Source organism: Xanthobacter sp. DMC12 (assembly GCF_056314105.1).
On the sequence record NZ_JBQUYZ010000001.1, the window covers coordinates 1,470,291 to 1,527,961 of the forward strand.

Here is a 57,671-nt window from a genome sequence, read left to right on the forward strand (position 1 = left end):
GAGGAAAGCGGACCGCCCCGAGCGTCCTTCCGTTCAACTGCCGCAACGTTCGCTCCGCCTCGACCTGCATCGCCTTTCCAAAGGCATAGTCGGCAGTCAGAAAAAACCAGCTTGTGCCGCCCTCCGCGAAGACGGCCTTGGTCAGGCCTTGCCCCAGGGAATAGCTGTCGAACAGCCATTGCGCGCCGGTCGGCGAGCAGTCCTTGCCGTAAAGGTCGGATACCGCCGATCCGACATGAACGACGATTTTCTGCTTTGCCCGAGCAATATCCTGAATGGCGAGAGATGCCGCCGAATGGGCAATATCGAAGATCGCATCGATCTCTCCGACCTCGAAGCCCTTTCGCGCCGCCGCAGCAGCAATATCAACCTTGTTTTGGTGATCGAGCGAGGTCACCACGACGGGCATGTCGGCCACCGTGCCGCCGAAATCCTCGACCGCCAGCTTCGCAGCGATAAAACTGCCCAGTCCCGCGGCCTGAGAGGTTTCCGACGTCTGGTCATTCATGACGAGCAGTCGGATGGGTTGGTTCTGCGGCTGCGCTAGCGCCGATCCGCACAATGGCAGCCCAAGGACGGCGCTCAGGGCAAGCGCGCCCTTGCGCAACGCAAATTCCGACACAATCTTCTTTAGTCTTAACTTCACTGAATATCCCTCCCATTTTTGACGTTATTTCGGTTTTATTTTCATAATTCTTGCCGCGATGGATCTCGCGCTTCGCCAGCACACGCCCTTGTACAAGCGCTTAGGGCGGCAGAAAGCCGAACCCCGGAAGGTCACTATCGTCCCCGCAAAACCGTTGAAATCTTCGTGCGACACGGATTTGGCCGCGACCTCCGGGCTCGGCTGTCTCTGCACATCGCGTGCCGCGTTGGGTGCAGGATCGTGAAATGATCGCGCGCGCTCCAATACGGATTTGGGGCCTATTCATCTAAAAATCGTCTCAATGCCGTATCCCGGACGCGCTACGACATTCGATTTTCCGTTGGTGCGACAGGCGCGGCGCGCGCTCACAATCGCGGTCGACAGCGCCCGGTCAGCCGGCAGCGGCTGCGTTCAACGCGAAGATTGGATTTGCGCCCAGCCGTCGCCTGCCACTGCGGGCACGGGATCGGCATGCATGCGCTCCACGCCAAAGGCAAGTTGCCAAAGGCTGTCTGAGGCGGGAAAACGCCTATCCTTCCTGCGGACAAGCTTGAACGGCACGATCGGAGAGCAACGAAGAGGGCGAGCCGCCACGCCAGGCGGATGATATGCCGCCAACGTGAAGCGGAAATGCGCCATCACGAGGGACGATCGGTTCTGGTCCTGCAGGATAAGATTGGCATCCACGTCGAACACTTCGACAAGCCGCGCCCCTACCTTCTGCAGGGGAGCGTAGAGAATATCAAATTGCCAGGGGTGCAGCGCCCGGGTGTAGACGGCGACGCGCCGCCCAGCGAGCGCCTCCGCCGGCACAGCATCAGCATAGGCGGCCAAGGGATCGTCGGCGCGGAACAGCAGCTCGACACCCATGTCGCAAAGCGTGATCTCCTCGATGTCCTCCACCGCCGGTCCGGTGAGGAAAGCCAGATCGAGTTCGCCTGCCCGCAACCGTTCGAACAGTACCGGGCTGTAGCCGACTTCCAGCTCGATACCGACGCCCGGCCTTTGCTGGGCAAACGATCGCAGAAGGTCATAACGCGCCCTGATATTCGAGCTATAGGGCGGTGCACCGATGCGCAGGCGGGCCGACGAGCGGCGGCGCAGCTGGCTGACAACCTCTTCCGCCGCGGCCGCCGATTGGGCGAGCGTGCGCGCGCACTGGAGAAAGATACGCCCTTCTTCCGTCAAGTCGACCCGCCGGGTGGTGCGCTCGAACAAGGCGAACCCGAGTTGCTCCTCAAGCTTGCGGATCTGGGTCGAAAGCCAGGGCTGCGCGATGCGCAGGCGCTCGGCTGCCCGGGTGAACGACCCTTCCTCCGCAACGATGGCGAAATAAAGCGTCAGACGCAGGTCGAGCTTCATGGCGCGGCTCCCTTGGCGGCGATTGATACGCCTTTCGAATGAGTATGCCGCACAATCGTATTTGAGCACGCGACCTTGTTTCGCGATCCTCCCAATCGTGCACCGGCGCATGTCCCATACAGGTCGCACAGCCAACGGCCACGAAAGGGCCGAGACGCTTCGAAATAAAACCACGGGATGAACCGCTCGCGGGAGGCGAACCCCAATTGACCAATCGTGGCTTCCTGTCCCCCTACCGCGTGCTCGATCTTACGGAGCATGGAGCACTGCTGGCCGGGCACATGCTTGCTCAGCTTGGTGCCGAGGTCATCCAGGTGGAACCTCCGGCCTCAGGTTCCGATGAGGCGGCATTCTTCGTTCGTTCGGCCTATACGGCCGGCAAGCGATCCGTGACCTGCGACATCGACCAGCCGGAGGGGCGGGCCCTCTTCCTGCGTCTCGTCGAAACCGCCGACATCCTCATCGAGTCCGCGGCACCCGGCGCGATGGCCCGGCGCGGCCTCGACCACGAGACCTTGCGCGCGGCCTTTCCCCGGCTCATCCACGTCTCCATCACGCCCTTCGGCGCGTGGGGCCCGAAGGCGGGCTATGCCGCGACAGACCTGACCATCTGGGCGGCGGGCGGCCCGCTCCTGCCCGCCCGCCGGGATGAGAGGGCACCACTGAGAATGAGCGTGCCGCAAAGCCTCCTGCATGCGGCCGGCGATGCTGCCAACGGCGCCATGGTCGCCCTTTTCGCCCGGCGGCTCACGGGGTGCGGTCAGCATGTGGCCGTCTCGGCCCAGGAAAGCGTGGCACAGGCGACACTCTCCTGCGTGCTGGCGGCGGCGGTCGGACACGACAACTTTTCCATCCGTCCGCAGGTCAGGAACTCGGGCCGAAAGCCCCTCGACCTCAGCGGCAGCGGAGCACGCACCGGCCGGACCAAATGGGAGGTGCGCGACGGAATCGTCGAGTTGCATCTCGCCATGGGCCCCGCCACCGGACGCTTCACCAACAATCTGTTCGCCTGGCTGCGCGAAGAGAATGCCTGCGACGAACGCATCGCGGCCTGGGACTGGACTACGCTGCCCGGCCGGATCGAAGCCGACGAAATCGACGAGAACGAAGTCGAGCGTGCCCGTTCCTTCGTCGCGGATTTTCTGATCAGCAAGACCAAGGCGGAACTCATCGACAACGCTATCCGCCGGAAGCTGCTGCTCGCCCCGGTCATGACCATCGCCGACCTCGTGGAGAGCCCCCAGCTCGCGGCGCGCTCCTATTTCCGGACTGTCGAGGATGCGACGGGGACACGCCACCTCCTGCCCGGCCCCTTTGCCACGCTGGATCGCCCCGGCTTCGCGCCCACACGGCCCGCGCCGGAACCCGGCGCCGACAACGCCGCAGTCTACGCACGCATCGGCCTTTCGGCGCCGGATATCGCCGTCCTTGAGACAGCAGGGGTCATCTGATCATGACAGCTCAGGATCGCCCATTGGGGCACCTCCAAGATCGCCCATTGGGCCACCTCAAGGTGCTCGACCTCGCCTGGGTCGTGGCGGGGCCCATCGTCGGCCGCGTGCTCGCCGATCACGGCGCCACCGTGGTGCGCGTCGAGTCTTCGCGGCGCGTCGAGACGGCCCGCGTGATGGGACCGTTTCCCGGCGGCGTCCTCGACCCGCAGAAGTCGGAGCTGTTCGAGAATTGCAACGCCGGCAAGCTCGGCCTCGTGCTCGATCTCTCGTCCAGCGAAGGGCAGGAGGTCATCCGCGATCTTGTCGCCTGGTGTGATGTGGTCATCGAATCTTTCTCGCCGGGGCAGATGGCCCGGTGGGGCCTCAGTTATGAAGCGCTGGCGCAGATCCGCCCCGGACTCGTCATGCTCAGCACGTCTCTGATGGGGCAGTCGGGTCCCTACAGCTCTTTCGCGGGATATGGGAACATCGGCGCCGCCATGTCCGGCTTCCAGAACCTGCTCGGCTGGCCGGGAGAGCTGCCCATCGGCCCCTACGGGCCCTATACGGACTATGTGGCCCCGCGCTTCAGCATCCTCGCCCTGCTGGCCGCGCTGGACCAGCGGGACCGCACCGGGGAAGGCTGCTGGATCGACGTCTCGCAGGCGGAGGCGGGCATCCAGTTCCTCGCCCCGCAGATCGTCGAGTACGGCGCGACCGGACGGATTGCCGGGGCCGACGGCAACCGCGATCCTCATATGTCGCCCCACGGGGTTTTTCCCGGCCTCGGGGGCGAGGATGCATGGGTCGCCATCGCCGTGCGCGACGACGCCGAATGGCGACGGCTCGCTGGCCTGATCGGCGGCGACACGCTGGCCGCAGACGAACATTTCCTCACCCTCGCCGGCCGCAAGGCGAACGAGGACGCCCTGGAGGCGATTGTCGCCGCCTGGACCGCCGCCCGCACGCCCCATGCGGTGGAAGCGCTGCTTCAGGCTGGAGGTATCCCCGCGCACGTTGCCGCCTCCAGCGCGGATTTCGTCAACGACCCGCACCTTGTGGCCCGCGGCCACCTCATCCGGCTCCCCCATCCGCTCATGGGCGAGAGCGTTGTCGAAGGGCCGCGCTTCATCCTGTCCGAGACGCCGGGACGCCCGGCCACCTGCGCTCCGACCTTCGGCCGGGACGAACAACATATCCTGGCCGACCTGCTGGGCTACGACGGCGCGCGCATCGCAGCGCTGCATCAGGCCGGCGTGCTGGTTTGAGGGACACCCGATGACCACTGATCCCGCGCCTCATCCTGCCGACTGGATGGCGGCCTGGCAGCCCATGATCGATGCGATCGGCCAGGACTTCGCGCCCGGTCTCGCCCCCACGGATGCGGACCCCATCGAGCGCAGCACCGTGCGGCGCTATCTGGAGCCGCTGGAGTTCGACTGCCCGCTCCACTATGACACCGACGTGGCGCGGGCATACGGCTATGCCGACATCGTCCTGCCATGCACAGCCCTGCAGAGCTTCTCCCTCGCCCCGGCCTGGCGGCCCGGCGAGACGATTTTCGACAGTGCCGAACGCAATGCGCAGCCCAACCGCAGCGCCGTCAGCGGCGTTCGATCTCCCCTGGAACCGCCGACCACGGGGTTCTTCGCGACAGAGTATGATGTGGAATTCCTGCGTCCCGCCGTCGTCGGCGACACGCTGGCCCGTCGCGGGGCGCGGCTCGTGGGATGCGTCCCCAAGGAGACCAAGGTCGGACGCGGGGCTTTCCTCACCTGGGCATCCGACATCGTGAACCAGCGGAACGAGGTGGTCGCCCACGTCCGATCCAGCTTCTTCCGGTACAATCCCCACCCCGGAGCAAGATCATGACACGCCCGCCCGAACCGCTCTGGGAGGATGTCACCGTCGGCGAGGAAATCGGGCCGCTTGCCTTCCCGCTCACGGTCTACCGCCTTGTCATGGCCGCCGGCGCGAACCGCGATTTCAACGCGATCCACCACAACAGTGCGTATGCGCAGGCGTCCGGCGCGCCGGACATCTACGCCAACAACTTCCTGCTGCAGGGCATGTGGGAGCGTCTGGTGCGCGAACGCATCGGTCTCGGCGGCGTCATCCGCCGGCTGAGCTGCTTTCGCATGCGGATATTCAACACCGTCGGCGATAGCGTGACGGTCAAGGGCCGCGTCGTCGCCAAGTGGGCGGAAGCGGACGCAGGCTATGTGGAGTTCGAAATCTGGTCCGAAAATGCCCACGGCATCAGCGTCGGCCCGGGCAAGGTCCTTGCTACCATGGCGCGCCGCGCGGATACCAACCAGGGCCCTTGAGAAGGCCTCGCCGGCCCTCGGCCAGGCCCACGCGGCTGCCTGTGTCTCACCGCCGCGCGAAGTGCCAGGCGCCATCCTCCTCCGCCTGTTCAAGCGCACCGGTACCGACCAGATGGCGGAGATGGGCGAGGGCTTCGCTCAAGCCGAACCCGGTCTGCTCCAGCGCGAGGGGACGAAACAGCACATCCAATGTATCCATGACCGTGCGCGGCGTGGCGCAGAAATCAATCAGGCGTTCCAGGCGTTCCACGTGGTGGGCCTTCAGCTCCGCAATCCGCGCCTTGAGGCCGGCGAACGGCTCGCCATGGGACGGCAGCACGCGGGTGTCCTCCGGCAGCGTCTCGAAGGAGTCAAGCGAGGCGAGGAACAGTCCGAGGTTGTCGGCCGCCGGATCGGACGGGTGGGCGCCGATGTGCGGCGAGATGCGCCCGAGGATCTGGTCCGCCGCGATCAACAGGCGCCGCCCGGCGCTGTAAAGGCAGATCATCTCCGGGGCATGCCCCTCGCCGATCATGACCCGCCAGGAGCTTCCGGCCAGCATCAGCTCATCCCCAGCCGCCACCCGCAGGTAGCGGCGCGGCAGGTCGCCGACCCATTTGGGAAACAGCATGCCGCGACGCCGGAGATGGTCCAGGAACGGCTCGGGCGCGCCGCACAGCCGGTTGTGCGCGACAAGCTGCGGGATCACCTCGGATGGCTGCTCGCGCAGCAGCAGACGCGCCTGCATCCATTCCACGCGGCTCATGTGGATGTCCGCCCCGGTGCGGGCATGCAACCAGCCGGCAAGGCCCACATGGTCGGGGTGGAAATGGGTGACGAGGAGCCGTGCGATCGGCCGCCCTCGCAACCGAGGATCGGCAAGAACGCGCGTGAACAGCGCGCGCGTCGGCGCATCGTCCACGCCGGAATCGATCAGCGTCCAGCCATCCGGTCCATCGAGAAGCCAGGCGTTGACTTCGCTCGGAGGAAAGGGGAGCGGCACGCGGATGCGCAGGATATCCGGCGCCACCTCGGAAAGGCTCTCCAGGGCGGCGTCCTCGATGCTTGCCATGTGCGCTGTCCAATGTTGGGCGCATCGTGCGTCCTGCCGGCCCGCTATGGGCCGGCAGGACGGTGACGCGCCTGTGGGCTCCCCGTGCTCCTGAGCGCGGGGCTCAGGCCCGCTCCAGCACCACGGCGATGCCCTGGCCGCCGCCGATGCACATCGTGATCAGGCCGTAGCGGCCCTGGGTGCGATGAAGCTCGTGGATGGTCTTCACCGCGAGGATGGCGCCGGTCGCGCCCACGGGATGGCCAAGGGCGATGGCTCCACCATTGGGATTGACCTTCGCCGGATCGAACCCGAGCGCCCGGCTCACCGCACAGGCCTGGGCAGCGAAGGCCTCGTTCGACTCAATGACGTCGATGTCGTCCACCGCGAGGCCCGCCTTGCGCAGGGCGGTCCGCACTGCGGGCACGGGCCCCATGCCCATCTCCGACGGGTCGACGCCCGCGAGCCCCCATGAGACCAGCCGCGCCAGCGGCTTGAGACCGCGTTCCGTGGCTGCCGCCTCGCTGGCGAGCACCACGGCTGCCGCGCCGTCATTGATGCCGGAGGCATTGCCAGCTGTCACCGTGCCATCCTTTCTGAAGACCGGCCTGAGCTTTTCGAGGTCTGCCGGGGAGACATCCCGGCGCACGTGCTCGTCGGTATCGAACACCACCGGTCCCTTGCGGGAGGCGATCTCGAACGGCGCAATCTGGTCCTTGAAATAGCCTTCGGCGATGGCGCGCGCCGCGCGGCGGTGGCTCTCCACCGCGGCCGCATCCTGGTCGTCGCGGGAGACCTGATAACGCTCGGCCACGTTCTCGGCCGTCACCCCCATATGGCCGTGGCCGAACGGGTCGGTGAGCACGCCCACCATCATGTCGACGGCGCTGGCCGCGCCCATCCTCTGGCCCCACCGGGCGGCCGGCAGCAGATAGCCGCCGCGGCTCATGCTCTCCGCGCCGCCGGCAAGGGCAATGGCGGCGTCGCCGAGCTTGATCGCCTGCCCGGCGGTGACAATGGCCTGGAGGCCGGAGCCGCACAGCCGGTTCACCGTGAGGGCCGGCGCCTCCTTCGGCACCCCCGCCTCGATGGCCACCACCCGCGAGATGTACATGTCGCGCGGCTCGGTGTGGATCACGTTGCCGACCACCGCCTGCTCCACATCCGCCGCTGCGATGCCGGCCCGCGCGATAGCTTCCCGCGCCGCATGAGCGCCGAGGTCGGTCGGTGGCACGTCCTTCAAGGCGCCACCGAAGGCGCCGATGGCCGTGCGGGCGGCGGAGAGGAAAAAGACGTCCGGGGTGCTCATCGGATACCTGCTTGAATCGACCTGTCGGGACACATGCCGCCGTCAGACGGCCACTACCGGAAGCGGCGGCACCGGATGCCCACTGCGGCGGCACACGGAAAGAACGGCACGCTCCACCCTCTCGGCCGGATAGCGCCGCATGAGGGTGAACGGCCCTTCGGCAAACTTCAAGGCGAGAACCGCACCGTGGTCGACCGCGGCCGGGTCCGCCACATCCTCCCGGGCAAGTTCCATCGCCGGCACCACCAGCGCGCCGAGAAGCCGGTCTTCGGCCACATCGAGGTCCGCGCCGCCGAGCGCCTGCTCAATCGGCCAGTCGACCCCGAGCTCCGCCTGGGTCCGCAGGGCCGTGCTCGGCTGGTAGAAGGGGCCGAGCATGGCAAGGTTCGCCATGGCGTGGGCGGCGACGGCGGGACGGATGAGATTCATCACCGTGAACGGGCCCGCAGTGGCGCCGATCCGTTCGCGGGCCACGCGGTCCACGTCGGCGGGGCCGGCGATGCCTTCCTCCACCAGCCGGGTCGCCTCGTTGTAATAGGGGCAGAAGAAGCGGTTGATGGCGAAGCCGGGCCGGTCTCGGCAGGCTAGCGGCACCCGCTTCGTCTGCGCCAGAAACGCCAGGGCGCGCTCCACCACGGCAGCGGACGTATCGCGCGAGCGCACTACCTCCACCAGCGGCGACACCTCCGAGGGGCTGAAATAGTGCAGGCCGAGGAACCGCCCGGCGAAGGCGACGCCTGACGCCAGCGTGCCCACTTCCAGCGCGCTGGTGTTGGTGGCGATCACCATCTCGTCCCCCACGTGGGGCGCCAGCGCATCGAACAGCGCGCGCTTCACCGTGAAATCCTCGAACACCGCCTCGATGAGGAGATCCGCATGGGCGAGATCGGCGAGCGTCGGCGCGGTCGCGATGCGCGCGAGCGCCTGCTCTGCCTCTTCCGGCTGCATCTTGCCGCTCTTCGTCCAGCGGGCGTAGGTCGCTGCGGCGCGATCGCGGAGCTTGTCCACGCCGTCAGATCGGGCATCGAACACCGTGACCGAAAGACCGTGGCGGGCTGCATCCAGCGCGATCCCTCCCCCCATCAGGCCGGCACCGACCACTGCGAGCTTCGTGCTCATCGGCTTTCTCTTTTCTCGGGCTTGGCGGCTGACGGTTGCTGACGGCGCCGTTTCACAGGGATGACACGAGGTGACCGCCGTCGATGGCCAGCGTCGCACCGGTCATGTAGGCGGCGGCGTCCGAGCAGAGGAACACCAGCGGGCCGGCAAGATCCTCCGGCCGGCCCAGACGCCGGAACGGGATGCGGCGGACCAAAGCAGCCCCGGCCTCGCTCTCGAAGAAGTCACGGTTGAGGTCGGTCTCGATATAGCCCGGGCACAGGGCGTTCGCCCGGATCTTGTACCGCGCCCATTCGAGAGCCATGGAGCGTGTCAGTTGGACGAGAGCCGCCTTGGAGGCCGCATAGGGGGCCACCTGACCGGCCACCCTGAGACCGAGGATGGAGGCCACGTTGACGATGGCACCGCCCGGCCCCTTCGCCATGGCCCGCGCCGCCGCCTGCCCCACCAGGAAGGCTCCCTTTAGGTTGGTGTCCATGATGCGGTCCCAGCCGGCTTCGTCCATGTCGAACAGAGGCGTGGTGGCGGTGACACCGGCATTGTTCACCAGCACGTCGAGGCCGCCCCACCGTTCTGCCACAGCGGCGATGGCGGCTTCCGCGGACGCGGGGTCCGTGACGTCGACGGACAGCGCGATCACCTCCGCGCCCTGCGTGCGGAGGCGCTCCGCGACCGCCTCGCAGGAGGCCGTGTTGCGGGCCGCGAGAGCAACCCGCGCGCCGTGGACCGCCAGCGTCTCGCCGAAGAAGGCGCCAAGGCCCTGCGAGCCCCCCGTCACCAGCACGGACTTTCCCTTGAGGTCACCCATGGCAAGCATGCGCGAACAATCTCCCTGATCCATTTCATCCGGCGGCTAGCAGCGGAACACCGCGCCGCCTCAGCGCAGCTTGCGCTCGTCGAGCCCAATGGCGCGCCCGATGATTTCCTTCATGATTTCCGAGGTGCCCGCGAAGATTCGGGAGACTCGGGCGTCGGCATACATGCGCGAAATCCGGTATTCGTCCATGTATCCGGCGCCTCCGTGAAGCTGGAGGCAGTCATCAATGGTGTCGTTTTCAAGCTCGCTCGCGAGCAGCTTCACCTCGGCGGCCACATCGGCAGTGAGGCGTCCGGCGTTGGCGAGCATCACGCACTGGTCGACGAAGGCCTGGGTCGCGTCCAGGCGGGTCCGCAGGCCCGCCATGACGAAACGCGAATTCTGCATGGCCCCCACCGGCTTGCCGAAGGCGCGCCGCTCGCGGATGAAGTCCAGCGTCAGGTCGAACGCCGCCTTCGCGTGGGCGAGCGAACCGATGGCCACCTGTAGCCGTTCGTTGGCCAGAAGCTCGGCCATGTAGGCAAAGCCGCGGTCGGGCGCGCCGACGAGATTTTCCTTCGGCAGCTTCACGTCGTTGAAGAACAATTCCGCCGTGTCCTGCATGGGCAGCCCGAGCTTGCCAAGCTTGCGCCCGCGCTCGAAGCCCTCCATGCCGCGCTCGACGATGAACAGCCCGATGCCGTGTCGCGCCTCCCGGTCCGTACGCGCGGCGACGATCACCACGTCCGCCAGAATTCCGTTGGAAATGTAAGTCTTGGAGCCATTCAGCAGCCAATGATCGCCCTTGTCTTCCGCCGTCGTACGTATGGCGGCGACATCGCTGCCGGCCGATGGCTCGGTCATGGCGAGGGCGAGAATGGTCTCGCCACGCGCGGCGCCGGGCAGGAAGCGGCGCTTCTGCTCGGGCGAGCCGAAATGTCCGATATAGGGAGCGACGATCTGCGAGTGCAGGTTCTGGTAAAAGCCGGGATCGCCCCCGCGCACCACCTCTTCCTGCAAGATCTGGTCGAAGCGCAGGTCGGCGATGCCGGAGCCGCCAAGTTCCTCATCGGCCCACATCAGCAGCAGGCCGGCCTCGCCCGCCTTGAGGAACACCGCGCGGTCGACGTGCCCCTGCGCTCGCCAGGCATCCACATGGGGCGCGACCTCGGCCTCGACGAAGCGACGCGCCGTCTCGCGGAACATCTGGTGCTCCGCCTCGAAGATGGTCCGTGGGAACACCTGGGTCTCCATTACAACAGAGAGCGTCCCGGGCAGGGGCAGGCCGGCCCTCGGGGCCAGCCGGGCGGCCGGGAGAACCCGACCACCGCGCCCCGTGACGGCTAGCTTTTGACGAACGGGCAGTTGCCCTTGTCCAGCGGGCGGATGATCTCCGCAGCCGGCACGCGACGCAGGACCGTCATCAGATCCCAGGGCTGCTTCACCTCCGAGGGCTTCTTCATTTCGAAGAGGAACATGTCCTTCATCAGCCGCCCGTCCGCGCGCACCATGGCGCCTTCGGCGAAGAAGTCGTTGACGGGCATCTCCTTCATCTTGGCGAGCACCACCTTGCCGGAATCGCTCTTTGCCTCCGCCGCCGCGCGCAGATAGTGCAGGGTTGCACTATAGACGCCGGCCTGGGTCTGCGACGGCATGGCGCCGTTCATCTTGGCGGCGAAGCGCTTGGCAAAGGCGCGGCTCGCATCGTCCCGATCCCAGTAATAGCCCATGAGGAAGCGCAGGCCCTGGCCGAGTTCCGGGCCGACGGACTTGGCCGACGGGGTATCGAAGAGCGGCGTCGCGAGCTTCTGCCCCATGTCGGTGATGCCGAATTCCTTGGCCTGCTTGATGGCCGTGATGGTGTCGCCGGGACCGTTCGCGAGCGCGATAATCTTCGCCCCGGACTTCTGGGCCTGCAGCAGAAAGGAGGAGAAGTCGGGGTTGTTGATGGGGTGCCGGACGGCCCCCTTGACGGTGCCTCCCGCCTCCCTGACGACATTCGCCAGGCTTTCTTCCATCGCCTTGCCGAAAGCGTAGTCGGCCGAGATGAAGAACCAGCTGTCACCGCCCTCTGCCAGGATCGCCTTGCCGAGGCCCTGCGCCAACGAATAGGTGTCGTAAAGCCAGAGCGCGCCGGTGGGCGAGCAGGCTTCACCGTAAAGCGACGCCGTGGCCGAGCCCACGTGGAGCACCGCTTTGTCGTTGGCCCGGCCGATCTCCTGAACGGCGAGGCTGACTGCCGAATTGGAAAGATCGATGAACACGTCGGCACCTTCGGTGTCGATCAGTTCGCGCGCCTTCAGGGCGCCAAGATCGGCCTTGTTCTGGTGGTCGGCGCTGAGAAGCTTGATCGGCACGCCGTCGATGCTGCTCCCGAAATCCTCGATCGCGAGTTCGGCGGCCACCACCGATCCCTTGCCGGCGGCGTCCGCATAATGGGAGCTGATGTCGGTGAGCACCACCACATTGACGGCTTTGTTGCTGAATTCGGCGTGCGCCACGCTTGTGGTGAGCGACAGCAAGGCCGCAGCGGCCAGACGTCCTATCATTGTTTCCTCCCCATTTTGCGGGCGATGAAACCCGCATGTTGCTTGTTCATCGGGATGCGGGTCGGCGGGGCTCAGGCCGCGCTCTGCCGGACGATGCCGGTTGCGGCAAAGACCTGTTCCATCAGACCGTCCGTGACGGCGAACCGAGGGCCATGCGCCGCGGCGAACCGGGCGCAATCCTCAAGGAAGGCGTCCTTGCCCACGGTGGCGATCAAAGACAGAGCGCCGCCGGTCCAGGCCGGAAAGCCGATGCCGAGAACCGAGCCGAGATCGGCGGTCTGCGCGTCGTCGATCACCCCCTCGGCGAGGCACCGCGCACTCTCCAGGGCCTGGATGTAGAGCAGGCGCTTGCCGACATCCTCCGCCGCGGGCTGCGCGGCCGCAGGCGGATAGAGATCGGTGAGGCCCGGCCACAGGAGCTTGCCGCCGTCCGCCGCATAATCGTAGAAGCCGCCGCCGCTCTTGCGCCCCAGCCGGCCGAGCACGTTGAACCGCTCCACCACCGGATTCGCATGGGCGCGCAGGAAACGGGCGTCCAGCCCGTCCGCCTTGGCTTGGTCGATCACCAGCTTCTGGAGGTCCAGCGAGACTTCATCGGTCACCGCCAGCGGTGGCACAGGGAAGCCGGCCATGCGCGCGGCATTCTCGATGAGGGCGGGAGCAACCCCTTCGGCCAGCATGGCCATGGCTTCGTCGATATAAGTGCAGAAGACGCGGCTGGTGTAGAAGCCCGGACTGTCGTGCACGACGATGGGCACCTTCTTCAGCCGCGATACGAAGGCAAGGGCATCCGCCACGGTCTGGTCCGAGGTCGCCTTGCCGACAATCACCTCGACCAGCGGCATGCGCTCCACCGGCGAGAAGAAATGCAGTCCGACGAAGCGGGAGGGATCCGCCACGTTCACCGCCAGCGAGGAGATGGACAGGGTGGACGTGTTGGAGGCGAACACGCCGCCCTTGGCCAGCAGGCGTTCGGCGGCGCGAGTCACCTCGGCCTTGACCGCGCGGTTTTCAAATACCGCCTCGATGATCAGGTCGGCGCCCTCAAGGGCTTCGTAGCGCGCAGTCGGGCGGATCCGGGCCAGGATCGCCTCGGCCTTCTCCGCAGCGAGGGCGCCACGCGCGACCTCCTTTTCGCGCTGCGTGCGAGCATGGCTGAGGCCGCGCTCAGCCGCTTGAAGGGTGCGGTCGAGCAGCACGACCTCCACCCCCGCCCCGGCCGCGACGTTGGCGACGCCCGCGCCCATCATCCCCGCGCCGAGCACGCCGAGCTTGACCACGGCGCGGGACGCGGCCCGGGCCGTACCGAATGCGCCGCGTTTGCGCGCCTCGCCTTGCCGCAGGAAGGAGCGCACCAAATTGCCCGAAACAGGATCGGCGACCAGGAGGCCAAAATATTTGGTCTCGATCCGCAAGCCGGTGTCGAAGGGCACCTGCGTGCCTTCGTAGACGGCGGAGAGGATCGCATGGGGAGCCGGGTAGCGGCTCCGCGTGGCCTTGAGGCGCGTGGTACCGGCCTGGAAGCTGCGCGCGGCGTGCGACGCGAGCGGGCCCGCGCCACCGGGCACCTGGAAGCCCTTCACGTCCCACGGCGACACCGCGGAGGGACGTGTCAGCAGCCATGCCCGGGCGGCCGGGATCAATTCAGCCTCGGCAGCAGCGAGCTGATCGACGACGCCGAGCTTCTGCGCCTCCGCAGGTGCGAGGCTGCGGCCTTCCAGCAGGATCGGCAGGGCCTTCTCGATGCCGATGAGGCGGGGCAGGCGCTGAGTGCCGCCGCCACCCGGCAGCAGGCCGAGCGTCACCTCCGGCAGCCCCACCACGACGCCGGACTTGTCCACCAGAATGCGCCGGTGGCAGGCCAGCGCCAGCTCAAACCCGCCGCCGAGGGCAAGACCGTTGATGGCCGCCACCACCGGCTTGCCGCAGGTCTCGATGCGCCGGAATACATCGGCGCCCACACGCACCCACGCGGCAGCCGCGACGGCGTCGGCGCCGTCGTCGATCAGCGCCAGGATCTCCTTGAGATCGGCACCCGCGACGAAGCCCGAGGGCTTGGCGGAGGTGATGATGACGCCGATCACGGCATCATTGGCGGTGATCTTGTCCAGCGCCGCGCCAAGGTCCGCGAAGAGGGCCGGCGTCAGCACGTTCTGCGACCGGTCCGGGATGTCGATGGCGAGGGTGGCGATGCCGTCGGCATCGATAGTGAAAGCGAGCGTGGACATGGTTTCTCTCCGGCGCTCAGATGCGTTCGACAATGAGGGCGATGGCCATGCCGGCGGCCGCGCACAAAGTGATGAGGCCAGTGTTCAGGTCGCGCCGTTCCAGCTCGTCCAGCACGGTCCCGACGAGGATCGCACCGGTGGCGCCGAGCGGATGGCCCATGGCAATGGCGCCGCCGGCGACATTGACCTTGTCGTGCGGCAGATCGAGCTCGCGCATGTAGCGCAGCACCACGCTGGCAAAGGCCTCGTTGACCTCGAACAGGTCGATGTCGGAGACCGCCATGCCGGCGCGCTCCAGCACCTTTCGGGTCACCGGGGCGGGGCCGGTCAGCATGATGGCGGGCTCGCTGCCGATGCTGCCGGCGGCACGGATGCGGGCGCGCGGCTTCAGCCCCGACGCAGCGCCGAAGGCTTCGTTGCCGATGAGGACGGCGGCGGCGCCATCCACGATGCCGCTGGAATTGCCGCCGGTGTGCACGTGGGAGATGCGCTCCACCTGCGGGTAGCGCTGCAGCATGACGGCGTCGAGGCCGTCGCGCTGCCCGGTTTCCGCGAACGCGGCCTTCAGGCGGGCAAGGTCGGCAAGGCTTGTGCCGGGCCGCATGTGCTCGTCGCGGACGAGCACCGGCAGGCCGAGAACATCGCGCACCGGCACAACGGAGCGGTCGAACCAGCCTTCGTTCCAGGCGTGGGCCGCGCGCGCCTGGCTCTCCACCGCATAGGCATCCACCGTCTCCCGGTCGAAGCCCTCCATGGTGGCGATGAGGTCGGCGCCGATGCCCTGCGGGATATACCAAGTGTCCCAGTTGCTGCGCGGGTCGCTGTAGCAGGCACCGCCATCCGAGAAGATCGGCACGCGGCTCATGGATTCCACGCCCGAGGCGAGCATGGCATCGGCCTCGCCCGCCTTCACCCGGGCGCCGGCGATGTTCACCGCCTCCAGGCCCGAAGCACAGAAGCGGTTGATCTGCATCCCCGCCACGTTTTCAGCATAGCCGGCCTGGAGCGCGGCGACGCGGGCCATGTTGCAGCCCTGCTCGCCGACGGGGGACACAACGCCCATGATCACGTCGTCCACCAGCGCCGTGTCGAGCCCATTGCGGTCGCGCACGGCCTCCAGCACCTGGGTCGCGAGTTGGATCGGCGTGATTTCGTGCAGCGCGCCGTCCGGGCGGCCCTTGCCGCGCGGGGTGCGCACGTGATCGTAGATGAGAGCCTCGGCCATGCCGTCCTCGTGGGTTCGCGATGCGGGGCGGACGGCGCATGCACATCCGCAAAGGGGACTTCGACGGCGCGCCGCCGATCAGCATGTCGCGCGATCAGGCTGCCGCGCCGCCGGATCGCGCACTCGCATAAGCGGCGCGCAATTCACGCTTGAGCACCTTGCCGAGGGCGTTGCGGGGCAGGCTTTCGCAGATGGTGACCTCGGAGAGGCGCTGGTGTTTGGCGAGGCTCGCGTTGGCGAAGTCGAGCAGCGCCTCGGCGGTGATGCTGGCGCCCTGGCGCAGCACCACGAGGGCCATCGGCGTCTCGCCCCATTTTTCGTGCTCGACGCCGATGACGCTGACCTCGAGCACTTCCGGATGGGCCCCCACCACCGCTTCCAGATCCGCGGGATAGATGTTGAGGCCGCCGGTGATGATCATGTCCTTCTTGCGATCGAGGATGTAGAGGAAGCCATCCGCATCGAACTGCCCGATATCCCCCGAGCGGATGAAGCGGCGGCCGCGCGCATCGGTCCAGATGGCGGCGCGGGTCTCCTCGGGCCTGTTGTAGTATTCCCGCAGCAGCCCTGCCCCGCGCCCGACGATCTCGCCCGCCTCGCCGGGGGCGCAGACGCGGCCTTCCGCGTCGATGGCAAGCAGTTCCTGCCCCATCAGCGGCGTGCCTACAGAGAGCGGCTTCGCGGCCTGGTCCTCGGGGCGCAGCAGTGTGGAAGAGCCCTCGGTGAAGCCGTAAAGCTCGAAGAATTTCTGGCCGATGATGCCAATGAGGCGCGCCTTGATGTCCGGCCGCAGCGGTGACCCCGCCGACAGCATCATCTTCAGGCTGGAGAGGTCGTTGGCCTCGAAGCCGAAGCCGGTGAAGATCATCTGGATCTGGCTCGGCACGACGAAGGTGTGGGTGATGCGCTCGGCCTCGACGAGCTGAAGGAACGCTTCGGGCCGGAACTGGCGCTGGATGAAAAGTGTGCCCCCGTTGAACAGGGTGGGCATCACCACCAGCCAGGTGCCGGCGGTGTAGAGGGCGGTCGTCACCAGCCCGCGCGACAAGCCGTCGAAGCGCATCTCGAAGCCGTTCGAGACACAGAAATAGGTGCGCGCACCGTGGGTGTGGACCACGCCCTTGGGCAGGCCGGTCGTGCCCGAACTGTACATGATGCTGAACACGTCCTTCGACGTGAACGTCATATCCGGCTCCTCGCCCGATGCATCCGCGCAGAAGGCTTCGAGGCCGGTCCAGTCGGCGTCCGAGAAATCGACGCCGATGCGGCCGTCGGACCGCAGGCTGTCCAGACGGCCGGCAATCAGATCGACGAGATGGCGCAGATCCGCGGACGCGAGGACGAATGATGCCGCGGAATCCCCAAGCAGCGTCGCCACCTGATCGGCGGTCAGCATGCCCGACACCGGCACCATGATCGCGCCGGACTTCACCACGCCAAACATGGCCACGCAGGCGGCGACGGAGGACGAGCACAGCACAGCCACGCGGTCGCCCTTGCGCACGCCGGCGCGCAGGAGCGCGTTGGCAAGACGGTTCATGTGAGAGTTGAAGTCGCCCCAGGTCAGATGCCGGTCCTCGCACACGAGGGCAAGCTTGTCGGGATGGCGCCGGGCGTGGCCGGCCCAGATCTCCGGCAGGACAATGTCAGTCTGATCAAAGCCGTCCATCCAACGGTCCTCCCTGTCGCCCGCAGCCGCGCCCAGGGGCGTGGCGCCCGCCCTTGGGGCGGATCAGCGCTCTCGTTGCACGAGTTCTTGTTGGCATAATTTTTATCAAGCATTTGCTTGAAATGCTAGAGCACTCATGCGATTAATTTTATATCACTGATTATAAACATATTTTCCGCACACGAACGGGAGAGGGACATGGTCGCGGCGGCGCCGTCCAAAGAGCGGCGGGGACCCTTGGCGGGCCTGCGCGTTGTGGAGTTTCACTCGCTCGGCCCCGGTCCGTTCGCCGGGATGCTGATGGCCGACATAGGGGCCGATGTGCTGCGTATCACCCGCACGACGCAGGGCGAGCCGGAGGCCTTCGATCGCATCACCTCTCGCGGGCGCCGGGTGGTGTCCCTCGACCTGAAGCGCGAGCGCGAGACGGCGCTGGCGTTGTGCGGCGGCGCAGATGTGCTGATCGAGGGCTATCGGCCGGGCGTCATGGAGCGCCTCGGCCTCGGCCCCGAGCAGGTGCATGCGCGCAATCCGGGGCTGATCTACGGACGCATGACCGGCTGGGGCCAGGAGGGTCCGCTGGCGCGCACCGCCGGGCACGACATCAACTACATCGCGCTGACCGGCGCGCTTGCCGCCATCGGCCGGCGGGATATGGGTCCCGTGCCGCCCCTGAACCTCGTGGGCGACTATGGTGGCGGCGCCCTTTATCTCGTGATGGGCGTGCTCGCCGCCTTGTGGGAGCGGGCGCGATCCGGCGCCGGCCAGGTGATCGACAGCGCCATGTGCGACGGCGCCGCCTCGCTCATGAGCATGTTCTACGACATGCGCGCCGGCGGCACCTGGAGCCTCACCCGGGAAAGCAACCTGCTGGACGGCGGAGCGCCGTTCTACGGGACCTATGAATGCGCGGATGGTGGCCACATCGCCGTCGGGGCGCTGGAGCCACAATTCTGGCAAGAGCTGTGCACCCTCGCGGGGCTGGACACCCTCGACCCCGCCTTGCGCGACGACCCGGCGCGTTGGCCGGACCTGAGGACAAAGCTTGCCGATATCTTCCGCCAGCGGACCCGGGCGGAATGGTGCGCGCGGCTCGAACTGCACGACACGTGCGTTTCGCCGGTCCTCCATATGGACGAGGCCCCCCAACACCCCCACATGGTGGCCCGCGGCACCTTCATCGAGGTGGCCGGCCTCACCCAGCCCAGCCCCGCACCCCGCTTCTCCCGCACCCCACCGGCCGAACCGTCTCCGCCGCAGATCGAAACCGCGCAGGATGCGCTGCGGCGCTGGGGACTGTAGATCCGCAGGAACCAGCGGGGACGCCATTTGCCGACGATTTGGGCGGTCCTTGGCCGTGATGCGTTTGATGGCGTCCGCGGCGGAGGCGATCTGCTCAAGGGGCTGCGAACGTGAAATAGTTTATGCCGGCTGGTGACGTGACTTCGATGTTCGCTCCGATGACATCGTCTTCATGTGCCCGCAGACAGGTCTCCGGGTCGTCCCAAGAAGAGCGGGCGATGAAGCGCTTGTCGTCGTCGGTTCGACCGACAACGACCGCATAGCCGAGCCCCCCCTTGTTGTGCTGGACGGTATAGCTTTCCACCCGCCCCCGGCCCTCGTAGGCGTGCAGAACCTCCGGCGACGGCACTGCGTCGAGTTCCGCCTGGAGCGCCCGGCTGTCGCATTGTTTCCATGGCCTAGGCGAGCTGGAATACAGCCCGACAGTATATTTGGAGAGATAGCCACCGTTGGCACCGACAAATCCGGGGCGTCCGTCAGTTTTTCGGACCCGCTCCACCATCTCGACGATGGCGTGCATGGAATAATTGTTACCGGGTCCACCGAAAAAGGGCAGACCGCCCGTCACGCTCAATCCCCGCGGCTCATGCGGAGACAACCCAAAGGCATCGATTGCGACATTGGACACGGCGATCGGGAAGCAGCTGTAGAAATCGAATGTGCTGACACCTTCAACGCCCACGCCTGCGTAAAGAAGGGCAAGGCGGGAGGCCGCCGCCGCTGCCGGAGACGCCCCAAGGTCCGGGCGGTGCAGGACCGATTTTTCCACCGCGCGGGCATAACCGTGCAGGTAAACCAGCCGGTCCTCCGGAATTCCCAGATCAAGTGCCGCCTGGCGGGAGGCGAGGAGGACGGCGGCCCCGAGATTGACCTGGTCACGCGCGACCAGACGCAGCGGATAGGGGTCCGCGATCCAGCGATTGTGCTGCCCGACCGTCGTCAACTCATCGGGGCTGTAGGCCGGCACGTCCCATGCGGACCATGGATTGCGATGGGCGACCGCCGAAAGCGGCGCAAACAATTCCCCCATCTCCCGCGCATATGCCTCGCGCGTCAGCCCCAGGCGCTTCCTGCGGGCGTTTTCCGCGAGCGCGTAGACAAGCGTCGGGTTGCTCAATCCGTGCTTGTCCATCAGCGGATCACGGAACTCGTCGAGGCCTGCGCCGCGATCCTCCACCTGACCGCCGGGATCTTCCGAAAAATCGAGCGTGATGCCGCGCGCCTGCGCCGAACGCACCGTCGAAATGGCTTCGGCACCGGTCAGAAGCAACAGATTGAATTCGCCGGCAGCGATGCGCTCGCTGAACTCATTCACCAAATCCTGGGGCGTGTTCCCGCCAGCCTTGGTCCATGCGGCATAGCGCGGCTCCATGCCGAGGCGCCTGGCAATCGAGCGGGGAAAGTTGAGCGATTTTCCGAAGATCGCCGGCTGCGGCCGGGAATCCTCGAACGTGCGGGTGGTCGCGATGGCATCGCAGCGCCGCAGTGCATCCTCGCCGAGACCCGCATCGCGCGCGGCGGCCCGCGCCGCGTCAGCCGCCAGGTCGGATGCCGATGACGCCTTGTACGTCGGCGCGTCGATACGGTCGACGGACTGGCCGACGCCGATGATCACTGGATCTGAGGAAGAACGCGACATTTCAAAACCCTCTCAAGATCAACGCGCGGTCCAGACCGGGGCACGCTTCTCCGCGAACGCGCGCGGGCCTTCCTTTGCGTCGTCGGATGCGAAGACGCGCTCCACCTCCTCGTACGTCAGCTGCCAGGGGAGGTCGTCCCGCGGGCGCTCGGACCCCCGGATGCCGTTCGCAATGCGCTTGCTCGCCTGAACGGCGAGCGGCGCATTGAGGGCAATGCGCGCGGCCATGGCCATGGCCCGGTCAAGAAGCTGATCGCGCGGGACGACCGCATTCACGAGGCCCAGCGCCAGGGCCCGCGCAGCGTCGATCGGCTCTCCGGTGAGAAGCAGTTCCATGGCGATCTTCGGCGGAAGCTGCTCCAGCAACCTGAAGGCCCCCCCTGCCGCCGCAATGATGCCGCGGCGAACTTCAGGCAGGCCGAACATGGCAGTTTCACAGGCAACGGCGAGATCGCAGGCGAGGGTGATTTCGGTCCCGCCACCAAGGGCGAAACCATTGACGGCGGCGATCATCGGCTTGGCGATGGGGTGGCGGACAATGCCCGCAAAGCCCCACGCCGCGCGCTGCCCCTCTGCCGGCGTGATCCGTTCGCCGCGCGCCAATGCCTTCAGGTCGGCACCGGCGCAGAAGGCCTGGTCACCGGCTCCCGTCACCACCACCGCCCGCACCTCGGGATCGGCATCGGCGTCCTGCAAGGCGTCGCCAAGGCGCGTGGCGACAGCGAGATTGATAGCGTTGCGCGCCTCGGGCCGATTGATCGTCACCAGCAGCACGTGATCGTGCCGCTCAACGACAATGACGTTGTCCGACGTGGTCAATTTGTTTTCCTTCCTGCAGCCGGATCGCCGTTTTCAAGCGGCCCGCTGGGTTTGGCGTACGGCAACGACGTCCGCGGCAATGAGATCGTCGATCTGTCGGCTCGACAGGCCGAGCCACTCCTGCAACACCTCGACGGTGTGTTCGCCCATGAGCGGCGCCGGCCTCAGCTCGGGATCGGCCAGACGCGCCGATCGTACGGGACGGGTCTCCATCACCACAGGGTCGGCAAGGCCCGGATGACGGACCTTGCGATAGAAATCGCGCTCCCGAAAATAGGCGAACTCGGGCATCTCCATCACGCGCAGCATGGCGCCCGCGGGAACGCCGGCGTTCTGGAGCCGCTCCATCGCCTCATGGGGCGACAGATCGGCAAGCCATGCCTTCAAGGCACCCTCGATCTCGGCCCGATGCGTCACCCGGCCGTCGCGATGGTTCAGATCGCGATCCCCGGCCAGACCAATCAGCGCCGAGAGAGCTGCCCAATCAGCGTCGCCGCGCACCGTCACGGCACACCACTCGTCATCGCCCGCGCAGGGATAAACGCCCCATGGCGCATCGGGCTGGAGGCCTTCCACGGCGTGGCCCGCCGCGACAAGCTCCGCGGCCGCGATGTCGGCGCCCATGTGGTCGAGGATGACTTCGGCCTGCGCGATGCTGCCCGAGCCCCCCTGTCCGGTCCACCGCCGACGCACCAGCAAGGCGAGGGCTGTCAGGGCGCCGAGCCGCGCGGCGACATGGTCGGGATAGATGGTGAAGGCATCGGAGAACGACCCGGGCTCCCCGGCGTAGGCCCATTGCGCCGTGATGCCGGCAGCGGATCTCACCAGCGGGCCATAGCCGAGGCTTCCGCTGGCCGGACCGAACGGACCAAATGCGGAGCTGTCGACCATGACAAGGCGTGGATTGGCCGCAAGCAACGTCTCGCGGTCAAAGCCCAGCCCGTCGAGCGTGCCCGGCTTGAAGTTGGACAGCAGCACGTCGCTCTTCCGCACAAGGTCCAGAAACAGCGCCTTGCCTGCCGGGCTGCGCAGATCGAGGCTCAGGCCGCGCTTGTTGCGATGCCCGGACGCGAAGGACTGCGACATGGGGCCTCCATCCAGCGTCTGGCGCAACCCGTCGGGAAACGCAGCATTCTCGATCTTGACCACGTCGGCCCCGGCATCGGCCAACAACCGCGCTGTTTCGGCGCCAACCACGATCACGCCGAGGTCAAGGACACGAATGCCCGCCAGGGGCCTGCAAGCGTCCGATTCACCAGAGCGCGCTTCGTCCGTCGCTGCGAGGGTCTCGCTGATGCCGTCCAAAAGGTCTGCGCCGCTTTTGCCGTCGGGCGGCTGTCGAACGTCGGTGCCAGCGCGGGTGCCATCGATGGTCAGGCAGCTCCGGGACAGCCTCACCTCGATATCTTGGGCCAGCGAGACCGTCTCGAACAGGTGGCGCGCGGCGTTCTGTTCGGTTTCAACGGCCTCCTGCGGCGTCCGCACCATGGCGATCGGGACGCCGAATGTCTGCCCCTCCCGCTCCAGCTCGGCGCGGCTCTTGTCCGCGAAGAAGCGCGCGATGGCCGGAATCAGGTCCGGCGAGCCGAAGCGGACCCGGATCTGGTCGAAGGAGGGGTCTGCGAAGGCCACGGGAGATCCCATCCAGGTGAACATGCCGCGCCACTGACGCGCCGACAAAAGGCAAACCCTCACATAGCCGTCCGTGCAGGCGATGATGGGATAGCGGAAACGGACATCCGGCCGCCCCCGAGAGGTGTCGGCAGCCATGGAGCCGGCGGCCGCGCTTCCGGCCACCCCGAAGCCCGGATCAAGCGTCTGCACCACGCCATCGAGATTTGAGAAGTCGAGCCAGTCGCCGTGTCCGGACCCAAGGCGTTCGTGGAAGGCGAGCATCGTTGCCACGGCCGCCTGGGCGGCAGCGCAGCGCAGTGCGAGCGCGCCGGGCGGAAGAAGCGGCGCCCGGCCCGGAATGCCCGACCGCGCCAGTTGGCCCGAAAGCGCATGGAAGACGGGATCGGTTCCGGCCCAGCCGGTGAAGCCCCCGGTCCGGCCGAAGTCGGAAATGGACAGGATGACAAGACTTTTGTTGCTCGCCTGAAATGCAGGAATATCTAGCCAGCTCGAAGCCGTCGCCGATACGGAAACATCCTCGATGAGAATGTCGACGGTCCCGATCAGGCGCAGAAGACGGTCCCGTTCCGCGGGAACGACCGGGTCGAGCCGCTGCACGGTCTTGCCGCGGTTGAGCGCGAGGGCATCAAGGCTGACGCCGCCGAACATCCGATCCCCGGTGCCCGGAGCTTGCCGAGGCGACTGCGGGACATGCACGACATCCGCGCCGAGGTCGGCCAGGAGACGGCCCACCAGTCGCATGGGACCAGACACAAGCTCGGCGACGCGCACGCCGCGCAGAGGCAGATCAAGTGGCGCCCCGACATTGTCTTCATTGGGCACGGCGGTCGGCGACGGCACGTCGGCTGGGTGGACGAAAATATTCATGGACTTCCCCTCCCGGAAGCGGATGCGCATGGGGCCGTCGCCCCCCTGTCGCGATCATCGAGGAGGACACGACGCCCGTTCCGAAGCCGCCACCGCCTGGCGATAGCCCACGGGTATCCGCGTTAACGCCATCATGAATGGCCGCCGCTGGCGTCGTTTCCTCATCTTGATTTGCCTTGGAGTGTGCGATCGGACGCAGGGCACTGTCCAAGACGAATGCGTGTGCGATATATTCGGCTTCACTATAAATCGGCCGCTACCGGCAAGCAGTCATGGACATCGATTTCAAGGCCGCGATCCAATTCGCCCACCTCGCCCGAACCCGGTCCTTCAGCCGGAGCGCCTCAGACCTTGGGGTTTCGCAGCCGTGGCTCTCGGCACGGATCGCCCGGCTGGAGGAGCGTTTGGGATGCAAGCTCTTCCATCGCACCACGCGGCAGGTGGAGCTGACCGCCGAAGGCGAGCGGCTTCTGGCGGTTGCGGAGGTTCTGGCCAACAGTGCGGCCGCGTTCGAAATGGTTGCGCGGGATCTCCGTGGAGGCCGGGGCGGGCGCCTCAGGGTCGGCTCTCCGCCCTATGCTTCACATATCAATCAACGTGTCCAATTGATCGAGCAGTTCGCTGCGGCCACGCATGCGGGGGTCGAGCTCGACATCGGCTGGAGCCGCAATCTGATCGAGCGCCTGCGCCGCGACGAGCTCGATGCCGCCTTCCTGGTCGAGCCGCTTGACGGTCGGGGCCTTGAGCTCTTGCCCTTCTGCACCATGCAGCTGGTCGTCATCGTGAAAGCGAGCGACCCTCTCGCCACGCTCGCGGTTGTGCAGCCTTCGGATCTTGTGGGGCGTGGCGTCGGTGTCTTCACGCGGGCGCTCCATGCGAAGCTTTTCGATGAATTGTTTCCGCCACTTGCCGCCGCCGGAGCGAGGATCATGGAACTGCCCGAGATGAATTTTCGCGCATTACTGTCGGATCAGACGGCGGAACCAAGCGTCCTGATCACCATGGACGCCTCGCCCGCCGCTTTGGGGCGTACAGGCAACGGCTTGAGGGTTCTGCCGTTACTTGATGTCCCGAAGGTGAAATTGACCCTCGTCCGCCGCAGGGGACCCAACAGCGCGGCCTGCCAGCGCTTCTGGAGCATGGCCGAAGGCTATCGCCTCAAAGATGAGGCGCCTGATCCTGCCGCCCAAGAAATCCGGTCCTGACTGCCTCAATATTTTCTGTAACGACACGGACCTCAGGATCTGGGTCCAGGAAAAGGAGCAGCCTCCTTGCGATTCAGTACAGGCTCTGCTGCGTATGGGTCGTCCTTGACATCGTGAAGGGCGCGTGGCCGCGCTTTAGTTGCTCGACGGTCGCGTGGAGCAAAGCATACGCACCAAGTGCAAGCCTATCTCCTCGGGAGTGTAGCTCCCGCCGGGGCGGTACCAGGTCTGCGACCAGTTCAGCGCCCCCAGGAATTGCAGCTTGAAGAGATGGGGGTCAATGTCCGGCGGCAGGCCAAGGGCCTGGATCGCGTCTGACACGATCTGCTCGTAGGCGTCCCGCTGCTTCACCAGCTCCGCGCGATAGTCGTTGAGGCCTTTGGGAAACTGAGGAAAAACCATGATCATGAGACCCTGGTTTTCAAGGACGGCGCGACAGTGCGCGGCGGCGAGCCGCGCAAGCCGCGCCCAAGGGTCCTTCTCGCCTGCAAGCGCTGTTGTCGCCGCCTCCACGAGAAGCTTCATGCCGGCGCCATGCACTTCGACGAACAATTCTTCCTTGGAGCGGAAATAGTAATAGAGCGATCCGGACAACAGCCCGGTGGCGTCCGCGATGTCGCGCGTGGACGTGCGGTCATACCCCTTCTCGACGAACAGGATGCCTGCCGCTGCGATGATCTGATCGCGACGATCAAGGCCGGCGGGTATCGCGACCTTCGGAAGCCGCTGGCTCGGGCGACCGACACGCTTCTTGGGTTCCTTCGGCATCCAGACCGTCCAGCAGAAAAAGGCTTCCCGCGTGACGCGCGGGCCATCAAAGCTTGCCGCATAGCGCAGATCGTCACGAAAGCACAATGTCGGCGGCTCGGTCGTGGCCTTATCCGGCGCGCCGGTTCAGCTTGCGAAACGCCCCCGAAAGCGCCCTGACAGAATTTTGATCAATCACTTGCTTGATATTCGACTCGCTGTTAGCGTGGTCGAAAGGTCCAACAAACTGAGGCGCCCCCGGAGGGTAGCCGGACCATTCGGGGGAAGGATCAAGGATGAGGCTCATCGATTTTTTTGATCGGGCCGTAGCGCTCAATCCCCGCACCGCTTTTCTCCGCCAGGGCACGGTTTCCCGCACCTATGCCGATGCCGGCGACGCCTCCCACCGGATCGCGGTGGCCCTGAGGCGGGACGGGATCAGCCCAGGCGATCCAGTGGCCTTCTACATGCCCAATGACTGGCGCGGCGTGGAAGCGCTGTATGGCGCGTTCCGCGGGGCTCATCCGGTTGCGCCCGTCAACAGCAGGAACCCGATTTCACAGAACATCGCCTTTCTGCGGGCGGTGGGCGCAAAGGTGATGTTCTTTCACAGCCAGTATGCTGCGGACGCGGAGGCGGCGCGGCTCGCCTGTCCGCAATTGCGGCACCTGGTCTGCCTTGATGCCGCCGCCGGCGGAGCCCCCGCTCTCGATTCGTGGATGGCGGCGCCCGGGGCACGGATGCCCGATGTCGCCGCGGAGCCGACAGGGGCCTGGGCCATCTTCAGCACCAGCGGCACCACTGGTGAGCCGAAATGCGTCGTGCAGACCCATCTCACCGCGCTGGCCGTGACCTTCGACATGCTGTTCGCGATGCGCGTCCACGATCCCGTTCGCCATCTGGTGGTGGCGCCGGTCAGCCATTTCGCGGGCTCGTTCCTCTATGCCCTGACTGCGGTCGGATCCACCCATGTCCTTCACGACAGGGTGGATGTGGTCGAGATCATGCAGACCATCGCGCAGGACCGCATCGAGATCGTCTTCCTGCCGCCTACTGTGATCTACATGATGCTGGCGCATCCGCAGGTCCGCGATTTCGATTTCAGCTCTCTGAAGGCGATGGTCTATGCCGGCGCGCCGATGGCGCGCGCCAAGGTCCGCGAGGCGATCGATGTCTTCGGTCCCGTAATGATGAACATGTTCGGCCAGACCGAGGCCAATGGGCCCATTGCGTTCCTGCGCCCGGAAGAACACCGTCTCGATGCCGGCCCCGAATGGGACTGGCGGCTTCAATCCATCGGCCGCGCCTCCATTTGCCGTCAGGTCGAAATCATGGACGATGACGGCCGCATCCTGGAGCCGCACAAGGCTGGCGAAGTGGTCCTGCGGGGCTGGGGCAACAGCGCCGGCTACCTCGGCGACCGCGCGGCGACGGAAGAGCTCAATCGCCACGGTTGGCTGCATACGGGCGACGTGGGCATCAAGGACGAGGCTGGCTACATCACCCTGGTGGACCGCAAGAAGGACATGATCGTCACCGGGGGACTCAATGTCTATTCGGTGGAAGTAGAGCAGGTGCTTCATTCCCATCCTGCGGTGATGGCCGCCATTGTCATCGGCGTGCCGGACGCAAAATGGGGCGAGGCGGTCAAGGCCGTGGTCGAGCTGAAATCCGGTCAGGCCGCGTCGGAGCAGGAGCTGATCGCCCTCTGCAAGGCGGAGCTGGGTGGGGTCAAAGCCCCCAAGAGTGTGGAGTTCCGTCCCGAACTGCCACGCACGCCCACCGGCAAGATCCTGAAGCGCGAGATCCGCAAGGCCTACTGGGCAGGCCAGGAACGCAGCATCTGAGACCTGCCCCTCCGCACACAGGAAACGAACATGATCGGTCGCTCCGGACGCTCCTGGCCGCAGCTTCGGCGCGAACTGCGCATTCCGGTCATCGTGGCTCCCATGTTCCTCGTGTCGGGGCCTGCAATGGTTGCAGCTGCCTGCCGCGCCGGCGTCATCGGGAGCTTCCCTACACTCAATGCGCGCACTCCGGAAATCCTCGACGCATGGCTGGGCCTTCTCGGCGAGGAGACCAAGGGCGCCGCTCCCTATGCCGCGAACCTGATCTTGCACCGCAGCAATACCCGGCGCGAGACCGACCTCGATCTCGTCGTACGCCACCGTACGCCGCTGGTGATCGCCAGCGTGGGTTCGCCGGCCCCTGTCGTGGAGCGTGTCCACGCCTATGGCGGCACGGTGCTGGCGGATGTGGCGAGCCTGCGTCATGCCCGCAAGGCGGCGGATGCCGGAGCAGACGGCCTCATCCTGCTCACCGCCGGTGCCGGCGGAAACACGGGGTGGCTCAACCCGTTCGCCTTCGTCTCCGGCGTGCGCGAATTCTATTCGGGGCCGCTTGCGGTTGCGGGGTGCATCAGCCACGGGCGCGAGTTGCGTGCCATCGAGATGCTGGGTGCCGACATCGGCTACATGGGCAGCACTTTCCTCGCGGCAGAAGAGAGTCTGGCCCCACGGGAGCACAAGGCTGCGGTGATCGCCGCCGATGCGGACGACATTGTTCTCACCGACGCCGTGTCGGGGCTGCCCGCTAACTTCATCCGCAGCCGCCTTGAGGAAGCCGGCCTCTTGCACCCCGATGGACGCATCGAGCGTGCCCCCGGCGCAGATGACATCTTCTCGTGGAAGACGGTCTGGAGCGCGGGCCAAGGCGTAGGGGCGGTCAAGGCCCAGGAGCCCATATCCGCGATCGTGGGGCGGATCGAAGCCGAATACCTCAATGCCGCGCCGAATAAACCGGCCGGTCAATAAGACGAAATCTTCGGGAGGAAACTTGATGAGAGTGTCATCGGCAATCACCCTTGCCGCGAGCCTGGTGCTTGCGGTGCCAGCAACCGCCCAGGTCTCTGATTCCGTGGTCCGGATCGGGGTGATGAACGACCAGTCGGGCGCGCTGTCGGCCTTTTCCGGAAAGGGATCGATCGAGGCCGCCCGCATGGCGGTGGAGGATTTCGGCGGCAAGGTCCTCGGCGTTCCCGTGGAGGTGATCTCGGCGGATCACCAGAACAAGCCGGATATCGGCGCCGCCACCGCACGCAAGTGGTTCGACGTCGACCGCGTTGACATGCTGACCGACATCAGCAATTCGGCGGTTTCTCTCGCCGTTCAGGATATCGCCCGCACCAAGGGCAAGGTAGTCATGCACGTGGGCTCGGGGTCCGATCGTCTCTACGGGGTCGATTGCTCGGAGACCGGCTTCGTCTGGGTTTACGACACCTATACCTTCCCCCACTCCGTCGGAAAGGCGTTTTCGGGCAGTTCAGCCGGGACCTGGTTCTTCATTGTGCCCGACTATGCCATGGGCAAGTCCGCCGAGGTGGAGGCGACCTCCGTTGTCCAGGCTGCCGGAGGAAAGGTGCTGGGCTCCGTCCGCCACCCCGTGGGAACGCTGGATTTCGGCTCATATATCCTTCAGGCGCAGCGCTCGGGTGCGAAAAACATTCTGCTGCTTAGCGCGGGCCATGACACGGCTGAAACCGTGAAGCAGGCGGCGGATTTCGGCCTCAAGGACAGCGGACAATCGCTCGTCGCCTATGTGCTCTACCTGCAGACCGTGCACAGCCTTGGTCTGCAGGCCGCCCAGGGCATGAAGTTCGTCACGACCTTCTACTGGGACCGCAACGATGCGACGCGCGCATTCGCCCGGCGGTTCAAGGAGCGCACGGGACAGATGCCCTCGCAGGTCCATGCCGGCATGTACAGCTCGACCCTCGCCTACCTGCGCGCCGTGAACGCTGCCGGCACTGATGAGGGCAAGGCAGTCGCTGCAAAGCTGAAGGAACTGCCTGTCGATGACTTCTTTGCGGAAGGCGCCAAGGTGCGCGCCGATGGCCGGCTGATGAACGATGTCTTCCTGGCCGAGGTCAAGACGCCGGCGGAATCCAAGGGCGAATGGGACTATTTCAAGATCCTGGATCGCATCAAGGCCGCCGATGTGATGCGTCCGGTGAACGCTGGCGGATGCAAGTTGTTTGAACAATAAATGCATGACGGAAGACACGGATTTCGGCTCGGCAATGCCATCCTTCAGCGCCCGCGGTCTCTTGGCCGTGGGCGACCTTTTTACGCTGAGCGAGCGTGCCGCTGCCCCCCAGCAAGGCGCGGCGTGGAGAGAGGCGGTAAACAGGCATTTGCCGGGTCATGATCGGCCTCTTGGGCGCTTCGCCGATAGGTCGCGGCGAGCTTGAGTGCTGCGAGGAAGTTCTCCGGGGGCCGGTCGTATCGCGTTGCCAGGCCTCGCATCTGCTTGATGCGGTTAAAGAAGCGCTCGATTTGGTTCCTCTGGCGGTAGAGCCATGGACTGAAGGCGAAGTTCCGCTTGAACGACCCAGGGGACCACTGAACCGCTCATGGCCTGCCACGCCAGGGCACCGGAGAGGCCTGCGGAAAGGGCGAGGCAGCCGAAGGCCATAAGGCACCAGTTCTTCGCCTGGACCCGAGCCGATGCGGTCATCCCACACCTGGGCCGCACGCTGATGGAACGGCTTCACAGCGCGATGTGCAGATAGCACCGGCGGCTGAACCAGAATACGCCTTCCCGCATCGAGTATGGCCCGTCGCTTGGTCAATGGCATGTCGCGGCAGAGGGAACATCCGTGACGCTGCCCCGAGCTTTTGGTCCATGGCGATCTTTCGATTTCGTCGAGCTCGCGACGCCCCCTTGGACCGGCTGGATCATGCATCGTCGGCTGTGCCGGAGCCCATCGGCGCCCCCGCGCCCGCCGCAGTCGCGGAACCGGGAACCGCCTGCCAGCGGATCAGCGCTTCGCGCCCCGCGGGCGTGAGGCCGTAGATGCCGCGATCCACACGGGCGAACCAGCCATAGACGTTGTCCAGCAGGATTTTTCCGGCGTTGGGCGCGAATGCACGCAGATCGCGCGGGCGTTTGGGGGCTTCCGCCATGGCCAGGGCACAAGCGAGCGCCTGCTGTCGATAGGCGGTCATGATGGGTGTGCGAGAGCCTCCCCCCACCGCCGGATCACCCAGGCGGCGGCGGTGCTCCTCCACGAGCCGCGACCTGCGGCGCGGATCCTTGCGCGGCATGGGAGACAAGGGGCTGACGAGGACCGTCACCTCACCCCCGGACGAAACTCCGAGCATTCCGAAGCCGAGACGCCGGCACAGGTTGCGGAAGCGCGCGTCGCTTTCCCGTCCGTTTCCGCGCACCGATGTGCGCGCTGCGAGCCAGACCTCGTCGCAGGCGGAGGCGCGGTCGACGGCCTGGAGGACGAGTTCCAGATTGAAGCTGAGCTTCAATTCCCCGATGACCACGATCGGTATTCCGTCTCCCGCAAGCGCGACCAGGTCGCAGCCGCCGACCTCGCCTTTGACGGCAAAGCCGAGGCCCTCCAGAAACGCCTTCACGGGCAGATAAAGGGATGTCTCCAGGATACGCTCTCCGTCAGGCCGGCCTGTGACGGGCGGGGACGGGAGGGCGGACCTCCGGGTTGGTGGCGATCCAGATGATGTGGCGCGCCCCACCGCGCCCTCCATTGGCCCGCACGCGCGCCTCTTCGACGCCAAACCCCGCCTTGCGAACCCGCTGGGTGAAATTCCGGTCCGGCCTCGACGACCAGACGGCCAGCACACCGCCGGGCCTCAGCGCCGCCCGAGCCGCGCTGAGACCGGCAATATCGTAAAGTCGGTCGTTGGCCTCGCGTGTCAGCCCTTCGGGTCCGTTGTCGACATCAAGCAGGATCGCGTCGTAAGTCGCCCGGCCAGCACGGACCAGGCCGACCACGTCCTCTTCGCGGATGCCGACGCGCGGATCGGTCAGGCAACCTGCGAAGATCTCCGCCATGGGGCCGCGCGCCCACGCGACCACCGCCGGCACCAGTTCCGCCACGATGACACGGGCATCGGGCCCGAGTTCTGCGAGCGCCGCGCGCAGGGTAAAGCCCATGCCCAGCCCCCCGATCAGCACATGAGGCTTGGAGCGATCCCGAAGCCTGGCGCAGACCATCGTGGCGAGCGCCTCTTCCGACCCGCTGAGGCGACTGTTCATCAGCTCGATGGAGCCTGCCATGATCGAGAATTCCGTGCCGCGCTGCATCAGGCGGAGTCGGCCGCCGCCATCGGGCACGTCCGCGGTGTCGAGCTGCGTCCAGGGGATCACGGGTCACTCTTCGGTTGAGGAGCGCGTTGTGCGAGCCGCCGTATATAGGCCAAACCTCCGTCCCCGCGCCACCGGCCCCGCAACCGACCACGTGCCGCCGCGGGATGAGAGGGCTGGTGTCTCAAGTTGAGGGGCAAGGGGAATCGGAGGCCCGCCACTCACCGCTATTGCCGTGCCCGACAGCGCCAGAAGCAGAAGGTCGCTGCGACACGGAAGCTGTCCCGCACTTGTAAAGGAAGACCTGATCACCGCGGCGAGGCATAGGGATCTACCGACCTCGTGGCACGCAAGAGACCGTGGGAGCCAAGGGCGCCAAGCCGCGCGTCTCATACCGTGTCGAATTTTGGAAAAGACGGGATTCGGTCGCTGGTACGCGAGGATAAAAAGGGGGGCCTGCCACCCAAATGCCAATACAACTTTTAATTGAAATGGCGCACCCGGCACGATTCGAACGTGCGGCCTTTGCCTTCGGAGGGTAGTCGTCTAGCGTTTCCCTAGCTTCCTGCCCTTTCACTACCTTTCCGAAATCCTTGAAAACACTACGATCTGCAAATACGGTCGTTCCGGTAGTTGTACGGAATTTCCGTTTTGGTGGGTCCGCGTGGGTCCGAGGTGGGTCCGCCGGCAGGGCATGGAGGGGCTTCAGATGGCGCGGGTTCGGATAACGAAGCGGGTGGTCGACGCCATCGTGCCCGGCGAGGGGGAAACCTACATTTGGGACTCGGACCTCGTGGGTTTCGGCATTCGCGTCCAGCCCACCGGCTCTGGGGTCTACGTCGTTTCCTACCGCGTCGGCGAAGGGCGACGGGGGACCAAGCGGCGGGTGAAGATCGCGCCCATCGGGCAGATCACGCCGGATCAGGCGCGCGTCCTGGCAAAGGGAATCATCGGCGACGTTGCGAAGGGCGCTGACCCCGCGGAGCAGAAGCGGGCGGCACGAACTGCGATGACGGTCTCCGAGCTTTGTGATGCTTATATGGAAGCGGCCGAAAAAGGTCTGATACTCGGAAGACGGGGCGCGGCGAAGAAATCCAGCACTTTGTACGTGGACGGCGGCCGAGTGGAGCGGCACATCAAGCCGCTCCTCGGCAAAAAGTTGGTGCGAGACCTGACGACCGCCGATGTCACACGCTTCATGCGCGATGTCTCGTCCGGCAAGACCGCTGCGGTTGAGGTCACCGGGAAGCTCCGCGGCAAGTCGATCGTCCAGGGCGGCGCCGGCACGGCGGCGCGCACGGTCGGCCTCCTCGGCGGCATCCTCTCCTTCGCGGTTTCCGAAGGCGTCATCGAGCAAAACCCGGCCCGAGGGGTGCGCCGGCCGGCGGACAAGAAGCGGACGCGCCGCCTGTCGCCGGACGAGTATCGTCGCCTTGGGGATGCGCTGGCCGCCGCAGAAGAGGAAGGGGCGGCGTGGCAGGCGGTCGCCGCCGGCCGGCTTCTCGCCCTTACAGGTTGCCGCCTTGGCGAAATCGTCGGTCTCATGTGGGTCGAGGTGGACGCCGCCGGCTCAGCGCTCCGGCTGAAGGACAGTAAGACGGGAGCATCGGCGCGCCCGCTCGGGCGGGCCGCGCTCGCGGTCCTCAACGGCATCAATCGCGAAGCAGGTAATCCATTCGTCCTGCCGGGAGTTCGGGGCGAGGTCGGCCACTTTGGCGGCTTCCCGAGGGCCTGGGCGAAGATCGCGAAGGCGGCGGAATTGGAAGACGTCACGGCACATGTTTTGCGCCATTCCTTCGCGAGCACGGCCGCCGATCTCGGCTTCAGCGAAATCACCATCGGGGCACTGCTCGGCCACTCCGCTTCAAGTGTCACGAGCCGGTACACGCATGTCCTAGACGGGGTGTTGATCGCCGCTGCGGACAGGGTGGCGCGGGCCGTCGATGGGGCGATGAGGGGCGCCACGGAGCCGGCCGCAGAAGTGGTCGAGCTCGCGACCCGGCGGGCTGCCCAATGAGCCGCGCCGGCCCGGCTCGGAAGCGGGCGCTCGGCACCGACCTGCCGATGTGGCGGGAGCCGACCAAGGACGAGCACGCGGCAGGCGATCACGACAGCGAGGGTGCGCAATTTGCGCTTCTGATCGACGGGGTGCCGCCGGCCTTCGCCGCCGTCGTCGCCAAGGTCGCGCCGGGGGCTGACCCTCAGGCGCTTGTCCGGCCCGTGTTCGCCGCCTGGAAGGAAGCCAGCCGCAAGTGGGGAGTCCGAGATGAATCGCGCGGCCTGGCATTGCAGAGGCTCCGCGAAGAAGTGCAGTCGCTGAAGCGCGAGCGCAAGTTCATCGAGGAGCGGCGCGCGCTCTCGGAGGTCAAGCGGCCGGGCGAAGATGGACGGGAATGGTCCCTTGCACGGGCGCTTGGCATCGCCGCGCTCCGGGAGGGTGAAGTGCCGCCGGCCGATCCCGGCGCCCTCGGCACGGCCTGGGCGGAAGCGGACATCGCTCGCTTCGATCATCTCGCCGTGCGCATCGCTTATCTGACCGCTCAGTCGGCCGCGCTCGACGGGCGCGGCGATAGCGGCGGCCGACTTCGTGACTTCGCGGTCGAGCTAGTCACCGTCTTCGAGAACGCGACCGGAAAGCGCCTGACTGCGCGCAGGGATTTCGCCCGCTTCGTCGGGGCCTGCGCCGCCATGATAGGCGCGAACCTGCGCCAGTCGCAGGTCGAAGCCGTATGCGAGAGCGTAGCCAAGTCGAACAAGTAACCGGCTGATCCTGCGCTGGAAACGCGCGGAAGAAATAACGCCAAATTCACCGCTGTTTTGATTTGTGGCCACGGGCCGCAAATGGCGGCAACGTCTCCCCGGTAGCGCAACAGAGCGCAACAACGGGGAAGCACATGGACAGTAACTTCATCACCGTCACCGGAAAGAACGGCGCCCCTCGCACGTTTTCGTTCGATGATCATGTCCCGGTCGACGACGCCGCTCTGATTACCGGCTTCAGTTCTTCCAGCCTCAACAAGGCGCGGTGTAGCGGAATCAACACCCCGCCCTTCCGAAAGGTCGGGAAGAACGTCCGTTACCGGGTCCGTGATCTCGTCGATTGGCTGAACGCGCGCGAGCGGCACAGCACCTCCGAAGTCTCCGCCGAGGCCGCACGCGCCTCGTCTGCGGCCTGAGGAGGCCGCCATGGGCACCGACGCAAACCCCGGCGCGCTGGCGGCGCACCGGGGGCGGCAATAAAGCTGAGGACTTGCGAGAGCCTCAGTATAGCCGCCCCGATATCGACGAGGAAGGTCTCTCCTCGACCGACGTCACAGACGGGCGTGAGCTGATCGCCAAGATCATTGAACGACCGGACGGCCGTTTCGAATTGGCGGTGATCTGCCGCGGTGCCCTGGTCGAAGTCGGGCGCTACCGCACCCGCCGCGCGGCCATCACTGCCGCCTCAACATCTACCCGCGCGCCTCTGAGCGGGCACCATCCAGAACCGAAACCGCGAGGGCTTCGTGCCCGCGCGCGGCGACAGGCTGCACGATGAAACTCAACCTAAGAGGTCTCGACGATCCTCCACGGCCACCGCCGAGCTGGTTGGTGGACGGGGTGCTGCCGGCGACGGGACTCGTCACGATTGCCGGGCCGCCCGGCTGCGGGAAATCCCTCGCCAGCGCGGGCCTCGCCCTGGCGGTGGCCGGCGGCGGGCAATGGCTCGGTCGGGCGACGCGGCAAGGCGGCGTGCTTTACGTCAGCGCCGAGGCCGCAGACAGCACCGAGGCCCGCATTCGTGCCTTGGTTTCAACGGCCACGGACCCAAGTCCACCGGTCGTATTCGCAAGGGGAGATATCGACCTTCTCGACAAGGGAGCTGCATCAGACATCTGCACCGCAGTAGATGCGGCCGAACATCGGCTGCGGCAGAGGTTGAAGCTGATCGTTATCGACGCGCTTGGCAGCGCGACACGAGGGGCTGACGAAAACAGTTCTAGGGACATGGGCCGCGCGCTCGGCGCACTGCTGAAGGTCGCCGCAGAAAAGCACCTGCTCGTCGTCCTCATCGCCCATGTCGCAAAGGCAGGCGATGACCTGCGGGTGCGCGGTAACGGCTGCATCCTCGCCGATGTCGACGCTCACCTCGCGGTCACAGGGGGAGACGCGACAAAGACCCTGATGGTTTTGAAGCAACGCGACGGCGATCCCGGCCTGAAGATCAGGTTTCGCATCACCGCCGACGCCGGCCCCCTTCGGGCCGAGCTCGCCTTTGGCAAGGAAGGCGCTGCATCGGCGCCGCGCCCACCGCGCGGCGATGTGCTGACCGCCCTTGAGGTGCTTCGGGTGGAACTCGGCGGCAGCGCAGCGGTCGAGGCGTGGCGAGCAGCGACCGTCGAGAAATTCGGGGACCGGAAGGAAGGGGCAATCCGAGGCGCTTGGCACCGGGCCGTGACCGAACTTGCAGAGCGGCGCCTCATTCAAGTCGAAGGGTCCCGCGTTAGCGTTACGAGTGCGTTAGACGACGTTAGAATTTCGCTTACCTCTAACGCGGGCAGCAGCGGCGCAGCGTTATGCGAAAGCGTTACACATTCCCCCCCTTATAAGGGGGGATGTAACGCGCGTAACGCGCCGACGCCCGAAGAGGCGCCACCCCCTCAACAGCCCCTGAGCGTTACGAAATCCGACATTGCCGTGGATGCGCGTCCTGGCGCGCCGCCGCCCGCGCCTGCGGGCGACGGACGGCGCGCCCGGCGACGGTCATCGAGGAACGGTTGATCGGGCCGCTTCTGCCCATCCCCTCCATTTGTCCTCGGCACAAGACCCAAAGTGCAACACCCCCCAAGATGAAGGAGAGCACGCATGGATGATTACGATCCCAGCGAGGCCAAGGTGAGCAGTCTCGTTAATCGACATGGGGCAGTTCGACTCGGGCTAATTCTTGCCCTCGTCGACTTAGAAAAGCCGGCAGTCTTCGAATTGCTCGACCACATGGTCGACAAGGGGGCCATTCGCGATATCGGCGAGCACTGGTTTGCCGCCCCGGTCCCTCCGATTCCTCCTGCAAGCCGGCGGCCGATCGATCGGTCGCTACCGGCAACTCCCTTCGAGCGTCACGTCGAGCACGATGTAGGCCTCCTGCTCTGGGATGCCCACGAGGATGGGATCGACATCGGTCGGGTCGCCCATTGTCTCGACATCTCGGCCCACGCCGTCCGCTGCTCCTTGCGGTGCCTGGAGGGAGACGGCTTCGTGGTCCAAGCCGACCCCGATCGCTACCGCTTCAGCCCGGTAGGCCTCCGGCATTTCGCGCGCGGCGAACTTTTCTGACCCCAGCAGCCCGTCCGGCCGCGCCTGTGGCGCGCGGACCGGCGGGCGGACAGCTTCAAAGGGCGTGTCTGATGACCAGAGCATCGAGGTTGAGCGCGTCGGAGCGGCGGTGGGCCTATGCCATCCTTCGTCGCGGAGGTCGTGGGGGTGTGGCGGTGGCCTCTATAGCCGAACAGATCGGACGGCGGCAGGCAGCGACACGCAACGCGCTGCTCGTCATCGTTGCCGATGGGCTCCTGACCATCTCCGGTCCCGACAGAGTCGCCTTGACCGTTGAGGGGGCGGCGCTGCCTGACCTCTGCCGCCAGGATTGGTGACGCGGGCGCGCCCGGCGCGCGGCCCGCGCGGCGAGCGATCGTCGGCGCGCAGGACTGGGGGCGGGCGGCCCTTGCCCCTCCCCCTGCCGGCGGGGCGCGGCGGGCGTAGGCGGCCCCCTCAGGCGGGCGGGGGCAGCGGCGGGGGGGGGGGCCGAGGGTACGGGGGCCAAGGTACTTCCCAAGCCCCCCGCCCCATGCGGGCGCGCCGCCCGCGGCTTTTGGGCGTTTTTCCGAATTTCGAATCCGCGGTTCGGTTTTCCCCGACGCATTTGAAAATCCAACCTCACGGAGGCATGATTGCATCCCTGCAAGACCTATCTGACGCGCGCATGCTGCGCCGATGGCCCCGGCTCATCGCGGCTGATGCTCGAACCGGCCGAGATGCCGGCGGGCACCGTCGCGCCCGAATGGGGCGGCCCGGTTGAGGGAACGGAGGAGCTTCCCGAACTTCCATGGCGCGAGAAAACGATGTTGCACGAAGCGTCGCACGCGGTTCTCGGCGCGTTGGCGGGCGCCCGCGTCGAAGCCGTTCAAGTCGCCGGCTCTGGTCTTTGCTCGTTCGCGCCGGGCAGCCTGAACGAGCTGTCGACCATCCGGCGCGCGATGGTCGTCGCCGCAGGCTGGGTTGCTGTGGGCCGTCGTCCGTATTGGGCCGATATCGCCGACGACGAGGAGCTGAAGGAGCACGCATCTGCGGTCCGCCGCGGCAGCTTTGGACGCTGCGACCGCTGTCAAGTTTTTTTGCTTTTGTTCATCGAATGCGGGCTCGAAGCCAGTGACCAAAGGCTATTGACGCTGTATCGTTCTGTGGAATCGAAAACAAAGACAGTGTTTGAGCGGCCAGATGTTTGGTCCGCCGTTTCCGAAATCGTGGATCATTTGTGGATACACGGCGTAATTAGCGGAAACACTGTCCATCAAATCGTTGAGCGGCATGTGCCGCGGGGCTTGATCCAACTTGGAGACTTCGATGTCAGTGCTTGATGTCCTCTCGAAACTGCGGGGCGCCAAAAAGGCGCCGAGCGCGTCCGAACTCGAAGCCGCGCTGAAGCGGATCGACATCGGCGCGCTTGGCGAGCAGGTGCTCGCCGCTGAGCGATCCCGCCGCGACGCGCTGCTGAGCGGGGCACCGGACGCCGAAGTCGCCAAGCTCGAACTCGCCCTGGCGAAGGCGCGCACCGAGTTGGAGCGCGGGCAGATCGCCGCCGATCACCTCGCGGTGCAGGTTGCCGAAGCCCGCGAGCAGGAGACCGAGGCGGCACTCGACCGTGACCTTGCCGCCATCCGGGTCGAGGCCCAGGCGACCGGAAGGCGACTGGCAGAGGAATACGAGGCCGCCGCAAGTGCGATCGCCGCCGCGCTCGCTGCTGCTGATGCTGCGGAGGCGCGCGTGGCCGATCTGAACGCCCGGCTCCGAGCCGCCGGTCGGCACGACGACCTCGTTGCCGGCCCAGTCGAACGTGCGTTCCCGCCGCTCGGCTCCCACGTTTCGCGACCCGACGTTCACGCGAGCATCTCGCTGCCGCCCCTTGGAACATTCACCGGTCTCGGCGAAGCGCTCGACGCCTACCGCTTGCTCGGTATCGCGCCCATGGAGGCTGCGGAATGACCGCCCCCGCGGCCTTCACCTTCTGGCTCGGGCACCCGATCGAAGTAGACAGCACTACCGTCACTTCGCTCACCCTTCGCCCGCCCTGCGCCGGCGATGTGCTCGCCTGTCAGAAGCAGTTCGAAGACCTCGGCAGGCTGGGGCAGACCATCAGCGCATCCACCACCCTGGCGCTTGCTCTGCTCGCTCGTCTTGAACCGCGAGGAGCGGCGCTGATCGATCAGCTCGAGGTCACCGATCTCCTTCAGGCGGCCAACGCTGCCGTGGGCGAAGGTGGCGTTTTCCACGCCGATTTGGCCCGCGCGATCAACCTCGCCGGAGCGCTGCACCGAACCCAGCCCTCGCGCCGCAGTCGGCGGCACTGACGACTGACGAAGGAAGCCGCCCATGCCGAACCTGACATCTCAACTCATCGTCCGCCTCATCGACGGCGTTTCCGGCCCGGCCAAGGGCGCGGCGGCGGCGCTGCGCGGTATCGGCGCGGCGGCGAAGGGCATCAATCTAGCGGGGATGCAGGCGGGCCTCGCAAGTCGCATCGAGGCGAACAATCGCGCCCTCGATGCGACGCGCGGCAAGCTGCTCGATGCGGTGGCCGGCTTCTACACCCTGCGGGCCGCGCTCGGCGCGCCGATCAGCGCCGCGATGAATTTCGAGACGCTGATGGAAGACCTCGGCCAGAAGGCCGATCTTTCCGGCGCCCCGCTCACCGCGCTTGGCCGGCAAATCCGAGACATGGGCCGGGCGACAAACCTCGGCGCGATGGATATGGGGCGGGCCATCGACGCCATGGTCGGCCTCGGCCTGGGCGCCAATGACGCGCTCGCGATCGGTCCCGCAGTCGCCAAGGTGGCGGTGGCCTATCGGGCCGCAGCCGAGGATGTCGGCAAGGCCGGCGTGGCCGCCCTTCAGAACTTGAAAGTGCCCGCCGGCCAGATGATGGCCGCCTTCGACGCGATGGCGAAGTCGGGCAAGGAGGGCGCGTTCGAGCTGCGCGATATGGCGCAGTACTTCCCGTCCCTGGCGGCGCAGGCACAAAACCTCGGCATCGTCGGGGTGAAGGGCGTCGCGGACCTCGCCGCCGCTCTTCAGATCACGCGGCGCGGCGCGGGCGATGCCGCTGAGGCGGCAACGAACCTGCGCAACGTTATGCAGAAGATCGAGAGCCCCGCGACCCGGAAGAAGTTCAAGGGGTTCGGGATCGACATTTCCAAGGAACTTGCGGCGGGCGCGAAGAAGGGCATCTCGCCCATTGAGACCATCGCGCTTGCGACCCAGCGCGCGATGAAGAAGGGCGCCAAGCTGAGCGACCTGTTCGAGGATGCGCAGGTGCAGCTGGGCATGCTCGCCCTGATGCAGAACATCGAGGAATATCGCCGCATCCGCGCCGAGGCCCTTAAGGCGACCGGCATGGTCGAGGAGGATTTCGCCCGCCGCACGAAGACAGCGGCGTCGGCGACAGCGCGGTTCAAAGCCAGCGTCGAGAACCTGAACATCGCGCTGGGGTCCGCGCTGCTCCCCGCCCTGACACAGATCACCGACGCCCTCGGCCCGTATGCGAACAAGATCGCGGATGTCGCCGAAGCGCACCCGGCCGCCGCCCGCGGCATCGTCGGCATCGCCGCCGGGCTGATGGGCCTGCGTGTGGTCAGCATCGCAACGCGATACGCCTTCCTGCTCATGAAGGGCGGCCTGCTTCAGGTCGCGAAGGGGGCGCTCCTTGTAGTGGCGCCCTTCAGCAAGATGGCGAAGGCGGCCGGCGGCGCCATCACCTTGCAGCGCGCCCTCGCGGCGATGAACGGCGTCAAGCTCGGGCTCTTCGGCACGCTCGCCACCGGCCTGCGCGGGATGGTCTCGGCGCTGCCGCTGATCGGCGGCGCGCTCGTCGGCATCACGGCGCCGGTGGCGGCCGGCATCGCTGCGGTGGTCGCGGTGATCGCGGGCGGGGTGGTGCTGATCTACAAATATTGGGATCGCATCGCCTCAGTTTTCCGCGGGGTCGGCCGGCGCCTGGGCGAGGCTCTCGGGCCGGTCGTCGAGCCGATCCGCGCGCGCATTCAGCCCTTGCTCGACTGGGTGGGCAGTCTCGGCTCATGGATCGGCGAGAAGCTCGGCGGCCTGTGGGATGTGATCGCCTCGTGGCTCAAGCCGGAGCGGCTCGGCGCCGACCAGAAGGCCGCATGGGAGGCGGTCGGCTACCAGTGGATGGACGGGCTGATCGGCGCCGTGAAATCGAAGCTCGACGAGCTTGTCGCATGGTTCGCCGCGCTGCCGGGCCGGATCATGTCGGCGATCGGCAGCATCGACATCTCCAGCAAGATCAGGATGCCGAGCCTGGGCGGGCTGCTCGGCGGCGGGGGCGGCGGCAGCTCGGCCACCGACCCGATGGGCAACGCGACCGGGGGCACGCCGCCCGTTGCCGGCGCCCGCGCGGCGGGCGGCCCGGTCTCGCGCGGCCGATCTTACATCGTCGGCGAGCGCGGCCCCGAGCTGTTCACGCCCGGCGCCTCCGGCGGGATCACCCCGAACCATGCGCTCGGCGGCGGCCCGGTGAACGTCACCGTCACCATGACGGTGCATGCCGGCGGGATCACGAACGCCGACGAGCTCCTTCGCCGCGGCGCCGCCCGCCTGGGCGACGAGGTGCGGACTGCCCTTCGCGGCCTTCAGGCGGATTACGGAGTCGCCTGACGCTGCCCCTCCAACCGACCACGACAATTCGAAAGGCCCCCACGATGCCCGCTGAAGTTCTGACCACCCCCCGCCCCGCCGTCCACGCCGGCCCTGCCAACGCAACCCGGCGTGCGGCCGCCATCGAGAACGCCATCCAGCACCGTGCCGATCCGGCAGCCGTACCGCTCACCGACGATGGCCGCGACTTCCGCGCGCTGTCGCTGATCGAACTGGCGCGCGACTGCCTCGAAGCCGATGGCATCCGAACGGCCGGCCTCGCCCGTACCCAACTTGCCGACCGCGTGTTCGCCGTTTCGGCGGAACGCGCGGCCAGCGGCCTTCAGAGCAGCTCCGATTTCCCCACGCTGCTCGCCAACGTTGCCGGCAAAGCGCTTCGCGCCGGCTACGAGGCCCTGCCGCAGACCTTCCGTCCCATTGTCCGCGAGACGACGGTGCCGGACTTCAAACCCATCAGCCGCGCCCAGCTTGGCGAGGCGCCCGCCCTTGAGCCGGTCGGCGAAGGTGGGGAGTTCCGGCGCGGCGCCATGGTTGAGGGTGGCGAAACGTACAGGGTGGCGACCTTCGGCAAGATTATCGGGATCACGCGCCAGACGCTCGTGAATGATGATCTCGAAGCCCTCACCCGCCTGCCCCGCGCCATGGGTGTGCAGGCGGCGAATCTCGAATCGGACGTGGTTTGGGCGCAGATCATGGCGAACCCCGCGATGGCGGATGGGAAGGCGCTCTTCCACGCTGACCACGGCAATCTCGGGTCCGGCGTCATCAGCATCGACGCGCTCTCGACTGCCCGCGCTGCGATGGCCTTGCAGTCTGGCCTCGACGGCCGAACGATCCTGAACCTGAAGCCTGCCTTCCTGATCGTGTCATCCGCGCGGGCAACCGCCGCCGAACAAATCCTCGGTCCCCTGCGGCCGGCGAAGTTCGACGATCTCGTCCCCGAAAGCCTGCGGAGCATCGTTCCTATTGTCGAACCGCGGCTCGACATCGGGATCAGCCGCTATGGATTCGCGGGAGCACCGGCCCCCTGGTATCTCGCCGCCTCGCCGGCGCAGATCGACCTCGTGGAGTTGGCCTATTTGGAAGGGCACCGCGGCGTCTTCACTGAGACGCGCGTCGGGTTCGAGGTCGACGGGATCGAGGTGAAATGCCGGCTCGATGTGGGCGCGAAGGCCCTCGACTGGCGCGGCCTCTGGAAGAGCAGCGGAAGCTGACCGCCGCCCGACCAACGCTGCACGACAGGAGCACCCGATGGCCCCGACGACCAAGACAAGCCCCGGCCCAGCCGAGCAGGCCGAGAAGACCGCCAAGGCGGCCCGGCCCCTCCCTGCGGTTCAAGCCGGCATGATCTCGAAAGCGAACGCGCTGAAGCTGCTCGGGTGCGAGCCCGTCGCGCTGAAGCGCGCGCGGCGGCTCGGCTACGTTCCCGACCCCGACCATTACGGGCGCTTTGCCGCCGGCCCGCTGATTGCCGGTTGGAGCCGTTACCTCCAAAGCGGAAAGCTGATGATCGAGGAGGCCGGCGACCTCATCGGCCGCAGCGCGCCTTGGGTCGGCCGCCTCATCCGCGAAGGCTTCATCGCGAAGCAGCCGGATGGCAGCGTGCTCCGCGAAGATGTTCTCCAAGGCTATGCGAAGTGGCTTCAGGACGACGCGCGCCGGATCAGCCGTTCGGCCGAGGAGGCGCAGTGGCGCGGCGCGAAAGCGCGGAAGGTGGAGATGGAAACCGCCGTCATGGACGAGCGCACCATCGAGACCGCCGAGGCTGAGAAAGTGCTGACCGGCATGGTCGACATCTTCCGGGCCGAGATGGCGAGCTTGCCGGCGAGCGTCGCGGCGGACCCGGCGATGCGGGAGGCGGTGGCTGCCGCCGCCGCCGAAATCATCCAGCGCGCCAAGCAGCGCCTCGGCGACCGCCTCGCAGCCGTGAAGCGCCGGGCGGTTGTAGCACCGGCGGCCCGCGCCTGAGGCCCATGTCGATTTTCCCGACCGCGCGGTAGGCCCCGCGGTCGGCAGGTTCACCCCCATCGCCTCCGAGCAGTCTCAACAGCCCCCGTTGCCGGGCTGGTAACATCAAGCTGCATCCCGAGCCCGGAGGCGACGGCATAGACGGGAAATGCAGCCGGCAGCACCTGCGCAGGATGGGCGCGCGAGGAGGGGGCGGTCTTTCGTGGCCGTCCCCTTTTCGTGCCTGGCGAGCCCGCGCCGCCCATCTCCGACCGTTCGGCCCGGGCAAGCCGGCCGTGACGATTGTCGGTGGCGCCGGTAGGCTGCCAGGATGAATTCCAAATACGCCGCGCTGGCGCAGCATCTCCAAGCTCAAACCGATGATCTCGTCACGCTCGGATTTTCCGAGATCGAGGCTATCCTTGGCTTCTCACTGCCCCCGAGCGCGCGACAGCACGGCCCATGGTGGTCAAACGCGAGCAGCAACGCAGTATGGGTCTCTGCGGGGTGGCAGAGCGAGGGAAGGGATATGCGCGCCGAGAAGGTCAGCTTCCGGCGACGTCCGCCGGGGGAGCGAGCTGTCCCGGCGAAGGGCGAATCACTTGCTCGCCGGCCTGCCTTCGACGGAGCGTCCCTGGTCGTGTCGGACTTCTCCCCCTTCGGCGACATTGCCGTTCGATTCAGGTGGCGACACCTTGGCTCCGTGATACGGGGCGAGGACGACAAGCTCGTATTTCCGGCCGCTCCGAAGACGCCGGGCATCTATCGGATGCGGGTCGGGGGCCGAATCTACATCGGCGAAGCCGTCAACCTGCGGCGGCGGTTCGGCAATTACCGGCGGCCAGGCCCGACACAGCAGACCAGCCTCCGCATCAATGCCCTTCTGCGGGAGGCGCTTGCCGCAGGGGCAGCCATCCTACTCGACCTCGCATCCGACGACATAATCCTCAGCGTCGCGGGTGTGGAGTCGAGTGCTGATCTGTCGAACAAGGCGGTCAGGCGGCTCGCAGAACAAGCCGCTATCGTCGCTCACGGCGGTATCGACGTGGAACTGCTCAACCGCTGACATTCCGCTGGCTCCGTTTGCGGCCTCATGGCTGGTGGCGAGCACGCCGATCGGAGCCGTCATGATGCCCCAGCGCCCTCATCCCGCCGACGCTTTCAACGCCGCGATCGCCGCCGCCGCGGTGGAGTGGACGGCGCATATGCCGACCGGGGATCGGCCCACCGAGCGGTTCACCGACCGCTCGGCTGCTGAAGCCGCCGCCCTGCGCCTTGCTACCCGCTTCCGCCGGCCCGCGCTGCTCTATGCCGTGGACGCCGCCGGCCGCAGCGCCCTGACGGCCACGATCAACCCGGAGAAGGAGAACGTCGTGCCGAAGGCCCCGAAGCCCGCCACCGCCCGCGCCACGAAGGCACAGGCCCCCAAGAAGGCGCCGACGCCTGCCAAGGCCGCGAAGCCCGTCGCCGCGCGCCGAGCCGCGCCGGCCGCCGCAGCCGCCCAAGCGGAGCCCGAGAAACCCGCCCCGAAGGCCCTGGCACCCAAGCCCACCGGCAAGCGCGCGGCGGCCCTCGAAGCTGCCCAGCGCGGCGAGATGCCGGCGGCGCCGGACTTCAGCGCGCCCACCCACGCCCGCTTCCGCAAGAAGCTTGCCGAGGTGGTCGCCCTCGCAAAGGCCGGCGACATCGAAGGGCTGCGAGCCTTCACGATCAATCCGATCTCAACGAGCCCGAAGGCGATCGACCGCTATCGGTCTCTCTGTATCGTGGCGCTTAAGGACGCGAGTAGACCAAAATCCTGAGCCCCGAAGCCGGAGTGCGGCTTTTTAGGCCTGTCCCAGCGTGGTTCGCGCACGTCGGAAACGACTGCGGAGTGTACCGAGGTATGGCTACATCCTCAGCCAGGGCCGTGTTATTGCCGTCCCCCTCAACTTTGCCGTTTAATAGCGCGATTCGTGATCCGGGGGATTGAATGCCTGAACCTCTTACCGTCACCGCTCTACTTTATCTTGGCGCCACCATTGTAGGCTCGGAAGCGGTCAAGGAGGCCACTAAGGACGCCTACAGAAAAATCAAAGAAAAGGTCCAAGAAGTCTTCGGCACCAGAGCGTCGACGGCTCTTGCCAAGATCGAAAATCCAGCGACCGCGGAGGAAGGGCGCAAAGAGCTGGATCGGTCGATTGGAGACAGGCTTAGTCCCGATGAAGCCGCTCAGCTTCAGCCTTTTGTCGAAGCACTTGTGCAGGCAATGAAGGCTGACGAGGTGGCGAGCAAATCCTTCCATTCCCGTATCGGATTGGACATCGAAGCCGGCGGGAATGCCATCATCAGGGACATCCAAGGTTCGCGCGAACTCGCTGCAAAGGTGAGGGCCGCCAACGACGTCACTATCGAGAATATCCGGATGGACACCGGGAGAGACCCGGGAAAATAGCCGGCGCGCTCGCAGGTCCGAACAGCGCGCCGGTTACCAATACGGATCGAGAAGCCGCGGTCGTCACAATAGAGGCGCACGCTGCGAGAGACGTCCTTATCAACTATGGGCCCAATGAAGTCCAGATCGCGGAATTAATCTATAGACGTCTTGAGGCACGCTTGCTGCTGCGGGACGGCGACGATCGCGGCAATGTTCTTCCCCACGAACAGGTTCTTTCCGACCAGCTGGATAAGCTTCGCGATGGCGCGAGAAATTTCGATCCCAGCTCGAATTTGAGACTGTTCCAAAATTTCTTAGAGAGCCTACCGACCGACGCAAGCGCGACCATTCGGTTCCGTGCAAAGGCCAATCTCGGCCTCCAGTATCTCGCCGCCGGTGACTCATCTGAAGCCGTCCGATGGCTGAACGAAGCATGTGACGAGGCGCCCGCTGATTCTCGTGCGATCACAAACCGCGCCTTGGCAATGTGGCTTGGCGGCGATCCTGAGGGAGCCTATCGTTTCGGTCGGGCACAGCTTGCCCTCGATCCGACCAACGAGGCTCTCGCGTCCTATCTGCCTCAGTTTGCGGTGATGGTTCCGTCTGTCACCGATGGTCTTGATGGTATTCCCGAGGAGCTTCAGAGCAAAGAATCCGTAACGGTAGCGCAGGGCATATTCCTCAGCGCGCGCGATATTCGACCCACATGGTGGGAATGGGTTAGAGACGCCACGTCACGCTTTCCGGACTCAGAGCAGATTAAAGTGCTCGTCGCATTGTCCCATGTAGACGAAATATCCCGCGACGAGCGGGTCCAAATAACTCAAATAATCGGAGGAAATCAAAGGGAGTTACTTATAGCCGCCGCGGCCGTGCTCGATTCTGACTGGAAGAGTCGGCCCTGGTTATTGAAAAATCGATACGACGATGCAGCACATACGTTGTCGGGAGCGATGGTTGCCTATCGACTCCTCAACGATCATGAGCGTGCGCTCACGTGCGCCCGGCGTGTAGCTGACGAGGCCCTCACTTCTCCCGACGTCTTAAAGAATGCTGTGATGATCTCTTTGAGCTATGGAGAGGTCGAATTGGCCCGGCGGCTTATAAGCTTAGCTCCGGACGATCCAGATCTTGCCTTCCAGGCGGGGATTATTGCGCTTGAGAACGGGACTTGGGCGGAAGCCGCCGCTCTGTTTGGAAGGGCAAGAGTCCCGGACAGCGAAAAGGGGGTCGTAGAAGCAGCGATTATGCTGGCACCGATAAAGGATGCTGGCCGGCCGGCAGATGGAAGCTCCCCCGACTCGAAACGCCTGTACGAGCTCATTGATGCGACTCGCAGCAGTCCACGCGGGCTTGTCCTCGTGGCTCACGCCGCAGCCGATCTTGGATTGAGCACTGTTGCCAATAAGGCGTTCGAAGCCGCGCTAGCCGCAGTCCCGGCGGATTGCAGCCTCGCGACACGGCTCATGATCTCAAGTTACGCTGAAAGATCGGACTCGCATGAGACCATCATCCAGGTTCTAGACGGCCATCTACCATTCGAAGGTTTCGAGCGCGAACACGAGCGTCTAGCAATCGCGCACGCCAATGCGCGTCCGCATCGCCAAAGGAATTTGGCATATTTTGACCGGTTACCTGCCACGGTGCGCGAGTATAGGGGCGTGGCTCGTGCTCACGCGAGCCTTCTTTTGAATGTTGGAAATATTTCAGAAGCACTCATTTTGCTTCGCAATCTGCACGCAGATGATCCGGCAGACGCTTTCGTGGCATTACTTTTTGTTGACGCACTACAGCGTTCGCAAAAGCAAGCGGAAGCAAGAGATGTTCTTGGCCGCCTTGACCTTTCCAGATTAAGGGGTGCCGCAGAGCATCGGATGGCCCTTGCGCAATTAGTTCTTCGCGAGGGCGACGCAGATCGTGCCTACCGTGCAGCATACGATCTCGTTCGCCAAAATCCTCAAAATGCCTCGGTTGCCCTCGGATATGCAGCGTTGGCGCCGCTCATGCCCGAGCGCAGCAATTTTTTTAAAGTTGATGCCGTTTGCGCGGGGACGTTTGTGTCGATTAAGGGTGCGGAGGGCGGCAGGCAGGAGTTCGTAATCGACGAAGGCGGTGACTTTTTTGGAATTTCAGTCTTCTCACCCATATCGGCTACGGCTGCTCGCGTATTGGGCCTGCGCAATGGCGATACTTTCGAGCTATCGAAGCTCGGGTTTGATGACGAAAAATGGACAGTAATTCAGGTCGCTAGCAAATACATTTATCTATATAATCGTATTATTGAAGAATTCGAAACACGTTTTCCTGATAAACCGGGCATTGCTCGATTTAACGTTGGGGATGATGACATTTCGAATGTTCTTGAGATGGTGCGCAGGACCGCAGAGCAAAATGAGAAAAATGTACAGGCCTATTTGGAAAAAAACATTCCGCTTGGAGTTGCTGCTAGGGCTGTCGGGGGGAATTTCGTAAATTTTGCTCAACATGTTCGACAGCTCGGCGGTCGCATCATTACTTGCGGGGGAACTGCCGAGGAGCGCATGCATGCGGATAGGATGGCTCTTCGGTTCAAGAAAAAAGGCGCGGTTCTCGACCTCTATACTGCGTGGGTGGCGGCCGAACTAGGGGTGTTGCCCGCGATCAAAACATGGTTTGGCAGCCTAAAAACTCCTGCCTCAACCATTGGAACGATCGATCGGATGATCGAACGAGAGAATGAGGGGCGCGGGCGAGAGCAGTTAAGTCTCGCTTGGCGTGACGGAGAATTTTTTCGCACTGAAGTCACTGACGAGATGCGTGACCTCAACATTTCAGCGATCCGGTCTGTAAGAGGGATCATACTCGATAACGTTGATGTAGTAGCCGTCCTCCTGCCTGACGAGATGTCGGACGCTGCGGAAATGAGCCTGCAAATAGCAGGTAATCAATTTCTTGACGCTGCATTTCTTGCGCTGAATTCTGGCGCAATTCTTTTGTCGGATGATATGCGGTACCGCGCGTGGTCATCTGCAGCAGTTGGTTGCGACGGGATTTGGTTACAGGTCGCCATTCTAGCTGCAACTGGTGTTGGTTTGGTTTCGCCCTCTGAATATGGAAGGGCGGTTGTGGGTTTGGCATCACGTGCGCACGATACAATCGCGCTAAGCGGACCCCTGCTTTACCAAATCGCACTTGATGATCGCGATGGATTTCCTGGCCTTCAGGCAGCTCTCCGCTTCCTCTCTGGCCCTAAAGCTGAGATCGGCTCTCATGCCGCCGTGTTCGACGCGTTCCTGAGGCTTCTTTGGCCGCCTGACGCCGCCATTCCGCCGATCAAGACCATGGCGGCGACAGGTCTCGGTTTGGAGGCCTTCATTGCGGGCCGGAAGCAAGATTGGATCCTTCTGCTGAAAGACATCGTGCGTAGGAGCGCGGGAAAGCCTGGGTTCGGTCCATACCTCGCCACATGGCTGCGGGGGCACTTTCTTATGGACGCCGTGTTCGCGCCGGTCGACACACCAAAGGCGACGGGCAAAGGCAAGGCAAAAAGCAAGGGCAAAGGAGCGTAACGCTGAACCGATGCCTCAAGCCGCAGCGATGCGCTCAACGTCTTGTCGGATGTTTTCTACTGCCTTGGTCAGGCGGCAATCCATGTATGGGTCCGAATCGCCGAGCAGGGAGCTGACCACTTCGAGCTTCGCCGCCACCGCCTGAAGGTCGGCGGCCGGCGCCGCCCAGATCGCGCGCGCCAGGGCATCTGCCCGTTCGGTCCTTAGGCCCACGCCCTCGGGGGCGCGGTCGTCCCGCAGGCTGCGCCATTCTGCGACAAGATTGCTCACCATCGATCCGCTCCGCCGAGGAAGCCCAAGGACAGGCGATTTGCATGCTAGGGGCGAGCGCAGGCCGTTTCCCATCGATGCGTGCGCAGCCTGGGGCGCTTGGGCGCGCCTTGTGGGTCCGTGGGTCCGTAGTGGGTCCGCGCCCCTTTCCTGCCGCCAGCGACTGCTAATCGCCCTGCGCTAACTGACTGCGATTTCAAGGGAAATTTGGCGCACCCGGCACGATTCGAACGTGCGGCCTTTGCCTTCGGAGGGCAACGCTCTATCCAGCTGAGCTACGGGTGCGTGGCGCAGGAGCGGGTTTCTTTTATCGGAAGGTTTGCGGCCCGGCAACAGGGGATGGGGCGGTGTCCACGGGTGCTTCGGGAGGGCCGCGGATGGCACCGGAGCGGGATGGAGCCGGCCGGAACGTTGGCAAATGGCGTCCCGGGCGGCATGGGGTCGAAGGTCATCAAAGCCATCAGCCGGCGTCCTCCAGCGCCTCCGATTCGGCCTGGAGGGCGGCCAGCAGGGTCATGAAGCGCTCGCCCTGCACCAGCACGTGGGCTCTCAGGCGCTCGGCGGCGAGGGGGCCGTCGCCGGCGAGCAGGGCATCGACGATGCCCTGGTGCTCGGCGAACGAGGCTTCCACCCGGCGCGGCACCTTGAGCTGGAGGCGGCGATAGGGCTGGAGCCCGCGCTGCAAGCGCAGCGCCTCCCCCGCCAGAACCCGGTTGCCGGTGGCGGCATAGATGGCGGCATGGAAACGGGCGTTGGCGGGGTAATAGGCCTCCTCGTCGCCGGCGGCCGCGGCGATGCGGCAGGTCTCGTGCGCCTCCGAAATCGCCTCCCGATCGGAGGGACCCATACGCTGCACGGCGAGCCGTCCGCAGGAGGCCTCGATCTCGGCCATCAACTCGAAGGATTCGATGAGTTCGCGCGGGCCCAGCAGCACCACGAAGGCGCCCCGGCGGGGGCGGATTTCCACCAAGCCGGACGACGAAAGCTGGATCAGCGCCTCGCGGATGGGTGTGCGTGACACGCCGAACCGCTCGGCGAGGCCCACCTCATCGAGCCGCTGCCCGGGCTTCAGCCGGCCGGCGACGATATCGTCCTCCAGCGCCTCCCTGAGCCTCGGCGTCTGCTCTCCCCGCACGACGGCGCTCCTTGCGAACTCCCCGGCATCAGAAAGCCGAGTCCCAGCATTCAATGCAAGAGAGAAAATCTTGCATACATGAATGTTGACAAAAAATGCAGTTGGATTTCTATTGCCGACAGACGCCGCGGGGATCCTGAAAGATGCCACATCTCGATACCGGAGCGCCACTTTTGCCCCAGACCGCAGGCGGGATCACCCGAAAGAGAACGGCCTGCCCCGGCTCCATGGGCTTGCCTTCGTGGCGGGCGCGCCGTCCCATGACGGCAGGGATATCCGGCATCGGGGCTGGTGGAGTGCGGCGATGACTTCCAACGCGTCCTTCTTCGGCGATCTTCTCACCACCATCGCGGATCGTGGCCGCGCCCTTCTGGATCGCAACGCCCGCGTCTCCGGCGCCACCAAGGCGGCGACGCTGGTGGAGCGGTGCGAGCAGCTTCTCTCCGGTCGCGGCGAGGCCTCGGGCGTGGCACTCGCCACCGACATCCTCGATCGCTACGCCCGCATGAAGACCGGCGAGCGCATCGCCTTCTTCGAGGCGCTCGCTGAGACCTTCGGGCCGGACCGCGCCCGGCTCGACGCCGCCATCGCCAGCTACGGGCGCACCGGATCGGATGCGGCGGCCGCCGAACTCCACCTCGCCAGTGAGCCCCGCCGGCAGGAGCTGTTCCGCCGCTTCAACATGGCCGCCGGCGCGACGCTCTCCCTCGTCCGCATGCGCGAGCATCTGATGGACGCCATGGTGCTCCGGCGTGACCTCGCCGCCGTGGATCGCGATTTCGGCCATCTGTTCTCGTCCTGGTTCAACCGGGGGTTCCTCGTGCTGCGACGCATCGACTGGTCGACGCCCGCCAACGTGCTGGAGAAGATCATCCGCTACGAGGCGGTGCATGCCATCCGCGACTGGAACGACCTGCGCGCGCGCGTCGACAGCCCGGACCGGCGCTGCTACGCCTTCTTCCATCCGGCATTGGTGGATGAGCCGCTGATCTTCGTGGAAGTGGCGCTCACCAAGGACATTCCCGGCGCCATCGCCCCGGTGCTGGATCAGTCACGCGAGCTGCTGGAGCCGGAGAAGGCCACCACGGCCGTCTTCTATTCCATCTCCAACTGCCAGCGCGGGCTCGGCGGCGTCTCGTTCGGCAATTTCCTCATCAAGCAGGTGGTGGAGGAGATTTCCCGCGAGATTCCCTCCCTCACCACCTTCGTCACCCTCTCCCCCGTCCCCGGCTTCCGCGCGTGGCTCGACGGCGAGCGCAAGGCCGAGACGCCGGCCGCCCTCACTCCCGCCGACAAGGAGACGCTCAAGGCGCTCGATACGCCGGACTGGGCGGAGAAGGCGGATGTGCGCGAGGCGCTGACGCCGGTGCTGTGCGCCGCCGCGGCCTATTATTTCCTGGTTGCCCGCACCTCTAAGGGCAAGCCGGTGGACCCAGTGGCCCGCTTCCACCTCGGCAACGGCGCGCGGCTGGAGAAGATCAATCCCATGGGCGACCTCTCGGCCAAGGGCATCGCCCAGGCGGCAGGGCTCATGGTGAACTACCGCTATGTCCTCACCGACATCGAGAAGAACCACGAGGCCTTCGCCGGCAAGGGCGAGGTGGTCGCGAGCCCGGCGGTGAAGAAGCTGCTGCGGGCGGATGCGGGCGCCCGCGCGCTGGTCCCGGTCTCCTGATCCACCGGTTTGCAAAGCTGCCCGACACGGTATCGGCACTGCCGCCAACGAGACGAAGACATGACCGAGAACTATCTCTTCAGCGCCATCCGCGCCGCCATTCCGGGAAAAGACAAGCCCCTCGCCCGCCTCATCGACGGGACGGTGGAGACCTATGGCGACGCCCTCGCCCTTTCCGCCCGCCTCGCCAATCTCCTGGTCGCGCGCGGCGTGAAGCCCGGTGACCGGGTGGCGGTGCAGGTGGAGAAATCCTGGCCCGCCCTCGCGCTTTATCTCGGGGCGATCCGCGCGGGGGCGGTCTATCTCCCGCTCAACACGGCCTATACGCTGAACGAGATCGAGTATTTCCTCTCCGACGCCGAGCCCGCGGTGTTCGTGTGCCGGCCGGAGATCGAAGAGGATGCGCGTGCGCTCGCCGCCCGTCTCGGCGTCGGCGCGGTGGAGACGCTCGGCACCGACGGCAAGGGCTCGCTGACCGAGGCCGCAGCGACCTTCCCCGACACGTTCGAGGACGTGGCGCGCGGGCCGGAAGACCTTGGCGGCATCCTCTACACCTCGGGCACCACGGGCCGTGCCAAGGGCGCCATGCTCTCCCACGCCAACCTGCTCTCCAATGCGCGGACGCTGAAGGAATACTGGCGCTTCACGGCGGAGGACGTGCTGCTGCACGCACTGCCGATCTTCCACACCCACGGCCTGTTCGTCGCCTCCAACATCGTCCTTCTGGCGGGCGCGAGCATGGAGTTCCGCTCCAAGTTCGATCCGAAGGAGGCCATCGCCCTCATGTCGGCGGGCGCGGTGACGACCCTTATGGGCGTGCCCACCTTCTACACCCGCCTGCTCGACCAGCCCGGCCTCACGCGGGAGGCGACGAAGGGCATGCGCCTGTTCGTCTCCGGCTCCGCGCCGCTGCTCGCCGAGACCCACCGCGCCTTCGAGGAGCGGACCGGCCACGCCATCCTCGAGCGCTACGGCATGACCGAGACGGGCATGAACACCTCCAACCCCTATGACGGCGCGCGCATCGCCGGCACGGTGGGCTATCCCCTGCCCGGCATCAGCGTGCGCGTCACCGATCCAGAGACCGGCGCGGTGCTGCCCACAGGCGAGATCGGCATGATCGAGGTTCAGGGGCCGAACGTGTTCAAGGGCTACTGGCGGATGCCGGAGAAGACCGCCACGGAATTCCGGGACGGCTTCTTCATCACCGGCGACCTCGGCAAGATCGATGACAAGGGCTACGTCCACATCGTCGGGCGCGGCAAGGATCTCGTCATCACCGGCGGCTTCAACGTCTATCCCAAGGAAGTCGAAGGCGAGATCGACGCCATCCCCGGCGTCGTCGAAAGCGCGGTCATCGGCGTGCCCCACCCGGATTTCGGCGAGGGCGTCACCGCCGTCATCGTCGCCCAGAAGGATGCGACGCTGACGGAGGATGCCGTGCATCGGGCCCTTGAAAATCGTCTTGCCAAGTTCAAGCAGCCGAAGCGCGTTTTCTTCGTCTCCGAGCTGCCGCGCAACACCATGGGCAAGGTGCAGAAGAATATTCTTCGGGACACCTACAAGGACATCTATCGTAACGTCGCCTGACAAAGGGGACCGCGCCGCCGGCAACGCCAATCAGCCGTCGGCAAGTCACCGCCAAGAAATATGAAATCGACCTGCCGGACCCCGGATCAACCGGGGCCGGCGCATTGAAACGGGAAGAAACGCCAACGGCCCGCAGCCACCGGGCCAGGGAGGAAATCCATGTCCAACGACCATTCCCTCATCCATCGCCCGATCTCCCGCCGCCTCGTGCTGGCCGGCGCGCTGTCAGCGCCCGCCGTGCTGCGCTTCACCGGCACCGCGCACGCCGCGACCACGCTCAAGATCTCCCACCAGTTCCCCTCTTCTTCCGGCGACGAGGGCGACTTCCGCGACCGCCTCGTGCGTCGCTTCGCCGATGAGGTGACGAAGCGCACCAACGGCGAAGTTGCCTTCGAGATCTATCCCGGCTCGTCGCTGATGAAGACGAACGCGCAGTTCTCGGCCCTGCGCAAGGGCGCGCTCGACCTCTCGCTCTATCCCATCTCGTATGCGGGCGGCGAGGCGCCGGAGTGCAACATCGGCCTGATGCCGGGCCTCGTCTCCTCCTACGATCAGGGCCTCGCCTGGCGCACCAAGCCGGTGGGGCAGGCCTTCTCGGAATATCTTGAAAGCAAGGGCGTCAAGATCCTCACCTGGGTCTGGCAGGCGGGGGGCGTCGCCAGCCGCGAAAAGCCGCTCATCGCGCCCGAGGATGCCAAGGGCATGAAGATCCGCGGCGGCTCTCGCGAGATGGACATGGTGCTGCAGGCTGCGGGCGCCGCCGTTCTGTCGCTGCCGTCCAACGAGCTTTACGTGGCCATGCAGACCGGTGCGTGCGACGCGGGCATCACCTCGTCCACCTCGCTCATCTCCTTCCGGCTGGAAGAGCTGGCCAAGCAGCTCACCACCGGCCGCGGCAAGTCCTACTGGTTCATGCTGGAGCCGCTGCTGATCTCCAAGGCGGTGTTCGACAAGCTGCCCAAGGCGCAGCAGGACGTGCTCGCCGCCGTGGGGCTGGAGATGGAAGCCTTCGGCAAGGCCGGCGCCATGGCCGACGACACCAAGGTCGCCGAAGTCTTCGCCGAGGCCGGCGCCAAGATCCACGATCTCGATGCCGCGACGGTGGAGAAGTGGCGCGCCATCGCCCGTGACACCGCGTGGAAGGATTATTCCGCCAAGTCCGCCGGCTGCGCCAACCTCATGAAGCTCGCGCAGGAGGTGCCGGCATGAGCCACGGGCTCGATCTCGGCCACGGCGCGGACGCGCGGGCGGAGGCGGCGCACGCCCCTCCGCTGCTGGCGGCGGCGCACGGGCTGCTCAGGCGGGCCAACCGGCTCATCCTCGCCCTCGGCTCCATCGCCCTCGTGGCGGCGAGCCTCATCCTCTCCTACAGCGTGGTGTCGCGCTTCTTCTTCCGCGCGCCGACCTACTGGCAGGACGAGGCCTCGGTGTTCCTGCTGGTGGGCGTCACCTTCATGACCGCCGCCTTCGTGCAGAGCCAGCGCGGCCATGTGGCCATCGATGCTCTCGCCCACATGCTGCCGCCAGCGGCTAACCGGGTGCGGCAGTTCGTGGTGGACGTGTTGAGCTTCGCCTTCTGCGCCTTCTTCACCTGGAAGTCCTTCACCCTGTGGCACGAAGCGTGGGTGGACGGACAGGTGACCTCCTCCACCTGGGCCCCGCCCCTCTCCATCCCCTACGGCGTGATGACCGCCGGCATGGGCCTCCTCTCGCTGCAGATCCTCATTCAGGTTCTCGCCGGACTTCTGGAAAGGGTGGAACGATGAGCACGGCCCTCGTCGGCCTCCTTTATGGCGGGGCCACCCTCGGCACCATGTTCCTCGGCATGCCCATCGCGTTCGCGCTGGGGGCGGTGGCGGTGCTGTTCATGGTCGGCTTCATGCCGGCCGCCTCCCTCGATACGGTGACGCAGAATGTCTATGAGGAGATGGCCTCCATCACCCTGTTGTCGATCCCGCTCTTCATCCTGAAGGGCGCTGCCATCGGCAAGTCGCGGGCGGGGCAGGACCTCTATTCGGCGCTCCATGCCTGGATGCACAAGATCCCCGGCGGGCTCGGCATCGCCAACGTGTTCGCCTGCGCCCTGTTCGCCGCCATGGCCGGCTCGTCTCCCGCCACCTGCTCGGCCATCGGCTCGGCCGGCATTCCGGAGATGCGCAAGCGCGGCTATTCCGGCGCCTTCGCGGCCGGGCTCATCGCCGCCGGCGGCACGCTCGGCATCCTCCTGCCGCCGTCCATCACCATGATCCTCTATGCGGTGGCGGCGGAGCAGTCTCTCGGACGCCTCTTCCTCGCCGGCCTCGGGCCGGGACTGCTGCTGGTGCTGCTGTTCGCCGGCTACGCCATGGTGCGTTTCCGGCAGGAATATGCGGCGGCCAAGGCGGCCTATGCGGAGACCGGCGCGCGCTCCGCTTTGCTCCACGAAGAAAACCTCACCCTCCGCGACCGCTTCGCGGCCCTCCCCCGTGTGCTGCCCTTCGTGGTGCTGCTCACCGGCGTCATGGTCGCGCTCTACGGCGGCTATGCGACGCCCTCCGAGACGGCGGGCCTCGGCGGCGTGCTGGCGCTGGCGCTCATCGCGCTGATCTACGGCGTGTGGACGCCGAAGGACCTCTCCCCGATCCTCACCTCGACCATCCGCGAATCCACCATGCTGATGATGATCATCGGTATGTCGCTGCTCTATTCCTACGTCATGAGCTACCTGCACATCAGCCAGGCGGCGGCGCAGGCGATCGTGGCGCTGAACCTCTCCAGATGGCTGCTGCTGGCCACCATCCTGGTGCTGGTGGTGGTGCTCGGCTTCTTCCTGCCGCCGGTGTCCATCATCCTCATGACGGCGCCGATCATCCTGCCGCCGCTGAAGGCGGCTGGCTTCGACCTGATCTGGTTCGGCGTGGTGATGACCATCGTGATGGAGATGGGGCTCATCCACCCGCCGGTGGGGCTCAACATCTTCGTCATCAAGAACATCGCGCCCGACATCCCTTTGAAGGACGTGATCTGGGGCACGGTGCCCTTCGTGCTCCTGATGCTGCTGGCGGTGATCCTGCTCTGCCTGTTCCCGCAGATCGCCACCGGCTTCCCGGACCTCGTGATGGGCAAGGGGCGCTGAGGCGGCCCTAGCGCCCCTGCACCGGCA

Annotated in this window: 49 protein-coding genes, 1 tRNA gene and 2 pseudogenes (2 of these 52 cut by a window edge); 29 read left to right on the plus strand and 23 right to left on the minus strand. The window is 65.9% G+C overall.

Going from position 1 to position 57,671, the window contains the following annotated elements:
* Positions 1–646, minus strand: partial view of an ABC transporter substrate-binding protein gene (locus tag ACT535_RS06820; protein ID WP_476363786.1) — the 5' portion only. 611 nt of this gene lie to the left of the window's left edge; 646 of the gene's 1,257 nt are visible here — the first part of the coding sequence; its start codon is at positions 644–646; its stop codon lies off the left edge, out of view.
* 411 nt (positions 647–1,057) lie between these two features.
* Positions 1,058–2,008, minus strand: coding sequence for a LysR family transcriptional regulator (locus ACT535_RS06825; protein ID WP_476363787.1), 951 nt, complete (start codon positions 2,006–2,008; stop codon positions 1,058–1,060).
* Positions 2,009–2,214: 206 nt separating this feature from the next.
* Between ACT535_RS06825 and ACT535_RS06830 the strand changes: the two genes are divergently transcribed.
* Genes ACT535_RS06830 through ACT535_RS06845 form a run of 4 tightly spaced genes read left to right on the plus strand, consistent with a single transcriptional unit; the run spans position 2,215 to position 5,768 of the window.
* A complete protein-coding gene (locus ACT535_RS06830; RefSeq protein WP_476363788.1) occupies positions 2,215–3,459 on the plus strand; it encodes a CaiB/BaiF CoA transferase family protein in 1,245 nt (414 codons plus the stop codon).
* 47 nt (positions 3,460–3,506) lie between these two features.
* Positions 3,507–4,709 carry a CaiB/BaiF CoA transferase family protein gene (locus tag ACT535_RS06835; RefSeq protein WP_476363789.1) on the plus strand — a complete coding sequence of 401 codons (1,203 nt, stop codon included), beginning with the start codon at positions 3,507–3,509 and terminating at the stop codon, positions 4,707–4,709.
* A 10-nt stretch (positions 4,710–4,719) separates the two neighbouring features.
* Positions 4,720–5,313, plus strand: a complete 594-nt coding sequence (locus ACT535_RS06840) for an FAS1-like dehydratase domain-containing protein (protein WP_476363790.1) — start codon at positions 4,720–4,722, stop codon at positions 5,311–5,313.
* Positions 5,310–5,768 (plus strand): hotdog family protein, encoded by a 459-nt coding sequence (locus ACT535_RS06845; protein WP_476363791.1) that lies wholly within the window; start codon positions 5,310–5,312, stop codon positions 5,766–5,768. The genes ACT535_RS06840 and ACT535_RS06845 overlap by 4 nt, the downstream gene beginning before the upstream one ends.
* Before the next feature lie 46 nt (positions 5,769–5,814).
* Here ACT535_RS06845 and ACT535_RS06850 read toward each other — a convergent pair whose 3' ends face one another.
* From ACT535_RS06850 to ACT535_RS06890, 9 genes are all read right to left on the minus strand, one after another.
* Entirely contained in the window at positions 5,815–6,819 is a 1,005-nt protein-coding gene (locus ACT535_RS06850) for an MBL fold metallo-hydrolase (RefSeq protein WP_476363792.1), read from the minus strand.
* Positions 6,820–6,922: 103 nt separating this feature from the next.
* Entirely contained in the window at positions 6,923–8,107 is a 1,185-nt protein-coding gene (locus tag ACT535_RS06855) for an acetyl-CoA C-acyltransferase family protein (RefSeq protein WP_168459700.1), read from the minus strand.
* A gap of 42 nt (positions 8,108–8,149) precedes the next feature.
* A complete protein-coding gene (locus tag ACT535_RS06860) occupies positions 8,150–9,226 on the minus strand; it encodes a 3-hydroxyacyl-CoA dehydrogenase family protein (RefSeq protein WP_476363793.1) in 1,077 nt (358 codons plus the stop codon).
* Positions 9,227–9,278: 52 nt separating this feature from the next.
* Positions 9,279–10,043 carry an SDR family NAD(P)-dependent oxidoreductase gene (locus ACT535_RS06865; RefSeq protein WP_476363794.1) on the minus strand — a complete coding sequence of 255 codons (765 nt, stop codon included), beginning with the start codon at positions 10,041–10,043 and terminating at the stop codon, positions 9,279–9,281.
* 60 nt (positions 10,044–10,103) lie between these two features.
* Positions 10,104–11,264: an acyl-CoA dehydrogenase family protein gene (locus ACT535_RS06870; protein WP_476363795.1), complete on the minus strand. Its 1,161-nt coding sequence runs from the start codon at positions 11,262–11,264 to the stop codon at positions 10,104–10,106.
* A gap of 101 nt (positions 11,265–11,365) precedes the next feature.
* Positions 11,366–12,748, minus strand: a complete 1,383-nt coding sequence (locus ACT535_RS06875) for an ABC transporter substrate-binding protein (protein WP_476363796.1) — start codon at positions 12,746–12,748, stop codon at positions 11,366–11,368.
* Positions 12,643–14,799 (minus strand): 3-hydroxyacyl-CoA dehydrogenase NAD-binding domain-containing protein, encoded by a 2,157-nt coding sequence (locus tag ACT535_RS06880; RefSeq protein WP_476363797.1) that lies wholly within the window; start codon positions 14,797–14,799, stop codon positions 12,643–12,645. The genes ACT535_RS06875 and ACT535_RS06880 overlap by 106 nt, the downstream gene beginning before the upstream one ends.
* Before the next feature lie 16 nt (positions 14,800–14,815).
* Positions 14,816–16,024, minus strand: coding sequence for an acetyl-CoA C-acetyltransferase (locus ACT535_RS06885; protein WP_476363798.1), 1,209 nt, complete (start codon positions 16,022–16,024; stop codon positions 14,816–14,818).
* Between the two features lie 94 nt (positions 16,025–16,118).
* Positions 16,119–17,693 (minus strand): class I adenylate-forming enzyme family protein, encoded by a 1,575-nt coding sequence (locus ACT535_RS06890; protein ID WP_476363799.1) that lies wholly within the window; start codon positions 17,691–17,693, stop codon positions 16,119–16,121.
* Positions 17,694–17,891: 198 nt separating this feature from the next.
* On the opposite strand from ACT535_RS06890, the gene ACT535_RS06895 reads away from it, so the two are divergent.
* Positions 17,892–18,995 (plus strand): CaiB/BaiF CoA transferase family protein, encoded by a 1,104-nt coding sequence (locus ACT535_RS06895; protein WP_476363800.1) that lies wholly within the window; start codon positions 17,892–17,894, stop codon positions 18,993–18,995.
* Between the two features lie 94 nt (positions 18,996–19,089).
* On the opposite strand, the gene ACT535_RS06900 is transcribed toward ACT535_RS06895, so the two are convergent.
* From ACT535_RS06900 to ACT535_RS06910, 3 genes are read right to left on the minus strand one after another with little or no spacing between them, the layout of a single operon-like run.
* A complete protein-coding gene (locus ACT535_RS06900; protein WP_476363801.1) occupies positions 19,090–20,634 on the minus strand; it encodes a hypothetical protein in 1,545 nt (514 codons plus the stop codon).
* Between the two features lie 18 nt (positions 20,635–20,652).
* Complete coding sequence (locus ACT535_RS06905) at positions 20,653–21,453, minus strand: crotonase/enoyl-CoA hydratase family protein (protein ID WP_476363802.1); 801 nt, start codon at positions 21,451–21,453, stop codon at positions 20,653–20,655.
* A 33-nt stretch (positions 21,454–21,486) separates the two neighbouring features.
* The gene (locus tag ACT535_RS06910; RefSeq protein ID WP_476363803.1) at positions 21,487–23,955 is read right to left on the minus strand and encodes a CaiB/BaiF CoA-transferase family protein; all 2,469 of its coding nucleotides are present in this window, start codon (positions 23,953–23,955) and stop codon (positions 21,487–21,489) included.
* Between the two features lie 272 nt (positions 23,956–24,227).
* Here ACT535_RS06910 and ACT535_RS06915 point away from each other — a divergent pair, with 272 nt between their 5' ends.
* Entirely contained in the window at positions 24,228–25,160 is a 933-nt protein-coding gene (locus ACT535_RS06915; protein WP_476363804.1) for a LysR family transcriptional regulator, read from the plus strand.
* A gap of 135 nt (positions 25,161–25,295) precedes the next feature.
* On the opposite strand, the gene ACT535_RS06920 is transcribed toward ACT535_RS06915, so the two are convergent.
* Positions 25,296–26,015 (minus strand): TetR/AcrR family transcriptional regulator, encoded by a 720-nt coding sequence (locus ACT535_RS06920; protein ID WP_476363805.1) that lies wholly within the window; start codon positions 26,013–26,015, stop codon positions 25,296–25,298.
* 188 nt (positions 26,016–26,203) lie between these two features.
* Here ACT535_RS06920 and ACT535_RS06925 point away from each other — a divergent pair, with 188 nt between their 5' ends.
* The 3 genes from ACT535_RS06925 (at position 26,204) to ACT535_RS06935 (ending at position 29,951) form a co-directional block, all read left to right on the plus strand.
* Positions 26,204–27,754 carry an AMP-binding protein gene (locus ACT535_RS06925; protein WP_168459713.1) on the plus strand — a complete coding sequence of 517 codons (1,551 nt, stop codon included), beginning with the start codon at positions 26,204–26,206 and terminating at the stop codon, positions 27,752–27,754.
* A gap of 102 nt (positions 27,755–27,856) precedes the next feature.
* Positions 27,857–28,720, plus strand: coding sequence for an NAD(P)H-dependent flavin oxidoreductase (locus ACT535_RS06930; RefSeq protein ID WP_476363806.1), 864 nt, complete (start codon positions 27,857–27,859; stop codon positions 28,718–28,720).
* A 25-nt stretch (positions 28,721–28,745) separates the two neighbouring features.
* Positions 28,746–29,951 carry an ABC transporter substrate-binding protein gene (locus ACT535_RS06935; RefSeq protein WP_168459715.1) on the plus strand — a complete coding sequence of 402 codons (1,206 nt, stop codon included), beginning with the start codon at positions 28,746–28,748 and terminating at the stop codon, positions 29,949–29,951.
* A 191-nt stretch (positions 29,952–30,142) separates the two neighbouring features.
* Here ACT535_RS06935 and ACT535_RS06940 read toward each other — a convergent pair.
* The 4 genes and pseudogenes from ACT535_RS06940 to ACT535_RS06955 form a co-directional block, all read right to left on the minus strand.
* Positions 30,143–30,289, minus strand: a pseudogene (locus ACT535_RS06940) (transposase); the annotation flags it as partial.
* Positions 30,252–30,498: pseudogene (locus ACT535_RS06945) on the minus strand (VirB8/TrbF family protein); the annotation flags it as partial. The pseudogenes ACT535_RS06945 and ACT535_RS06940, both read right to left, overlap by 38 nt.
* A gap of 145 nt (positions 30,499–30,643) precedes the next feature.
* A complete protein-coding gene (locus ACT535_RS06950) occupies positions 30,644–31,357 on the minus strand; it encodes a DUF2161 domain-containing phosphodiesterase (RefSeq protein WP_476364003.1) in 714 nt (237 codons plus the stop codon).
* 13 nt (positions 31,358–31,370) lie between these two features.
* Positions 31,371–32,084 carry a spermidine synthase gene (locus tag ACT535_RS06955; RefSeq protein ID WP_476363807.1) on the minus strand — a complete coding sequence of 238 codons (714 nt, stop codon included), beginning with the start codon at positions 32,082–32,084 and terminating at the stop codon, positions 31,371–31,373.
* A gap of 673 nt (positions 32,085–32,757) precedes the next feature.
* Here ACT535_RS06955 and ACT535_RS06960 point away from each other — a divergent pair.
* The 15 genes from ACT535_RS06960 to ACT535_RS07030 all read left to right on the plus strand — a co-directional run bounded on the left by ACT535_RS06960 (position 32,758) and on the right by ACT535_RS07030 (position 49,859).
* A complete protein-coding gene (locus ACT535_RS06960; protein WP_476363808.1) occupies positions 32,758–34,038 on the plus strand; it encodes a tyrosine-type recombinase/integrase in 1,281 nt (426 codons plus the stop codon).
* Entirely contained in the window at positions 34,035–34,781 is a 747-nt protein-coding gene (locus tag ACT535_RS06965; RefSeq protein WP_476363809.1) for a hypothetical protein, read from the plus strand. The genes ACT535_RS06960 and ACT535_RS06965 overlap by 4 nt, the downstream gene beginning before the upstream one ends.
* Positions 34,782–34,915: 134 nt before the next feature.
* Positions 34,916–35,197: a helix-turn-helix transcriptional regulator gene (locus ACT535_RS06970; protein WP_476363810.1), complete on the plus strand. Its 282-nt coding sequence runs from the start codon at positions 34,916–34,918 to the stop codon at positions 35,195–35,197.
* A 358-nt stretch (positions 35,198–35,555) separates the two neighbouring features.
* Entirely contained in the window at positions 35,556–36,782 is a 1,227-nt protein-coding gene (locus tag ACT535_RS06975) for an AAA family ATPase (protein WP_476363811.1), read from the plus strand.
* A gap of 84 nt (positions 36,783–36,866) precedes the next feature.
* On the plus strand, positions 36,867–37,334 hold the full coding sequence (locus tag ACT535_RS06980; RefSeq protein ID WP_476363812.1) for a hypothetical protein: 468 nt from the start codon (positions 36,867–36,869) through the stop codon (positions 37,332–37,334).
* A 614-nt stretch (positions 37,335–37,948) separates the two neighbouring features.
* Positions 37,949–38,635 carry a hypothetical protein gene (locus ACT535_RS06985; protein WP_476363813.1) on the plus strand — a complete coding sequence of 229 codons (687 nt, stop codon included), beginning with the start codon at positions 37,949–37,951 and terminating at the stop codon, positions 38,633–38,635.
* Positions 38,622–39,260 carry a hypothetical protein gene (locus tag ACT535_RS06990; RefSeq protein ID WP_476363814.1) on the plus strand — a complete coding sequence of 213 codons (639 nt, stop codon included), beginning with the start codon at positions 38,622–38,624 and terminating at the stop codon, positions 39,258–39,260. The genes ACT535_RS06985 and ACT535_RS06990 overlap by 14 nt, the downstream gene beginning before the upstream one ends.
* Positions 39,257–39,625, plus strand: a complete 369-nt coding sequence (locus ACT535_RS06995; protein WP_476363815.1) for a phage tail assembly protein — start codon at positions 39,257–39,259, stop codon at positions 39,623–39,625. Before ACT535_RS06990 ends, ACT535_RS06995 begins: the two co-directional genes overlap by 4 nt.
* Positions 39,626–39,647: 22 nt before the next feature.
* Positions 39,648–41,948, plus strand: coding sequence for a phage tail tape measure protein (locus ACT535_RS07000; protein ID WP_476363816.1), 2,301 nt, complete (start codon positions 39,648–39,650; stop codon positions 41,946–41,948).
* A gap of 44 nt (positions 41,949–41,992) precedes the next feature.
* On the plus strand, positions 41,993–43,162 hold the full coding sequence (locus ACT535_RS07005; protein WP_476363817.1) for a phage major capsid protein: 1,170 nt from the start codon (positions 41,993–41,995) through the stop codon (positions 43,160–43,162).
* Positions 43,163–43,199: 37 nt separating this feature from the next.
* The gene (locus tag ACT535_RS07010; protein ID WP_476363818.1) at positions 43,200–43,916 is read left to right on the plus strand and encodes a hypothetical protein; all 717 of its coding nucleotides are present in this window, start codon (positions 43,200–43,202) and stop codon (positions 43,914–43,916) included.
* Positions 43,917–44,226: 310 nt separating this feature from the next.
* The gene (locus ACT535_RS07015; RefSeq protein ID WP_476363819.1) at positions 44,227–44,961 is read left to right on the plus strand and encodes a DUF7662 domain-containing protein; all 735 of its coding nucleotides are present in this window, start codon (positions 44,227–44,229) and stop codon (positions 44,959–44,961) included.
* Entirely contained in the window at positions 44,867–45,697 is an 831-nt protein-coding gene (locus ACT535_RS07020; protein WP_476363820.1) for a hypothetical protein, read from the plus strand. Before ACT535_RS07015 ends, ACT535_RS07020 begins: the two co-directional genes overlap by 95 nt.
* A 170-nt stretch (positions 45,698–45,867) precedes the next feature.
* Complete coding sequence (locus tag ACT535_RS07025) at positions 45,868–46,329, plus strand: hypothetical protein (RefSeq protein ID WP_476363821.1); 462 nt, start codon at positions 45,868–45,870, stop codon at positions 46,327–46,329.
* A 161-nt stretch (positions 46,330–46,490) separates the two neighbouring features.
* Positions 46,491–49,859 (plus strand): PIN domain-containing protein, encoded by a 3,369-nt coding sequence (locus ACT535_RS07030; RefSeq protein WP_476363822.1) that lies wholly within the window; start codon positions 46,491–46,493, stop codon positions 49,857–49,859.
* Between the two features lie 15 nt (positions 49,860–49,874).
* On the opposite strand, the gene ACT535_RS07035 is transcribed toward ACT535_RS07030, so the two are convergent.
* The 3 genes from ACT535_RS07035 to ACT535_RS07045 form a co-directional block, all read right to left on the minus strand.
* Entirely contained in the window at positions 49,875–50,132 is a 258-nt protein-coding gene (locus ACT535_RS07035; RefSeq protein WP_476363823.1) for a hypothetical protein, read from the minus strand.
* Positions 50,133–50,337: 205 nt separating this feature from the next.
* Positions 50,338–50,414: transfer RNA gene (locus tag ACT535_RS07040), tRNA-Arg, on the minus strand.
* Between the two features lie 175 nt (positions 50,415–50,589).
* On the minus strand, positions 50,590–51,264 hold the full coding sequence (locus tag ACT535_RS07045; RefSeq protein WP_168459851.1) for a GntR family transcriptional regulator: 675 nt from the start codon (positions 51,262–51,264) through the stop codon (positions 50,590–50,592).
* A gap of 304 nt (positions 51,265–51,568) precedes the next feature.
* Between ACT535_RS07045 and ACT535_RS07050 the strand changes: the two genes are divergently transcribed.
* From ACT535_RS07050 to ACT535_RS07070, 5 genes are all read left to right on the plus strand, one after another.
* Positions 51,569–52,939, plus strand: coding sequence for a malonyl-CoA decarboxylase (locus ACT535_RS07050; protein ID WP_476363824.1), 1,371 nt, complete (start codon positions 51,569–51,571; stop codon positions 52,937–52,939).
* Between the two features lie 60 nt (positions 52,940–52,999).
* Positions 53,000–54,529 (plus strand): malonate--CoA ligase, encoded by a 1,530-nt coding sequence (locus ACT535_RS07055; RefSeq protein ID WP_476363825.1) that lies wholly within the window; start codon positions 53,000–53,002, stop codon positions 54,527–54,529.
* A gap of 159 nt (positions 54,530–54,688) precedes the next feature.
* The gene (gene dctP, locus ACT535_RS07060; protein ID WP_476363826.1) at positions 54,689–55,738 is read left to right on the plus strand and encodes a TRAP transporter substrate-binding protein DctP; all 1,050 of its coding nucleotides are present in this window, start codon (positions 54,689–54,691) and stop codon (positions 55,736–55,738) included.
* Positions 55,735–56,295 (plus strand): TRAP transporter small permease, encoded by a 561-nt coding sequence (locus tag ACT535_RS07065; RefSeq protein ID WP_476363827.1) that lies wholly within the window; start codon positions 55,735–55,737, stop codon positions 56,293–56,295. The genes dctP and ACT535_RS07065 overlap by 4 nt, the downstream gene beginning before the upstream one ends.
* Positions 56,292–57,644, plus strand: coding sequence for a TRAP transporter large permease (locus tag ACT535_RS07070; protein WP_476363828.1), 1,353 nt, complete (start codon positions 56,292–56,294; stop codon positions 57,642–57,644). Before ACT535_RS07065 ends, ACT535_RS07070 begins: the two co-directional genes overlap by 4 nt.
* 7 nt (positions 57,645–57,651) lie before the next feature.
* Here the strand turns inward: ACT535_RS07070 and ACT535_RS07075 are convergent, their stop codons facing one another.
* Positions 57,652–57,671: the 3' end of a transglutaminase family protein gene (locus ACT535_RS07075; protein ID WP_476363829.1), read on the minus strand. 868 nt of this gene lie beyond the right edge of the window; only the last 20 of its 888 coding nucleotides appear in the window; its start codon lies off the right edge, out of view; it ends in the stop codon at positions 57,652–57,654.

Bases quoted from the DNA above. Each gene is read 5' to 3' on its own strand.
- ACT535_RS06845 (WP_476363791.1), top strand. From the start codon at position 5,310: ATGACACGCCCGCCCGAACCGCTCTGGGAGGATGTCACCGTCGGCGAG.
- ACT535_RS07000 (WP_476363816.1), top strand. From the start codon at position 39,648: ATGCCGAACCTGACATCTCAACTCATCGTCCGCCTCATCGACGGCGTT.
- ACT535_RS07005 (WP_476363817.1), top strand. From the start codon at position 41,993: ATGCCCGCTGAAGTTCTGACCACCCCCCGCCCCGCCGTCCACGCCGGC.
- ACT535_RS06885 (WP_476363798.1), bottom strand. From the start codon at position 16,024: ATGGCCGAGGCTCTCATCTACGATCACGTGCGCACCCCGCGCGGCAAG.
- ACT535_RS07015 (WP_476363819.1), top strand. From the start codon at position 44,227: ATGAATTCCAAATACGCCGCGCTGGCGCAGCATCTCCAAGCTCAAACC.
- ACT535_RS06895 (WP_476363800.1), top strand. From the start codon at position 17,892: ATGGTCGCGGCGGCGCCGTCCAAAGAGCGGCGGGGACCCTTGGCGGGC.
- ACT535_RS06860 (WP_476363793.1), bottom strand. From the start codon at position 9,226: ATGAGCACGAAGCTCGCAGTGGTCGGTGCCGGCCTGATGGGGGGAGGG.
- ACT535_RS06935 (WP_168459715.1), top strand. From the start codon at position 28,746: ATGAGAGTGTCATCGGCAATCACCCTTGCCGCGAGCCTGGTGCTTGCG.
- ACT535_RS06825 (WP_476363787.1), bottom strand. From the start codon at position 2,008: ATGAAGCTCGACCTGCGTCTGACGCTTTATTTCGCCATCGTTGCGGAG.
- ACT535_RS06970 (WP_476363810.1), top strand. From the start codon at position 34,916: ATGGACAGTAACTTCATCACCGTCACCGGAAAGAACGGCGCCCCTCGC.
- ACT535_RS06890 (WP_476363799.1), bottom strand. From the start codon at position 17,693: ATGGACGGCTTTGATCAGACTGACATTGTCCTGCCGGAGATCTGGGCC.
- ACT535_RS06975 (WP_476363811.1), top strand. From the start codon at position 35,556: ATGAAACTCAACCTAAGAGGTCTCGACGATCCTCCACGGCCACCGCCG.
- ACT535_RS06930 (WP_476363806.1), top strand. From the start codon at position 27,857: ATGTTCCTCGTGTCGGGGCCTGCAATGGTTGCAGCTGCCTGCCGCGCC.
- ACT535_RS07050 (WP_476363824.1), top strand. From the start codon at position 51,569: ATGACTTCCAACGCGTCCTTCTTCGGCGATCTTCTCACCACCATCGCG.
- ACT535_RS06965 (WP_476363809.1), top strand. From the start codon at position 34,035: ATGAGCCGCGCCGGCCCGGCTCGGAAGCGGGCGCTCGGCACCGACCTG.
- ACT535_RS07035 (WP_476363823.1), bottom strand. From the start codon at position 50,132: ATGGTGAGCAATCTTGTCGCAGAATGGCGCAGCCTGCGGGACGACCGC.
- ACT535_RS06900 (WP_476363801.1), bottom strand. From the start codon at position 20,634: ATGTCGCGTTCTTCCTCAGATCCAGTGATCATCGGCGTCGGCCAGTCC.
- ACT535_RS07010 (WP_476363818.1), top strand. From the start codon at position 43,200: ATGGCCCCGACGACCAAGACAAGCCCCGGCCCAGCCGAGCAGGCCGAG.
- ACT535_RS06880 (WP_476363797.1), bottom strand. From the start codon at position 14,799: ATGTCCACGCTCGCTTTCACTATCGATGCCGACGGCATCGCCACCCTC.
- ACT535_RS06840 (WP_476363790.1), top strand. From the start codon at position 4,720: ATGACCACTGATCCCGCGCCTCATCCTGCCGACTGGATGGCGGCCTGG.
- ACT535_RS06995 (WP_476363815.1), top strand. From the start codon at position 39,257: ATGACCGCCCCCGCGGCCTTCACCTTCTGGCTCGGGCACCCGATCGAA.
- ACT535_RS06990 (WP_476363814.1), top strand. From the start codon at position 38,622: ATGTCAGTGCTTGATGTCCTCTCGAAACTGCGGGGCGCCAAAAAGGCG.
- ACT535_RS06910 (WP_476363803.1), bottom strand. From the start codon at position 23,955: ATGAATATTTTCGTCCACCCAGCCGACGTGCCGTCGCCGACCGCCGTG.
- ACT535_RS06915 (WP_476363804.1), top strand. From the start codon at position 24,228: ATGGACATCGATTTCAAGGCCGCGATCCAATTCGCCCACCTCGCCCGA.
- ACT535_RS07070 (WP_476363828.1), top strand. From the start codon at position 56,292: ATGAGCACGGCCCTCGTCGGCCTCCTTTATGGCGGGGCCACCCTCGGC.
- ACT535_RS06865 (WP_476363794.1), bottom strand. From the start codon at position 10,043: ATGCTTGCCATGGGTGACCTCAAGGGAAAGTCCGTGCTGGTGACGGGG.
- dctP (WP_476363826.1), top strand. From the start codon at position 54,689: ATGTCCAACGACCATTCCCTCATCCATCGCCCGATCTCCCGCCGCCTC.
- ACT535_RS06925 (WP_168459713.1), top strand. From the start codon at position 26,204: ATGAGGCTCATCGATTTTTTTGATCGGGCCGTAGCGCTCAATCCCCGC.
- ACT535_RS06980 (WP_476363812.1), top strand. From the start codon at position 36,867: ATGGATGATTACGATCCCAGCGAGGCCAAGGTGAGCAGTCTCGTTAAT.
- ACT535_RS06855 (WP_168459700.1), bottom strand. From the start codon at position 8,107: ATGAGCACCCCGGACGTCTTTTTCCTCTCCGCCGCCCGCACGGCCATC.
- ACT535_RS07025 (WP_476363821.1), top strand. From the start codon at position 45,868: ATGCCTGAACCTCTTACCGTCACCGCTCTACTTTATCTTGGCGCCACC.
- ACT535_RS06850 (WP_476363792.1), bottom strand. From the start codon at position 6,819: ATGGCAAGCATCGAGGACGCCGCCCTGGAGAGCCTTTCCGAGGTGGCG.
- ACT535_RS07065 (WP_476363827.1), top strand. From the start codon at position 55,735: ATGAGCCACGGGCTCGATCTCGGCCACGGCGCGGACGCGCGGGCGGAG.
- ACT535_RS07055 (WP_476363825.1), top strand. From the start codon at position 53,000: ATGACCGAGAACTATCTCTTCAGCGCCATCCGCGCCGCCATTCCGGGA.